Genomic DNA, 56732 nt, shown 5'->3' on the forward strand with positions numbered 1-56732 from the left:
CAGCAGGCTGTTTTTCAACAGCCTGCTGGGTTCCGGGTCCCGTTCCGGCAGCGCCGCGGCGGAGTGCCGAAGGACGGCCGACGCCGGCAGGGAGCCTACCGGCGGCGCCGCTGCGCCGGTCGTCAGGACGCAGCCGCCGCGGCAACCCCTGGTTCAGCGCGCGCTTTCCAGCGCGGCGATGCGCTCGGTCAGCGGCGGATGGCTCATGAACAGGCGCTTCAGGCCGGCCGCCATGTGGCCGCTGATGCCGAACGCCTGGACTTCCTGGGGCAGGGTCGACTCGCCCTGATTGCCGCCCAGCCGGCGCAACGCCGCGACCATCTTCTCGCGGCCGGCTAGGCGGGCGCCGCCGGCGTCGGCGCGGAACTCGCGATGCCGCGAGAACCACATGGCGATGATCGAGGCCAGGATGCCGAGCAGGACCTGGGCGATCACCACGGTGATCCAGTAGCCCATGCCGGGACCACGGTCGTTCTTGAACACGACCTGGTCGACGATCCGGCCGATCACCCGCGACAGCACGATCACGAAGGTGTTCAGGACGCCCTGCAGCAGGGCCATGGTCACCATGTCGCCATTGGCGACGTGGGCGACCTCGTGGCCCAGCACCGCCTCGACCTCGTCGCGCTCCATCTGCCGCAGCAGACCGGTGCTGACCGCGACCAGGGCGTTGTTGCGGTTCATGCCGGTGGCGAAGGCGTTCATTTCCGGGGCGTCGTAGATCGCGACCTCGGGCACGCCGATGCCGGCGTCCTTCGCCTGCCGGTGCACGGTGGCGACCAGCCAGCGCTCCGCCTCGTTGGCCGGACGCTGCGGATCGATGACCTGCGCCCCGGTGGCGCGCTTGGCGACGAACTTCGACATCGCCAGCGAGATGAAGGAGCCGGTGAAGCCGAGCAGCGCGGCGAACACCAGCAGCGAGGTGAAGTCCTGGCCGGTCGAGGCCAGGTACATGTCCAGGCCCAGCAGCTTCATCACTACCGACAGCACCAGCAGGACGGCGATGTTGGTGGCGGCGAACAGGGCGATCCGCTTGAGCATGGGACACTCCGGGTGGCAGGGTTTCAGGGGATTATAGGTGGGGCGCGTGTGCCCGCCGTTCAAGTCCGATGACCGTTCAGCATCCCGAAATCGTGCAGCCGTCCTACCGGGGCCGTTTCGCGCCCTCCCCCACAGGCGCCCTGCACCTGGGCTCATTGCTGGCGGCGGTGGCGAGCTGGCTGCGTGCGCGCAGCCAGGGCGGCGCCTGGCTGGTCCGGATCGAGGACATCGATCCCCCCCGCGAACGGCCCGGCGCCAGCGCCGGCATCCTGGCGACCCTGGCGGACTTCGGGCTGGCCAGCGACGAACCGGTGCTGTTCCAGTCGACCCGCGCGGCGGCCTACCAGGCCGCCCTCGATGCCCTGGTCGCGTCCGGCCAGGCCTTCCCGTGCCACTGCTCGCGCCAGGACGTGCGGGCGCGGGGCGGGCACCACGGCCCCTGTGCGCCCGATGCCGGCAGCAAGTCGGCGCCGGCCTGGCGCCTGCGGGTCCCTGCCGGGACGATCGGCTTCGAGGATCGCCTGCAGGGTCCGCAGTCGCTGGATCCCGCCGCTGGCGAGGGCGACTTCGTGCTCCGCCGCAGCGACGGATTGTGGGCCTACCAGCTCGCCGTGGTGGTCGACGACCACGCCCAGGGCATCACCGAGGTGGTGCGCGGCAGCGACCTGCTGGACTCGACGCCGCGGCAGATCGTCCTGCAGCAGGCCTTGCGCCTGCCGACGCCCGGCTTCCTGCACCTGCCGGTCCTGCTCGACGACGATGGCCGGAAACTGTCCAAACAGCACCTGTCCATGCCGGTGGATGGCGGCGATCCGCTGCCGGCACTGCGCCAGGTGCTGGCCCTGCTCGGCGTGCCGCCAGCGCTGCGGCAGCCGACCGTCCCGCCGGCGCGGCTGCTGGCGGACGCGGTCGGCGGTTTCGAAATCGGCCGGCTACCAGGCGGCGTCTCTCTTCGCAGTGCAGCATGGCGCGCGGTGGCGAACCGCTAGACTTCCCGCTGTTCGTCCCCGACAACTTCCAAGGAGCGCTCCATGACCTCTCGCGTGGCACTGGTGACCGGCGGCACCGGCGGAATCGGCTCGGCAATCTGCGAGCGTTTGGCCAGCCGCGGCCACAAGGTGGTGACCAACTACCGGAACGAGGACAAGGCGCGCGCCTGGCAGCGCGAGATGAAGGAGCGCGGCGTCGACATCGCCATCGTTCCCGGCGACGTGTCGACGGCGCAGCAGGCGGCGGAAATGGTCAAGGCCATCGCCGACCGCGTCGGCGCCATCGACATCCTGGTCAACAACGCCGGCATCACCCGTGACACCACCTTCCACCGGATGACCGCCGAGCAGTGGCAGGAAGTGATCAATACCAACCTCAACTCCTGCTACAACGTGACCCGGCCGGTCATCGACGGCATGCGCGAGCGCAAGTGGGGCCGGATCATCCAGATCGCCTCGATCAACGGCCAGAAGGGACAGTACGGCCAGGCCAACTATGCCGCCGCCAAGGCCGGCATGCACGGTTTCACGATCTCGCTGGCGCAGGAGAACGCCAAGCTGGGCATCACCGTCAACACCGTCTCGCCGGGCTACGTCGCCACCGACATGGTGATGGCGGTACCCGAGGAGGTGCGCGCAAAGATCGTCGCGCAGATCCCGGTCGGGCGCCTGGGCAAGCCCGAGGAGATCGCCTATGCGGTCGACTTCCTGGCCGCCGACGAGGCCGCCTGGATCACCGGCGCCAACCTGTCGATCAACGGCGGCCACTACATGGGCTGGTGATCCCCGTTCCTCCGGGGACCGCGATCGGCGGCGCGCCCGCCGCGCGCGGTCCCCGCGTCTCCACGGGCCTCGCGACGCCGTCGCGCCGTGCACCCCCCGACCCTGCTGCGCCGCCGCAACTGGTGCGCCGCACAAGCCCCTGCTAGGCTGGGGCCATGGCCGACAAGCGCGTCATCAAGAAGTATCCCAACCGGCGTCTCTACGACACCGCGATCTCCAGCTACATCACCCTCGAGGACGTCCGCCAGCTGGTCATGGACGAGGAGGACTTCGAGGTGGTCGACGCCAAGAGCGGCGAGGACCTGACCCGCTCCGTCCTGCTCCAGATCATCTCCGAGCACGAGGACCACGGGCAGCCGATGTTCACCACCAAGCTGCTCACCCAGATGATCCGCTTCTATGGCGATTCCATGCAGGGCTTCATGGGCAGCTACCTGGAGCGCAGCCTGCAGATCTTCATGGATCAGCAACAGCAGTTCCGCGACCAGCTCGGCAACCTGCTGGGCCGCACCCCCTGGTCGATGCTCAACGACCTCGCCGAGCGCAACATGGACCTGTGGAACAACATGCAGCAGGGCATGCTGTCCGCCGCCACCCGTATCCAGAAGGAAGGCACCGGCCAACGGCCCGCCGGCGGCAAGCCGGACAAGCCGGCCAAGCCCTGAGCACCGGCCCCGTCCGGCCGCCCCCGTTCGGGACCGTTTGACGCACCGCCGCAGCCTGCCTACCATCGGCCGCCGTTGCGGGCCCCGCCCGCGCCACGGATGGCATACAGGCCATGGATGACAGACGGATCGCGGTGGTCACCGGCGGCATCGGCGGCCTGGGCACGGAAATCTGCCGGCACCTGGCGCGCGCCGGGCGGCGCGTGATCGCCGCCGACCTGGCGGCCCGGGAGGAGCGCCTGGCGGCCTTCGCTGCGGAAACCGCCGACCTCGGCGAGGCGATCTCGTTCGCGCCCCTGGACGTCACCGATTTCGAGGCCTGCCAGGCGTTCGCGCGCGACATCGAGGCCCGCCACGGCGCCATCGACATCCTGGTCTGCGCCGCGGGCATCACCCGCGACACCACGCTGCGCAAGATGGAGGAGCGGCATTGGCGCGAGCTGATGCGGGTCAACCTCGACGGCGTGTTCAACGCCTGCAGGGCGGTGGTCGAGGGCATGACCGCGCGCGGCTTCGGGCGCATCGTCAACATCTCTTCGGTGAACGGTCAGACCGGCCAGTTCGGGCAAACCAATTACGCCGCCGCCAAGGCCGGTATCCACGGCTTCACCATGGCGATGGCGCGCGAGGTCGCCCGCAAGGGCGTGACCGTCAATTCGGTGGCGCCGGGGTACTGCCGCACCGCCCTGGTCATGGCTGTGCCCGAGGCGGTGCGCGAACAGATCGTCGCGCAGATTCCGGCGGGGCGACTCGGCGAGCCGCGCGAGATCGCCCGCACCGTGGCCTTCCTGAGCGACGACGACGCCGGCTACATCACCGGCGCCCTGGTGCCGGTCAACGGCGGCTATTTCATGAGCTTCTGAGGCTGTCGACCGCCGCCGCACCGACGGGGGCGCAGGTCCGCTGCCCCCGCCAGCCGGCCGCAGCTGCCGGGTTCAGCCGCCGCGCGCCGCCAGCCAGTCGTGGATCGCCTGCGGCACCTCGCGCTGGGCGCGGCCCGACACGTAGATGCCGATGTGGCCGCCGCGGAAGGCCAGCTCGCTGTAGTCCTCGGTGCCGACGATGCCGCCAAGCGGCCGCGAGGCGTCCGGCGGCACCAGGTGGTCCTGCTCGGCGAAGATGTTCAGCACCGGCATGGTGATGTTGATCGGATCGACCGCCCGGCCGCCGATCTCAAGGCCGCCGTTGATCAGCTTGTTGCCCTGGTAGAAGTCCTTGATGAACTGGCGGTAGGCCTCGCCGGCCAGGTCCGGCGAATCGAAGATCCACTTCTCCATGCGCAGGAAGTTCTCCAGCTCGGCCTTGTCGTCGAGGATGTCGACCAGGCCCACGTACTTCTGGAAGTTCAGGCGGTACGGCTTGAGCATGAGATAACAGAAGTTCATCAGGTCGGCCGGGACGTTGCCGACCGCGTCGACGAACAGGTCGACGTCCATGCCGCGCGCCCAGTGGCCCAGCATGTTGTCGGGCGTGTGGAAGTCGACCGGCGTGACCATGGTGATCAGGTTGCGCACCTTCTCCGGGTGCAGGGCGCTGTAGCACACCGAGAACGCGCCGCCCTGGCAGATGCCCAGCAGGTTGATCGCGTCCAGGCCGTGGCGGTCGGCGACCGCCTGCACGCAGCGGTCGATGTAGCCGTTGATGTAGTCGTCCAGGGTCAGCCAGCGGTCGGAACGGTCCGGATAGCCCCAGTCGATCAGGTAGACGTCCTCGCCGCGCGCCAGCAGGTTGCGCACCAGGGAACGGTCCTCCTGCAGGTCGACCATGTAGGGCCGGTTGACCAGCGCATAGACGATCAGGATCGGCACCTTGGCGGTCGGCGGCTGGTCGCCCTTGAACCGGTACAGGACCAGCTTGTCCTCGCGGTAGACCTCCTCCTTGGGCGTGCAGCCGAAGTCGACGTCGTCGACCTCGCGCAGGGTCGACAGGCCCGCGGCCAGGTGCTGGTTGAAGCGCATCGCTTCCTCGACCAGGGCCTGCGGTCCGAACTTGAGTGCTCCGATCATGGCTCAGCGGCTCCTGCGCGGGCTGCGGGCAGTGGAACGCACCACCGGGGTCTCGGCGCCGCGGGCACGGGTGGCGCGCGCCGCCTTGCTCTTGCTGCGGGCCTTGCCGGCCTTGGCCGGCGTGCCGGCGGCTGGCTTGGCGGCGGCGGCCGGCTTGGTGGCCGGCTTGGCGGCGGCATCATCCGTGCCGCCCTTCCCTGCCGGACCGGCCGAGGATCCGCCACGGCGCAACGCATCGATTTCGGCACGCAGCCGGCGCAGCTCGCGCCGGTGCTCATGCAGCTGGCGCGCCATGGAGTCGACCTCGGTGCGACCGGGCAGGCCTAACTGCGCGCCCAGCCGCTCGATCTCGGCGTTGATGCCGGACCGCACCCGCATCTGCGCATCGACAAGGGCGCCGCTGGCTTCGCGGTAGTCCGGACCCAGGGCCACCTCGGCGAAGGCCTCCTCGGCGGCATCGATCCACAGGTCGTAGAGCGCGCGTACGGTCTCGATCTGCCGACCCGGCTGCTCGCGTTCGGCCAGCTTGGCCTCGAACCGGTCGAGGGCGCCGCCGGTCGCCTTCAGCATCACCTCGCGGAAACGCACGGCGGCGGCCTGGTAGTCCAGCCAGGCCCGCGCCAGCGCCTGGCCGCGCTCGACGTGCTCGCGCTGCGGGCCGAACGCCGGCAGCGACAGCAGGCCGCCGAGATCGCCACTGACCGCCTGCATCGGGCCGCTGGCCAGGGAGCGCACCAGCTGCTCGACCTGGCCGGCATCGAAGCCACCGAACCAGTGCGGCTGGCCGAGGCCGGCCAGGGCGCCGGCGCCGAAGCGCTCGTGCACGCGGCGCATCTCGGCGACGAAGGCCTGCGGATCGATGCCGCCGCCAGGCGCCTGCATGGCACCGGCATTCATCAATCCCTGCAGCAGGCCCAGGTAGTGCTTGCCGTGCGCCATCATCTGCTCGAACAGGGCATTCTGGTCGCGACCGGCGAAACCGCCGGGGAAGCCGCCCGGCATGGCGCCGGCCATGCCCCCGGACTGCGCGATCAGGGCGCGGCGCCAGGCCTCCAGCCCGTCCGCCCAGGGCGACCCGGGGCTGGCCGGGGGCCGCGCCGGCTCCATCACCTGGCCGGCCAGTCCGCGCCAGCCTTCCCAGTACTGCTGCTGCAGCTTGGCCATCTGGCCGAGCCAGTCGCCCTGATCGCTCATCGGTCGATATCCTCGCATCTGCGGATGACGGTCATGCTAACGCGGATGGCCTGTGCCCGGTCGCGCCGCGGCGCTGCGGAAGGCAGCCGCCCGCCCGGGCATTGCGCCGTGGCGCCCGCAGGCGGGAGCGGCGCGCGACACGCTCAGCCGATCCGGTCCAGGCCGCCCATCCAGGGCCGCAGCGCTTCGGGAATGTGGATCGAGCCGTCGGCCTGCTGGTGGTTCTCCATTACCGCGATCAGCGCGCGGCCGACTGCCACGCCGGAGCCGTTGAGGGTGTGCACCGGCTCCGGCTTGCCGGTCGCCGGGTTGCGCCAGCGCGCCTGCATGCGGCGCGCCTGGAAACCCTCGCAGTTCGAGCACGAGCTGATCTCGCGGTAGCTGTCCTGGGAGGGCAGCCAGACCTCCAGGTCGTAGGTGCGCGCCGCCGAGAAGCCCATGTCGCCGGCGCACAGCAGCATGCGGCGGTAGGGCAGCTCCAGACGCTCGAGCACGGCCTCGGCGCAGGCGGTCATGCGCTCGAGTTCGGCATCGCTGTCCTGCGCCGCCACCACACTTACCAGCTCGACCTTCTCGAACTGGTGCTGGCGGATCATGCCGCGGGTGTCGCGTCCGTAGGAGCCCGCCTCGGAGCGGAAGCACAGCGAGTGCGCGGCCATGCGCAGCGGCAGCGCCTCGGCGTCCAGCAGCTCGCCGCGCATCAGGTTGGTGAGCGGCACCTCGGCGGTCGGGATCAGGTAGCGGGTCGGCTCACCGCGGGTGGCAAACAGGTCCTCCTCGAACTTCGGCAACTGGCCGGTGCCATGCATGCTGTCGGCGTTGACCAGCAGCGGCACGTTGCACTCCAGGTAGCCGTGCTCGGTAGTGTGCAGGTCCAGCATGAACTGCGCCAGGGCCCGGTGCAGGCGGGCGAGCTGGCCGCGCAGTACGGTGAAGCGGGCGCCGGACAGGCGCGCGGCGGCATCGCCGTCGAGCCAGCCGTCGCGGGCGCCCAGCTCGACATGGTCGCGAACCGGAAAATCGAAGCGCCGGGGCTCACCGACGCGCCGGACCTCGACGTTGCCGGCCTCGTCGCGGCCGTCCGGCACGCCCGCCTGCGGCAGGTTGGGCAAGCCGGCCAGCAGTGCCGACAGCTGCTCCTGGATGCCCGCCAGGGCGGCCTCCGAGGCCTTCAGCTGCTCGCCCAGGCCGGCCACCTCGGCCAGGATCGGCGCGGCATCCTCGCCGCGCGCCTTGGCCTGGCCGACCGCCTTCGACAGGCTGTTGCGCCGTGCCTGCAGCCCCTCGGCCTCGACCTGCAGGCGCTTGCGCTCGGACTCCAGGCGCTCGAACTCGGCGCGGGGAAAGGCGAATCCGCGTCGCGCCAGGGCCGCGGTGACGGCATCGGGCTGGCCGCGCAGGAGGACGGGATCGAGCATGTTGCTGGGCCTTGACACTTGGGGTCGGCGATTATCCCGGGCGCTCGGGGGGTGGCGCAAACCGCTGGCGCACGTGGGCCGCCAGCGCCAGCGTGGAGGCGTCGAGGCCGTCGCCGGGATCGCCGCCGGCCAGCACCGGCAGCAGACGCGCGGCCAGCGTCTTGCCCAGCTCCACACCCCACTGGTCGAACGGGTTGACGCCGCACAGCAGCGCATACACGAAGGTCTTGTGCTCGTACAGCGCGAGCAGCGCACCCAGGGCCTCGGGGGTCAGGCGATCCAGCAGCAGCGTGTTGGAGGGCCGGTCGCCGGGGAAGCTGGTCTGCGCAGCCAGCATCTCGCGGCGCGCCGGATCGGTCTCGCCCGCCAGCAGCGCATGGGCGGCCGCCCGGTCCCGCCCGGCCATCAGCGCGGCGCCCTGCGCCAGCAGGTTTGCGAGCAGCGCCTGGTGGTTGCCATGCAGGTCGTGGTCCGGCCGCACCACGCCGACGAAATCGACGGGCACCACGTCGGTACCCTGGTGCAGCGCCTGGAAATAGGCGTGCTGGGCATTGGCGCCGACGCTGCCCCAGATCACCGGCACGGTGGGCAGCGCGACCGGCTCGCCCTGTGCGGTCACCCGCTTGCCGTTGGACTCCATCTCCAGCTGCTGAAGCCAGCCCGGCAGGGCGGCCAGGCGATCGTCGTAGGGGACGACGCACAGGCTGCCACGGCCCAGCCAGACCCGGTTCCACCAGGCCAGCAGGGCCAGCCGCACCGGCAGATTGTCGGCAAGCGGCGCATCGCGGAAGTGGCGGTCGACCTGCGCCGCGCCGGCGAGCAGACCGCGGAAGCCGTCCATGCCCAGCGCCAGCGCCACAGGCAGGCCGGCCGCCGACCACAGCGAGAAGCGACCGCCCACGTAGTCCCACATCGGCAGCACTTGCCCGGCGGGCACGCCGAACGCCTGCGCGGCCTCGACATTGGCGCTCACCGCGAACAGGCGCGTGGCGGCGTCTTCCCGGCCCAGGGCGGCAACCAGCCAGTCGCGCAGCACACGACCGTTGAGCAGAGTCTCCTGGGTACCAAAGCTCTTGGACACCAGGATGACCACGGTGCTCGCCGGATCGAGCGTCGCGCAGGTCCGGGCGACGCGCTCGCCATCGACATTGGCCAGGAAGTGCACGCGCGGGCCCTGATGACACCCGCCCAGCGCCTCGCAGGCCAGCCGGGGACCCAGCTCCGAACCGCCGATGCCGACGCTGACCACATCGGTGACCGCAGGCAGCGCCTGTTCCGGCAACGCCTGGCGCAGCCTGGCCACCAGCTCGGCCATCCGTGCCAGGGTCGCGGCGATCGCCTCGCTCTCTGCGCGCAGGACGGCGGGCACCTCGCCGGTCGGCGTACGCAGCAGCGCGTGCAAGGCCGCCCTGCCCTCGCTGACGTTGACCCGGCCGCCGGCCAGCATCGCGTCGCGGGCCGCCTCGACGCCGAGACGCCGGGCGTGGTCGAGCAGCGCCTGCCAGGCACCGGCATCGATCGGCTGCTTGGCGCAGTCGACGAGCACAGGGCCGATGCTGCCGGTCAGCCAGCCGGTCCGCCCAGGCTCGCGACGAAACAGCTCGAGCAGGGACACGCCGGCCAGGCGCGCGGCATGGCTTGCCAGCTGATCGATCTCGGTATCGATGCTCGTGCTCATCCGCGCAGCCGCACTGCCTTCCGGAACGCCGGCGGCAAGGTTAGCAGGCCCGTGCTAAGCAGCTTGAACGCGGTCGTTCCATGGGGACGCGAGGCAAGGCTGTCGAAATCGCATGGTGGTGCGGACCGTCGGACGGTGCAGGCGTTGGCGCCACCTTGTCGATCCGGCCAATGGGAGCAGACCGCACCGCGCCGCGGCGGGGAGATGGGCGGCCGCAGCAGCGGCCTCATGCGTGTCCGGGCTAGCGATCGACCGCGATCCGGGCCAGATGCACACGCGGCTGGCCATCGGCGATGCCGGTCCAGGCCAGCAGTGCGCCGCCCTCGACCGCCGCCATGCGCGGGAAGCCGTGGGCAGCGGCCACCGGCATCCCGGTGACGTCGACCTGCGCCAGCGACCGCCCCCGTTCGTCGAGCAGCTCGACCCGCAGCACGGCACCTGCGCCCTCGAGCCGATAGTGGCTGAGCAGGAAACGCCGGCCTGGCAAGGCTACGAGGTCGACGCGGCCTAGGCTGTCGCCCTGTGCGATGACCACCGCCGCGTGCCAGCGCCGACCCGCATCGCCGCTGGTGCGGACCTGGACCCGGCCCGGGCCGTCGGCCTCGTCGTAGGCGGCGGCCGCCACCGACCGGCCGTGCGCCGCGATCGCTGGGCCGTTCACGGGGCAACCGGCGATCCGCCAGCCGGTGGCGAACAACGGCTCGGCCGCCTGCCACCGCCCGGCGTGGAAGCGCTTCAGCACGACGTCCCGGATCTCCTCCGGACCGCGGTCGCGGTAGACCACCAGCAGATCCTCGCCGATGGCCACCGCGTCGGTCTGGCAGCAGTCGCACACGCGCTCGTCGAGCAAGGTGCTGGCGGGGGCACCCTGGGCGTCGACCCGGGCGGTGCGCAGGGTCATCGCGCCGCCGCTGGCGTCGCTGCGGCCGTGCACGTCGTCGCCATGACCGGCATGGCCGCCCTGGGTCTCCCGACCATCCAGCCAGACCGCCTGCGCGCCGCCGTCCGGGCGTGCCGCCCAGGCCACGAAGCCATGCTCGGTCGCGCTGTCGTCGTCATGCAGCCGGCCCAGCGACCGCCAGCTCCGACCCTGGTCGGTGGAGGCGGCGAAACGGATCTCGTAGGCGTAACGGGCCGGGCCGTTGCGCTCCAGCCAGTGCGCCAGCCAGGTGCCGTCCGCCAGCGCCACCGCCGAAGGGAAGTCCGCCCAGTTCACGAACCAGCCTCGGCCCCGGGCCACCTCGCCCTCGTCGAGCATTCCGCCGCGCGCATCCAGGCGCGCATGACGCAGCGCGGTGACGCCGCCCGGCAGGCGCGCCTGCCAGGTGAGCAGGGCCCCGTCGGGCAGGGCTGCGAGCGCGGGTTCGCCGGCCGCTCCATCGATGGCCATGTCGACCGCCAGCACGCGCAGCGCCGGCCCCGCTGCTGGACCCGAGGCCGGCGGCACCGCCAGAATCATGCCGATGAGCAGCCGCTTCCAATCCAACATCTGCGTACTCCTGATGCTCGTCGCGCCGGCGCTGACGCGCGCGGACAGTCTGCCGCAATCGCCGGCGGCGTATCTGGCACGCATGGATCTGGACGGCAACGGCGTCGTCGATCTCGCCGAATACCGGGACTACATGAGCCGGGGCTTCCGGCGCATGGACCGCAATGGCGACGGCATCCTGGAGGACGATGAACTGCCCGTGCCTGATGCCCGGGTGGTCCGCCTGCAAGTCCTCCTGGACGCCCTGGAGCACAGTTTCAGGCGCCTGGACCGCAACGGCGACGGGGTCCTCGACGCCAGGGAGCTGGCGTCGCCGCCCTGACCCGGCGGGTGGCGCACCGGTGACACCGGCAGGCCGCGCGTCGGATCGATCAGGCCGCTGCGCTCAGGATGCCGGCGCGGTAGCTGGCCATGGCGGCGTGGCCACGCGCGGACTCGACCACCGCGAAGCTGCGCTCGAGGTGGTCCATGAATTCGCTCTCGGTACGGGAGCGCTCCAGGCGCATCGCCAGCAGATCGGCGTCCTCGCCCATCATCTGGTGCAGCAGGGCACCGGCGCGATCCCGCAGAACCCGCCAGTCCGGACTTTGGTCGAGTCCGGACTGCAGTGCCGGCGCCGACGCAGGCAGGGCCGCGCCGGGGGCGACCACCGCCGGCGCGACAGAAGTCGCGGGTTGGGCGTCCACCATCGCGACCGGCGCCGGGGCAGCGGCTGCCGGTTCGGCGCGGGTGCGCTCGACCAGCCCATGCTCCAGCAGATGGTCGAGCATGACCTCCAGCTCGGCCTCCTTGCCGGCCCCGAAACGCGCGCGCAGATCACCGACGCTGAGCTCGCCATTGATGGAGATCAGCACGGCGCGCTGGCGGGGATTCAGACCGTGGCTGCGCTTGCTGATCGCATCGCGGCCGAGGTCGGTCTTGGCAAGCACCTGGGTGGTATCGAGCATCTGGAACTCCTCCAGACTGTGTGTTTAGCGGATGCGGACCGGCGCTGGCAAGAGCGAGACCGGCAACGTGCATGAAGTTTGCAAATCGCCGCCGGCTGGAGACCGGATTGTGATGGCGATCACATCATCGTGCCGACCGCCCTGCATCCGCAACAGGCACAAAAAAAGCCCTCGTCAATCGACGAGGGCTGGTTTTTGGGAGTGACGATGTCTGCAATGCGCCCTGCTGGCTGGAGGTCGGCGTTGCGCCTGACCTACAGTGGTTGCAAATCTACCACAGCGTGTGGCGAAAAGTCCAGCGCTGTTAGGAATATCCGACACCTTGCTCCAACTTATTGTTTTTATTGCCCCTCATGATCGCCGAGCGGCAGATTGTCGAGCAACCGGGTGGCGCCCAGCCGGGCTGCGGCGAACACCCGGAATGGCCCGGCACGACCCGGGCCGGGTCGCTCCAGGGCGTCCTCGTCGCGCACCTCCAGGTAGTCGACCTCGAAGCCGGCGTCGGCCAGGGACCGCCGTCCTGCCGCCTCCAGAGGGGCCAGCCCGATGCCCGCCCGCCAGCCTTCGCGCAGGGTCAGCAGCGCCTCCCGCAAGGCCGGCGCGCGGGCACGCTCGCCGGGCGCCAGGTAGCGGTTGCGCGAGCTCATCGCCAGGCCGTCCGGCTCGCGCACCGTGGCGCCGCGTGCGATCGCGATGCCGTAGCCGAGATCGACGGTGAGACGCTCTAGGATGCGCAGCTGCTGGAAGTCCTTCTCGCCGAACACCGCAAGGTCGGGACGCACCTGGTTGTAGAGGCGCGTCACCACGGTCGCGACGCCGTCGAAATGGCCTGGCCGATGCGCGCCGCAGAGCACGCCGGCCAGCGCCGGCACCACCACCTTGTAGGACTGCGCGGGACCTGCGGGATAGATCGCCGCGATGTCGGGCGCATACAGCAGGTCGCAGCCCGCCCCGGCCAGCGCTTCGGCATCGTCTTCCAGGGTGCGCGGATAACGGTCGAAATCCTCTCCGGGCCCGAACTGCGTCGGGTTGACGAACACGCTGGCGACCACGCGCTCGCACAGCTCGCGCGCCCGGGCGACCAGGGCGAGATGGCCGGCGTGCAGGTTGCCCATGGTCGGCACCAGGCCGACGCGCAGCCCCTGCAGACGCCAGGCATCGACGCGCCCGCGCAGCGCCGAGGGCAAGCCCAGGCGTTCCATCAGGCGTCGTCGCGGGCCGGCGGGAAGGTTCCTGCGCGAACGGCCTCGGCGTAAGCCGCAAGCGCCGCCGGAATCGAACCGCCATCGGCCAGGAAATCGCGCGAAAAGGAGGGTCGCGGTCCCGGCGTGATGCCCAGCATGTCGTAGCACACCAGCACCTGGCCGTCGCAGCGCGGACCGGCGCCGATGCCGATGGTCGGAATCGCAAGCTCCGCGGTGATGGTCGCGGCAAGCTCGTCGGGCACGCACTCCAGGACCAGCGCGCTGGCGCCGGCGCTCGCCACCGCATGGGCTTGCTCGAGGATGCGCCGCGCAGCCGCCTGGTCGCGGCCCTGGGTGCGGTAGCCGCCCAGCGCATGCACCGCCTGCGGCGTCAGGCCGAGGTGGGCGCAGACCGGGATGCCGTTGTCGACCATGGCCTCGATCGCCGCAAGGCGCGGACCGGCGCCTTCGATCTTGACCATGCGCGCGCCGCCCTCGGCGAGCAGCCGGCCGCCGCTGCGCACCGCGCTGGCGGCGTCGACATCGCTCAGGAACGGCAGGTCGGCGACCAGCAGGGCGCGCTGCAGACCGCGCGAGACCGCGGCGCAGTGGTAGACCATCGCGTCGAGGGTGACCGGCAGGGTGGTCGAGCGGCCCTGCACGACCATGCCGAGCGAGTCGCCGACCAGCACGAAGTCGACGCCGGCAGCCTCCACGAGGCAGGCGAAACTGTAGTCATAGGCGGTCAGGGCGACGATGCGCTCGCCGCGCGCCTTCATCGCCCGCAAGCCCGGGGCGGTGACCTGGGCGCGCACACGGGGCGGCTTGTCCACGTACATCGGCGCTCCAGGGACGATCAGGCGCGGGCGCGCCAATCTATCGCAGCGGTACCGGCAGCGTCGACCTCCGCCGCACGCGCCGCCACCGTGCCGTGCCCGGTCAGTGCGAGATCCGGCAGCAGCTCGGCCATCGGCAGGAGGACGAACGGCCGGTCGGCGAGGCGCGGGTGCGGCACCTGCAGGCCCGGACGGTCGATCTGCTGGTCGCCGTAGACCAGCAGGTCGAGGTCGAGGCTGCGCGGCCCCCAGCGCGCCCCGCCCCGACGTCGGCCGGCCTCGCGCTCGATCGCCAGCAGGCCGGCAAGCAGGGCGTGGGCGCCGCCCTCGTGGTCGAGGCAAGCCACGGCATTGACGTAGTCGGGCTGGTCCGGGTCGCCCCAGGGCGGGCTGCGGTACAGACGCGAAGCGCGCAGGGCGGCAACACCCGGCCAGTGCGCCAGCCGGTGCAACGCCGCGGCGATCGTCCGGGCGGGCGCGGCGAGGTTGCCGCCGAGGCCGACGACGGCCTGCTGCGCCGGCATTCAGTCGCCGCCGCCGGCGCCGCCCGGGCCGCCACCGCGACGGCGTCCGCCGCGACGGCGGCGGCGCTTGCCCGGGCCGACGTCGCCAGCGCTGACCACCGCCCGTTCGAGGTGGCCATCGAGCGCCGACTCGTCGAGCGCCTGGGTCTGCCGCCACCACTCGACCAGTTCCACCAGGTCGGGCTCGATCGCCGCGCGCAGCACCAGGAAATCCCAGGCAGCGCGGAAGCGCGGATGGGCAAGCAGCCGGACCACGCGCCGGCGCGTGCGCTGGGTCAGCCAGCCCTGCAGGGTCCAGATCTCCTGGCTGACCAGGGAAATCCGCCGGGGCACCGCGACGCGCTGGCAGAACGGCATCACCACGGCATCGGCGGCCTGCTGCCAGGCCAGGTTGGCTTCGGTGCCCTTGGCCACCAGCGCGGCGTGGGTGCGCTGCGCCGACGGCCACAGCAGCACGGCCAGCAGGAAGCCGGAGGTCAGCGGCCGGCCCTCGGCGACCCGCTGGTCGGAGCCGCGCAGGGCATCGCGGACGAAGCTCCCGTAGCGGCCGTCGGGGTCGGCGGCCAGCTCGTCGGCGACCTGCGGCATCAAGGCCGGCAGCAGGCCGTGCTCGCGTAGCAGGTCGAAGCTACGCTCGGCATGGCCCATCAGGAACAGCTTGGTGGTCTCGTCGAACAGCCGCGCCGGCGGCACCTCGCCGAGCAGATAGGCGAGCATGGGCAGCGCGCGCGCCATCGACGGCTCCAGCTCGAAACCCAGCTTGGCGGCGAAACGCACCGCGCGCAGCATGCGCACCGGGTCCTCCCGGAAGCGCGCCTCCGGCTCGCCGATCAGGCGCAGCCGGCGCTCGGCGATGTCGGCGACGCCGCCGGCGTCGTCGCGCAGGCTGAAGTCGGCGATGTTGTAGTACAGGGCGTTGATCGTGAAGTCGCGGCGGAAGATGTCCTCCTCCAGCGAGCCGTAGATGTTGTCGCGCAGCAGGCGGCCGTTGTCGAGCTTGCGGTCGCCTTCGTCGCCGGTCCCGCGGAAGGTGGCGACTTCGATGATCTCCTGCCCGAAGTGGATGTGCGCAAGGCGGAAACGGCGCCCGATCAGCCGGCAGTTGCGGAACAGTTGCCGGACCTGGTCGGGACTTGCGTCGGTGGCGACGTCGAAGTCCTTGGGGCGGCCGCCGAGCAGCAGGTCGCGCACCGCGCCGCCGACCAGGTAGGCCTGGAAGCCCGCCTCGTCCAGCCGGTACAGCACGCGCAGCGCGTTGTTGCTGATGTCCTTGCGGGAGATGCCGTGGCGGTCGCGCGGGATCACCACGGCACCCGGCGCCAGCGGCGGCGGTTGCCGGCGCGCGCGGGGAGCCGTCGGGCGATCGCCGCCCTCGCGACCACGCGGTGGCCGCGCATCGCGCCCTTCGCCTCGGCCGCCGCGGCCGCGTGGCGCACCACGTCCCTCGCGCTGCGGCTGCCGCTCGCGGTGGCGCGGCGACGAGGACTGCGGCTGCGCTGCGACCTGCGGCGCGGGCGCTCCGGGCACCCCGGAGAACGCCTTGAACGGGGCAGCCACCAGACGGGCGGCGCGGCGCAGCAGATCGCTCAAGGCCAAGTGACGTGCTCCCTGCAGTCGTTGCGGTCGGTCCATGCCGTCAGCCGGCTGACAGGCGACGGGCGCCGCGGCTGCGGAAGGTCCGCGAGGGCTTGTCCGTCGCGGAGGATCGACTATACTAGCGCCCGGCCGAGCGCCGCCTCAAGCACGCTCCCTTCGTCTAGCGGTCCAGGACACCGCCCTCTCAAGGCGGGAACAGGGGTTCGAGTCCCCTAGGGAGCGCCACTCGGGCGCCGCACCACGGCCATTCCGCGCAGCACCTCCCCGCGCGGTCCGGCGCACCCCCGCGGCGCGCCCGCACCGGCGGACCACGCCCCAGCCGGACGCCAGGACATGCCCTTCGTCGTCACCGAGAACTGCATCAAGTGCAAGCACACCGACTGCGTCGAGGTCTGTCCGGTCGACTGCTTCCATGAGGGCCCGAACTTCCTGGTGATCGATCCGGACGAGTGCATCGACTGCACGCTGTGCGAGCCGGAGTGTCCTGTCAACGCGATCTACCCCGAGGATTCGGTTCCGGCGGGCCAGGAGGCCTTCATCGCCCTCAACGCCGAGCTGTCGCGCGACTGGCCGGTGCTCACCCAGCGCAAGGATCCACCGCCCGACGCCAAGGAGTGGGACGGCAAGCCGGGCAAGCTTTCCCTGCTCGAGCGCTGATCGGCAACCCGCCTCGCAGACCCGGCCCCCACCCCGCGCCTCGTTGCCCCGCAGGCACGGAACATCCCGCCGGCGCGTTGCCGGACCTCGAACAGCCATGACGACCGCCGATCTGGCCGGGCCTGGGCGCTCGCGCGCAAAGCGCGTCGACAGCCCGGAGCCGATGCCCCGGACAGGTCCGCAGGGAGGTGGGGGCGGTCGTCGCGATCCAGGACTCGACCGGGAAGCGGGCTCAGCCCAGGCGCCTGCGCAGCGCGTTGAGCAGGGCGCGGACGGTGTCGGCGTCGCCGGTTCCGCGCACCCGGGTCCCTTCGGCGCCGGCCTCCAGGGTGAGCACGATGTCGCGGGTCACCCGCTCCTCGCGGCGCACCAGGCGCGCCATGCCGGTCGCCCGCCGGCTGCTCTCGACCTGCAACCGGAAGCTGCCCTGGCCGGGATCCCGGTCGAGGATCTCGACCTCCCCGGCCATCCGCTCCAGTGCCAGACCGATGCGCCGGAACGCGCTCTCGGGATGGTCGGCGACCAGCAAGGTGCCGTCGGAAACGGCCGATCGCCCCGGTGCCACGCGACGCGCCGGCCGTTCGGGAATGCGCATGGTCTGGTCGACCAGCGGGCGGTCCAGGCCTTCCGGCACCACCAGCGGTGGCTGGTTGCGCGCGTCCAGGTGCGGGAAATCCCGCTTGGCCGAGGTGCCGCAGGCGGCCACCACGAAGGTCGACATCAGGAGCAGGGCGATACGCAGCATCATCAGATTCATCCTTGGTCGGCCGCGCCGGCAGCCATCGCGCCGAGCGCTTCGAGCACGGCGCGGGCGGCGGCCTGCAGGGGCGGCGACAACGGTGTCAGGGGCAGGCGCGGATCGGGGCCGCACAGGCCCAGGTGGTGCAGCATCCACTTGGCCGGAATGGGGTTCGGTTCGCGCCCGAGCATGTCGTACAGCGACTGCAGGCGATCGTCGATCGCCAGCGCCTCCGGGCGCCGGCCGCCGGCGGCATGATCGCACATCTGCGCGAACGGGCCGGGCACGATGTTCGCGGCCACCGAGACCACGCCCCGGGCGCCGGCGAGCAGCGCCGCGCAGGCGGTGCCGTCGTCGCCGCTCAGGACATCGAATGCCGGACCCTGCAGGTCGAGCAGCGCGCGCATCCGCGCCGGTTCGGCGACCGCCTCCTTGATGCCGACGATCGCCGGATGGTCGCACAGCCGGGCCACGGTCTCCGGCTGCAGGTCGCAAGCGGTGCGCGAGGGCACGTTGTAGAGCACCACCGGCAGCGTGCCGCTGTCGGCCACCGCACTGAAGTGCCGGTAGAGGCCTTCCTGGGTGGGCCTTACGTAGGCGGGCGTCACCACCAGGGCGGCGTCGACGCCGGCATCGCGAGCAATCCGGCACAGCGCCAGGGTGCGCGCGGTCGCCGGCGCGCCGCAACCGGCCAGCACCGGCAGGCGCCCGGCGCAGCGCTGCACAGCCAGTGCCAGCACCCGCGCGTACTCGGCGTCGTCGAGCAGGTTGGCCTCGCCGGTCGAGCCGGCCACCACCAGGCCGTGGCTGCCGGCCGCGAGGTGCAGGTCGAGCAGGCGCAGCAGGGCCGGCTCGTCGATCGAGCCATCCGTCGAAAACGGGGTGACCAGGGCGCAGATGCTGCCGCGGAGCGTCAAGTCGGGAATCCTGCCGGAAGCGCGAGGCATGTTACTTGCGGGCCGGAAGGGGTGACAAGTATGCTCGCTGCCGGGAGTTTTGCGGCGCACGAAAGCGCCGCCACGGCAGGAAACCGGCCTTGAAAGAGCAGCCCAAGCGCAGCCGACCGAACGAGAACTACCTGCTGATCAACGCCTTTGCCCCGCGCGAGGAGTCGCCGCTGGTGCAGCTGGCCCGCCGGATCGCCGAGTCCGGCTGCAACCTGGTCGAGTCGCGCCTGGCCACGCTGGGCCAGGAGGTCAGCATCCAGGCGTTGTGCCAGGGCGCCTGGGACGCCGTCGCCAAGCTGGAATCGGCGATGGCGCGCATGGAACGCGACGGCGGTGTGCGCCTGGTCTACTTCCGAACCTCGGTGCGCGAGGCCCAGGGCAATGCCCTGCCCTACGTGGTCGAGGTCACCGCCGCCGACAAGCCCGGCGTGCTCTACCAGCTCGCCGAGTTCTTCGAGCACCACGGCATCAGCATCGAGGCGATGACCTGCAGCCGCTACAGGGCGGTGCAGACCGGCGCCGAGGTGTTCTCCGCGCAGTTCACCGTCGGCATTCCGGTCGACACCCACATCGCCGCGCTGCGCGACGATTTCCTGGAGTTCTGCGATGGCCTGAATCTGGACGCCATCCTCGACCCCATGAAGTTCTGACCATGCAACCCGGCGACCCGCTGCCCGACCTGCGCCTGGCGACCACCGCCGACCCGGCCCTGCGCCTGCCATCTCTGGCCGGCGCCGTGGCGGTGATCTACTTCTATCCCAAGGACGCCACGCCCGGCTGTACCACCGAAGCGCGCGACTTCGCCGCGCTGCACCCGGAGTTCCTGGCAGCGGGTGCCCGGGTGATCGGCGTATCCCGGGACAGCCTGGCCAGCCATGCGCGCTTCCGGGAACGCCAGCAGCTTCCCTTCGAACTGGCCAGCGACGCCGACGAGGCGGCCTGCCGGGCGTTCGACGTGATCCACGAGAAGACGCTGTACGGCCGCACCTCGCTGGGCGTGGTGCGCAGCACTTTCCTGTTCGGCCGCGACGGTCGCCTGGTCCGCGCCTGGCGCGGCGTCAAGGTGGCCGGACACGCGCAGGCCGTGCTCGATGCCTGCCGGGAGGCGGCTTGAGCCCGGCGCGCGGTCGCCGAGCCCCGTCGACCCGGCGCACCCGCCGCCGGACACCGGTCCTTCCCCCGCCGTATCGGAACCCTCCCCCGACATGACCGCGAGCAAGCGCACCTACGTGCTGGACACCAATGTCCTGATGCACGACCCCACCTCGCTGTTCCGGTTCGAGGAACACGACATCCTGCTGCCGATGATCGTCCTCGAGGAGCTGGACGCCGCCAAGAAGGGCGTCTCGGAAGTCGCACGCAACGTCCGCCAGGTCAGCCGCTTCCTGAACGAGCTGATCCAGGCGCATGGCACCGGTCCGCTGGAGGACGGCCTGCCCCTGCTGCGGCCGCAGGACCTGCGCCTGAACGTCGGCAGCCAGCACGGCCGGCTGTACTTCCAGACCGCGCCGGGCAACGGCAACGGCCCGAAGGGCGGCGCCGACAACCAGATCATCGCCGCGGTTCTGGCGCTGCGCGAGCGCGCGCCCGACCGGCGCGTGGTGCTGGTGTCCAAGGACATCAACCTGCGCATCAAGGCGAGCATCTACGGGATCGCCGCCGAGGACTACGAGAACGACCGTGCGCTCGACGACTTCAACCTGCTGTTCACCGGCATGGTGCGCCTCGGCGAGGACTTCTGGGACCGCCACCCCGAAGTGCGTTCCTGGACGGAGCGCGGGCGCACCTACTACGAGATCGAGCTGGCCGGCGACGAGGACTGGCAACCCCAGCAGTTCCTGCACTTCGACGGCGAGGACGAGGTCGAGCTTCGCGTGCTCGACCGCCAGGGCGACCGCGCCCTGCTGCAGATCCTCGACGACTTCCGGCAGGGCAACCACGCCGTGTGGGGGATCAGCGCGCGCAACCGCGAGCAGAACTTCGCGCTCAACGCCCTGATGGACCCCGATGTCGATTTCGTGACCCTGCTGGGCACCGCTGGCACCGGCAAGACCCTGCTGGCGCTGGCCGCGGGCCTGGCGCAGACCATGGACCAGCAGCGCTTCCGCGAGATCATCATGACCCGCGCGACGGTCAGCGTCGGCGAGGACATCGGCTTCCTGCCCGGTACCGAGGAGGAGAAGATGACCCCCTGGATGGGCGCCCTGACGGACAACCTCGAGGTGCTCACCAACCCCCAGGAAGGCGGTTCATGGGCGCGCCAGGCGACCAACGACCTGCTCGCCTCGCGGATCAAGATCCGCTCGATGAACTTCATGCGCGGGCGTACCTTCCTGAACCGCTACGTGATCATCGACGAAGCGCAGAATCTTTCGCCCAAGCAGATGAAGACCCTGCTCACCCGCGCCGGCCCGGGCACCAAGATGGTCTGCCTGGGCAACGTCGAGCAGATCGACACGCCCTACCTGACCGAGACCACCTCGGGCCTGACCTACGCGGTCGACCGCTTCAAGTCCTGGGCGCACAGCGCCCACGTCACCCTGCGCCGCGGCGAACGCTCGCGGCTCGCCGACTTCGCGTCCGAGGCGCTGTAGCGCCGTCGACGAGGCGCTGGCCGGGCGGCGGGCCGGGGCGGGTGCCGCCCTCCTTCCGCACCGCGGGCGCGCCGTCGCAGGGCGGGCTGAGAGACCACGGCTTCGCCGGGCGGCCCGCCCGGCCGGCAGTCTCCTGACCGCCAACGCAGGACGGCCGCCTTTCGGCGGCCGTCGCTGTGTGCTATTCGGCAGGGCGCCGGGGAGACCGGCTCAGAACTGCGCGGAGAACAGCAGCTCGGCCTCGATCTGCCGCGAGTCGCGGTAGGGGCGCTGGAACGGATCGACCAGGCCCAGGAACGCGGCGGTCGGCGCATAGCTGGCATTGAAGCCCAGGTGGAAGCCGTCCGCCAGTCGGCGCAGGTAGCCGATGCCGTACTGGTGCGGGCTGGCGCCCTCATCCAGCGCGCGGCGCAGCGCCGGCGCCGTGGGCACCGGCTGCTGGCTGGTCGAGTAGCGCAGCGTGAAACTGTCCTGCGCGGTCGGCAGCCAGCGCCACTCGGCGCTGTAGACGTTCAGGTCCCGCCAGCGGAAGCTGGGGCTGGTGGCGTCGCCCAGCAGGGCCAGGAAGCGGTTCGGCAGCGACGGGCTGAGGAACGGCTTCACCCCCGAGTACTGGATCTGGTCGACGCCCAGCGCGACGGCCGTGGTGGTGCCCAGCTTCCAGCTCAGGCGCGTACCGACCTCGGCCGGGATATCGAACCGGCCGGGCTCGGCGTAGACGCCACGGAAGGAATTGAAGGCATCCATGTCGATGCGCGAGCGGTAGCTGAACGCATACCCCAGACGCTCGCCAAGATCGCCGCTGAGGCCCAGTCGCACGCCCTGGCCGAAGGCCGCCTCCGGGCGACCGCCCAGGGGATCGACCAGGCCCGGACCCGCGGCCTGCCGGGCACCGAACGCGCCCATGTCCCAGGATGCGAAGCGCTGGTAGGCGAACACCGCGCCCACCTCGACCTGACCCAGGCGGGTCTGCGCCATCACGCCGGGGCTGACCACATCCTGCTGCAGGGCACCGGGCGTGGTCTCGCTCAGCCGCATCGGGGCGAACGCACCGCTGCTGCGGCCGGTATCGCGCAAGGCGCCGCTGCTGCGTTCCATGCTGACGCCCAGCCGGCCGCCCGGAAGGCGGCTGCTGGCAAGGCGCCCGAAGGCGACGCTGGCAAGGTCGGGAGCGGCCGCCTGCGGGCGGTCGGCCCAGTCGAAGTCGGGTACGATGCGAGCGTGCGCGTACTCGCGCCACGCCTGCAGAACCTGCTCACCGGCCAGTGCCTGGGCCACGGCGGACGACAGCGACCCCTCGGCCGCCGCGGGGGCAGCCAGGAAAAGAGAGCAAGGGAGCGCGAGCGCAAGCCCGACGACTCCCTTGAAGCGCGTTGCTGTTTTTACCGACATACCCCTGGGAATGTCCGCAAGCCGTGTGGTGTGGAGCAGCACTGTGGTGTTCGGGCCACAGCATGGCGAGAACGCAACACCCTGTCAAGCTGGCAGGCGGCAGGAACCGCAGGAAAGGACCCGACGCCGATGTTGCATGAAAACAACAGCCCGGGCCGGACCGTCCCGCCCCTCGTGCTCAGCATCGCCGGCTCGGACAGCGGCGGCGGCGCGGGCATCCAGGCCGATCTGAAGGCATTCATGGCCCTGGGCTGCCATGGACTGAGCGCGATCGCCGCCCTGACCGCCCAGAACACCCGCGGCGTGACCGCCGTGCACCACCCGCCCCTGCCGTTCCTGGCCGCCCAGCTCGAGGCGGTGTTCGACGACTTCCAGATCGCCGCCGTGAAGATCGGCATGCTGGGCACCGCCCCGGTGGTCGAACTGGTCGCCCGGGTGCTTGCCGATCGCGGTGCCGGCAACATCGTGCTGGACCCGGTCCTGGTGGCCTCCTCCGGCGCCCGCCTGAGCGACGATGCGGCCCTGTCGGCCGTGCGCGCGCGCCTGCTGCCGATGGCCGACGTGCTGACCCCGAACCTGCCGGAGGCGCAGGCCCTGCTCGGCACCGCCATCGATTCCGAGGCCGAGGCCGACGCGGCCGCGCAGACGCTGGCTGGCCTGGTCCGCGGCGGCGTCCTGCTCAAGGGCGGGCATGGCGCCGGCGAAGTGCTGGTCGACCGCTACCTGGAGCACGGTCGGCCGATGCGAACCTGGCGCCACGCGCGCCTGCCCCTTGAAGGCCATGGCACCGGCTGCACCCTGGCCGCCGCCGTGGCGGCGCGGCTGGCCCAGGGCGATGCGCCAGGGCAGGCGGTCGACCACGCCATCGTCTTCCTGCAGCGCGCCCTGGACGCCGCCTACCGGCCCGGTCGCGGCCCGGTGCACGTGCTCGACCCGATGGCGGCGGCGCTCGCCGCGCCGGCGGCGGTTCCGCCGGCGGGGCCCGATCCGTCCTGAGCGCGGTGCGACCCTGCCGGCCGCTGCGTCCGACGCCTTTCGAACGGCAAACGCAGGCGGTGCGGGATCAGATCGCCAGGGGATGGCCGATCGCGGCCTCGGCAACGCGCACCGGCACCGCCTCGGCGACCAGGCGGCCGACCGTGGCGAGGTCGTCGATCAGCAGGCGGTCGAAATCCAGGAAGGCGATGCCGGCGTCGCGCACGGCGTCGAGCACGGCGCGCGCTGCCGGGCCGGCGGTGGCCGGCTCGCCGGCCAGGTCCTCGGCCAGCGTCGCCAGTTCCCGGGCGAAGGCCTGCGCGGCGACGCCGGCCAGCGCCTGCGGGCGGTCGATCTTCGCGGCCAGGCGTTCGGGATCGGCAGCCAGTCGGGCGGCCGCGGCCAGCATGCGCTGACGCAGCTCCAGGGCCTGGCTGGCGGTGAGCAGCTCGATCGCCAGCACCTGCTCGACATCGCGCAGCATGGCCAGCAGGTCGAGCGCGTCTGTGGCGCCCATCGACACGTGGTCCTCGGCGTTGGCGCTGGTCGGCACCGAATAGACCGCCGCCGGATGCGCGCGCGTGGCCAGGGCGTTGACCAGGGCCGCGGCGGTGTACTGCACGATCATCAGGCCGGAATCGGTGCCTTCCGGATTGGCGATCAGGAACGGCGGCAGGCCGTCGCTGGTCGCCGGATCGGTGAGCTTGGCGATGCGCCGTTCGGCGATCGAGGCCAGCACCGGCAGCGCGGCCTTGAGCTGGGCCAGGGCCAGCGCCAGCGGCATGCCGTGGAAGTTTCCGGCGGACACCACGCTGCCGTCCTCGGGGAACACCAGCGGATTGTCGGTGACCGCGTTCAGTTCGATCTCGAACACGCCGGCGGCATGGCGGGCGGCGTCGCGCACCGCCCCGTGCACCTGCGGCGCGCAGCGCAGCGAATAGCTGTCCTGCGGCTGCGCCTTCTTGCCGCCGCGAAACGGCGGGTTGCGTTCGAAGAAGGCCTCGCGGCCGTCGCGCTCGGGCAGCGGCACCCAGCGCCAGCGCAGGTCGAAGTTCTCCGCCGAGGCGGCGCCGTCGGGCCAGCTCTCCGGCGTCCACGGATGGAAGCGCGGTGGCCGGTGGTAGGGCTGGTCGATCAGGCCGCTGCCGCCCAGCAGGGCGCGCAGGTTGGCGGCGGTGGCGACCTGGCCGGGGTGCGGCCGCGCCGCGTGCACGCGCGGGTCCAGCGCCGCGCTGCGCCCGCAGAAGGCCTCCAGGGTCAATGCCGCGGTGACGTCGGCGGTGCGCAGCAGGCGCTCGACATCGGCCAGCGCCAGCACGCCGATCGCCAGCATCAAGGTGGTGCCGTTGTTGAGCGCCAGGCCCTCCTTGAAGGACAGCACCAGCGGCGCCAAGCCGATCGCCGCCAGCGCCTCGGCGGCCGGCATGCGCTCGCCGCGCAGGGTCGCCTCGCCGCGGCCGAGCAGCATCAGCGCCTGGTGCGAGAGTGGCGCCAGGTCGCCGCTGGCGCCCACCGAGCCCTGCGCCGGGATCACCGGCAGCAGGTCGGCGTTGAGGCAGGCGACCAGGTGCTCGAGGGTCGCCTCGCGCACGCCGGAGTGGCCCTGCAGCAGGGTGTTGATGCGGATCGCCATCATCGCCCGCACCACATCGGCGGGCAGCGGCGCACCGACGCACACGGCATGGCTCTCGATCAGCTTGCGCTGCAGCTCGGCGACCAGGGTCTCGTCCTCGAGCGCGCCGGACAGCGCCGCCGGGCGCTGCCGGCGCTGGCTGAGCAGGCGCTCGGCATTGCTGCCGAAGCCGGTGGTGACGCCGTACAGCGGCTCGCCCTCGGCCAGCTTGGCGGCCAGGAAGGCCGCGGCCGCCCGGACCCGGGCCAGCGCCGCCGGCGCCAGCGCCACCGGCGCGCCCTGCCGGGCGACGTCCAGCACCTGGGCGCGGCTCAGCCCACGGCCGTCGAGCAGGACCGTCGCCATCAACCGGCGTCCCCGCCAGCCGGCGGCATCACCCGGGCCTGGGCGATCTCGACCTCCAGGGCGCGCGCCAGCTCGGCCGGCGCCACCTCGAACTGGCTCTGCCGCGCCAGGTCCTTGACCGCCACCACGCCGCGCGCCAGTTCGTCGGGGCCGGGAATGGCCACGAACCGGATGCCGGCGCGGTCGGCGTACTTGAGCTGGTTCTTCAGCTTGCCCGGCTCGAGCTGGGTCTCGACGTTGATGCCGGCCTCGCGCAGCGTCATGGCCAGGCGCAGCGCCTCGGGCAGTTGCGCCTCGTCGAGCAGGGCGACCAGCACCTGCACCGTCGATCCGCTGTCCCGGAACAGGCCGAGCTCGCGCAGCTGCCAGAACAGGCGGGTGGCGCCGATCGACAGGCCGACGCCGGGCAGGCGCGACTTCGTGTAATGCGAGGCCAGGTCCTCGTAGCGGCCGCCCGAGCAGACGCTGCCGATCTCCGGGTGGTCGGTCAGCACCGTCTCGTAGACGGTGCCGGTGTAGTAGTCCAGTCCGCGGGCGATCGCGAAGTTCAGGCGCACGTGGCTGTCCGGCACCCCGAAGTCGGCCAGCCGTGCCAGCACCTCGCGCAGCTCGGCGACGCCCTGCTCCAGCAGCGGGTGGTCGTGCGCCGCGGCGAGGCCGTCGAGCAGCTCGCCGGCATGGCCGTAGGATTCCGAGCGCGAGCCGACGAAGGCCAGCAGGCGGTCTACGGTTGGCGCGTCCAGGCCGAACTGCCCGGCCAGGGTCTCGCGCAGCCAGTCGGCGCCGCGCTTGTCCAGCTTGTCGACCTCGCGCAGCACCAGCTTCTGGCGCTCGCCGTCGTCGATGCCCAGCGCCGCCAGGAAGCCGCGCAGCAGCTTGCGGTTGTTGATCTCGATGCGGAAGCCGGAAAAGCCCAGGCCGGTGAACAGGTGGTGGATCACCGCCGGCAGCTCGGCGTCGTAGCGCACCGGCAGCGCGTCCTTGCCGACGATGTCGATGTCGCACTGGTAGAACTCGCGGAAGCGGCCGCGCTGGGCGCGCTCGCCGCGGTACACGCGCTGGATCTGGTAGCGCCGGAACGGGAACGCCAGCTGGTGCTCGTACTGGGCGACGTAGCGCGCCAGCGGCACGGTCAGGTCGAAGCGCAGCGCCAGTTCAGGCGCGCGCCCGGCCTCGCGGTCGCCGGTCGATTGCGCGAAGTACACCTGGCGCTCGGTCTCGCCGCCCTCCTTGGTCAGCAGGACCTCGGCCAGTTCCATCACAGGCGTCTCCACCGGCAGGAAGCCGAACCGCTCGTAGGTGGCGCGGATGGTGTCGAGCAGTCGCTGGAAGGCGATCTGCTCGCGCGGCAGCAATTCGAGCGCGCCCGGCAGGGTGCGCGGCTGGACCAGGCTCATGGGGGACCTTTCGAAAGACCGCGCAAGGGTAGCAAATCCGCCGCCGCCGCCCGGCCCCGCCGGGCCGGCCCCGGCGACCCCCGTTGCGCGCTGCGGGCGGTGGGACTAGACTGCGCGGCTCGCACCGTCGGGGTGTAGCTCAGCCTGGTAGAGCGCTACGTTCGGGACGTAGAAGTCGCAGGTTCAAATCCTGTCTCCCCGACCAAGTCTTGCGCAGCGCCGGTCCCCAGGGCCGGCGTTGTCGTTTCTGGCCTGGACCGCACCGGATGACCCTGCCCGAGCTTCCCCTGCCGAAGGCCGGCCAGCGCGTCGCCCGCGTCGGCGCCCTGCCCGGCGCCGGCCTGGCCCTGGCCCTGGCCGGCACCGCCCGCGCCAGTGCCGCACCGGTGCTGGCGATCACCGCCGACACCGCCGCCGCCGCTGCGCTCGAGGCCGACCTGGCGGCGCTGGCGCCCGAGCTGCCGGTGGCGCACCTGCCGGACTGGGAGATCCTGCCCTACGACCAGTTCTCGCCGCACCCGGACATCGTCTCGCAGCGGATCGCCGCGCTGAACGCGCTGCCGGCGATGCGCCAGGGCGTGCTGGTGCTGCCGGTGGCGACCCTGCTGCAGCGGCTGCCGCCGCGCAGCTACATCCAGGGCCGAACGCTCAGGGTCAAGGTCGGCGACCGCCTGGACCTGGCCGCCGAGCAGCAGCGGCTCGCCAACGCCGGCTACCGGCACGTGCCGCAGGTCGCCGAGCCGGGCGAATTCGCGGTGCGCGGCGCCCTGCTCGACATCTTCGCGATGGGCCAGCCCGAGCCGGTGCGCATCGAGCTGTTCGACGACGCGGTCGACTCGATCCGCGGTTTCGACCCCGAGAGCCAGCGCTCGACCGGCAAGATCTCCGCCATCGACCTGCTGCCTGGCCGCGAGTACCCGCTCGACGAGGCCGGCCGGCGCTTCTTCCGCGACGCCTTCCTGGACCGCTTCCCGGACGCCGATCCGCGTCGCGTCGACCTGCTGGTCGACCTGCGCGAGGGCCTGGTGCCGGCCGGGCTGGAATCCTGGCTGCCACTGTTCTTCGAGGCCACCGAGCACCTGTTCGACTACCTGGCCGGCGATGCCCTGGTGGTGCTCTGCGGCGAGGTCCTGGCTGCGGCCGCGCGCACCCTGCGCCAGGCTGGCCACCGCCACGAGAACCGCGCCCACGACGCGACCCGGCCGATCCTGCGCCCGGACGAACTGTTCCTCGACGAGGAGACCCTGCGCCGGTTGCTCAACGCCCACCCGCGCATCGAGGTCGGCGACGGCGACGCGACGCCCCCGGCCGCCGTCGCGCCGCCGCCGCCCGCGCCGGCCGCCGTGCGCGGCGAGGCGCCGGCCGCGACCCTGGCGGCCTGGCTGCGCGCCCTGCCCGGCCGCATCGTGCTGGCGGTCGACTCGCCCGGCCGCAAGGAAGCGATGCTCGGCCAGTTGCGCGAGCACGGCCTGGAGCCGCTGCAGGCGGCCGGCTGGGACGAGGCGCTGGCGGCGCCCCCCGATGCCGCCGTGCTGGCCGTGCTGCCCCTGTCGGGCGGCTTCGCCCTGCCTGCCGCCAACACCGTCGTGCTCAGCGACGCCGAGCTGTCCGGCGGCCAGGCGCGCGCCGCGCAGCGGCGCCGCGGCGCCGCCGCGCGCGACCCGGAAACCATCCTGCGCGACCTCACCGACCTGGCCCTCGGGGCGCCGGTGGTCCACGAGGACCATGGCGTCGGCCGCTACCAGGGCCTGGTCAAGCTCGACGCCGGCGGCCTGGCCAATGAATACCTGGCCATCGAGTACGCCGGCGGCGACAAGCTGTACGTGCCGGTCGCCGCCCTGCACCTGGTCAGCCGCTACACCGGCGGCAGCGCCGACAGCGCGCCCCTGCACACCCTGGGCAGCGAGCAGTGGGCGAAGGCCCGGCGCAAGGCCGCCGAGAAGATCCGCGACGTCGCCGCCGAGCTGCTCGAGATCCAGGCGCGCCGCCAGGCCCGGCCCGGCCAGGCGATCGCCCTGGACCGCGACCTGTACGCGCAGTTCGCCGCCGGATTTCCCTTCGAACCGACCCCCGACCAGCAGGTCGCCATCGACGCGGTGCTCGCCGACCTCGGCCGCGACGTGCCGATGGACCGCGTGGTCTGCGGCGACGTCGGCTTCGGCAAGACCGAGGTCGCCCTGCGTGCCGCCTTCGCCGCCGCCATCGGCGGCCGCCAGGTCGCCCTGCTGGTGCCGACCACGCTCCTTGCCGAGCAGCACTTCCGCAACTTCCAGGACCGCTTCGCCGACTGGCCGGTGCGCATCGAGCTGCTGTCCCGCTTTCGCAGCGCCAAGGAGATCGGCGCGGCCCTGAAGTCGCTGGCCGAAGGGCGCACCGACATCGTCATCGGTACCCACCGCCTGCTCTCGCCGGACGTGAAGTTCGAGCGCCTGGGCCTGGTGATCGTCGACGAGGAACAGCGTTTCGGCGTGCGCCAGAAGGAAAAGCTGAAGGCGCTGCGCGCCGAGGTGCACCTGCTGACCCTCACTGCCACGCCGATCCCACGCACCCTGAACATGGCGATGTCCGGCCTGCGCGACCTGTCGATCATCGCCACGCCGCCGAAGAGCCGGATGGCGGTGAAGACCCTGGTCACGCCCTGGGACACGGCCCTGGTCCGCGAGGCCTTCGCGCGCGAGCTGGGCCGCGGCGGCCAGGTCTACTTCCTGCACAACGAGGTCGACAGCATCGAGCGCCAGGCGCGCGAGCTGGCCGAGCTGGTGCCCGAGGCGCGCGTCCGCGTCGCCCACGGGCAGATGCCGGAGAAGGAGCTGGAGCGCGTAATGGCCGACTTCTACCGGCAGCGCTTCAACACCCTGGTGTGCTCGACAATCATCGAGTCCGGCATCGACGTGCCGACTGCCAACACCATCCTGATCAACCGCGCCGACCGCTTCGGCCTGGCCCAGCTGCACCAGCTGCGCGGACGGGTCGGGCGCAGCCACCACCGCGCCTTCGCCTACCTGATGGTGCCCGACCGCCGTGGCCTGACCGGCGACGCCGCCAAGCGCCTGGAGGCGATCGCCTCGCTGGAGGAACTGGGCGCCGGCTTCATGCTGGCCACCCACGACCTGGAGATCCGCGGCGCCGGCGAGCTGCTCGGCGAGGAGCAGAGCGGCCAGATCGAGGCGATCGGCTTCAGCCTGTACACCGAACTGCTGGAGCGCGCGGTGCGCGCCATCAAGGCCGGACGCATCCCCGACCTGGACGACGCCAGTCACCATGGCGCCGAGGTCGAGCTGCACCTGCCGGCGCTGATCCCCGACGACTACCTGCCCGACGTGCACACCCGGCTGATGCTCTACAAGCGCATCGCCACCTGCAGCGACGACGCCGCCCTCGATGCCATGCAGGTCGAGATGATCGACCGTTTCGGCCTGCTGCCGCCGCAGGTGAAGCACCTGTTCGCGGTGACCGCGATCAAGTTGCGCGCCACCAGCCTGGGCATCCGTCGCCTGGAGTTCGGCGAGCACGGCGGCCGCGTGGTGTTCAACCCGCAGCCCGGCTTCGAGCCGCTCAACCTGATCCGGCTGATCCAGGCCGAGCCGAAGACCTATGCCTTCGACGGCCAGGACAAGCTGCGCATCAAGGCCAACCTGCCCGAGCCCGCGCAGCGCATCGCCGCGGCACGCGTGCTGATGGGGCGGCTGGCGGGCGGCTGAGCGGGTGCGGCACGCGCGCCGGGCCGCGGCCCGGCGGTCGCAGCGCCCGGCCCTGACGCGGGGCGGTCTCCCCCGCAACGCCGGGCCCAGCTTGGGCGGCGGGAAGATGCGCGGCACCCGGCGGACCGCCTCAGTGGCCTCCGGCATGCGCCGCGGCGACGACTCGCCCGGCCGCCACGTCCGAGCGTGGTCGACTTCACACAGGTTTCGGGCAATCCGCGTTAATCTGCCGCGCGGGGGAGCAGGCACAGGAGCTGTCGCCATGACCCGAGCCACCATCGCCCTTTTTCTTGGCCTTGTCGCCGTCTCTGCGTCGGCCCAGGAAGAGCGTTACGAGGAACGCTGGGTCCGCCTGGCCGATGCCTGGACCGCAGTCGCCGCGACCGAAGCCGGCGGCACATGGCAGGCGGCCTTCGAGCGCGTGCACCCCACCGTCCAGGCGGATGCCGAACGCCGCTGCGGCCGCGCCGGCGCCGCCGCTGGCTTCAACAGCTTCCAGGCCATCCTTGTGATCGGCCGCGACGGCCGCGTCGAGGAAGTCCTGCCGATGCCCCCAAGCAGCCACTTCCGCTGCTTCGAGCGCTTCCTGCGCGGCCAGCGCTACCCCGCCCCACCCAGCCAACCCTGGCAGGTGCAGGTGGAGTTCGCGCTGGAGCGCCGGTAGCGCGCCGTTTGAGAGCCGGGACCCGGGACCCGGGACCCGGGTCTTGGGACCCCCGGAACCTGAAGCTGGCGATTCGGGGCGCAGGACGCGTAGTTCCGGGCCGGTAAGGGGTTCGGGTTGGGCGTCGGGCGTCAGGAACTGGCCGGCACCGCACTTCTCCCCTCTCTCGCGGGCGCTAAAGCACCAGGGAGAGGGCCGACACCTGCGGCGCGCTACCTGGCTACTGGTGCCGTGGCCCGATGCTAGGTGGAGAGGCCAGACAGCGCGCTCCAATCCCGAATCCCGAATCCCGAATCCCGAATCCCGAATCCCGAATCCCGAATCCCGAATCCCGAGTCCCGAGTCCCGAGTCCCGAGTCCCGAGTCCCGGTTACATCAGACCAACCCGTCCACCACCAGATGCTGCCCATGCACGTCGCGTGCGGCGTCCGAGGCGAGGAACAGCAGGCAGCCAGCCAGGGAGTCGGTGGACACCCAGCGAGCGTGGTCGGCATCGGGCATGGCAGCGCGGTTGGCCGGCGTGTCGATCAGGCTGGGCGCGATGCTGTTGACGGCGACGCCCTCGCCGCGCAACTCGGCGGACAGCGACTCCACCAGCCGCTGCAGCGCGCTCTTGGCAGCCACATAGGCGCCCTTGTGCGCCTCGCCGCGGGCCGCGGCACGCGCCGAGACCGCGACGATCCGGCCGCCGCCCGCCGCGCGCAGCGCCGGCACCGCGGCACCCGCGCAGGCCACGAACGACCAGGCATTGAGATCCATCATGCGCTGCCAGCTCTCGCGGCTGATCGCATGGCTGGCCTCGCCCATCTCGAACCCCCCGGCGACGTGCACCAGGGCATCGAGCCGCCCGAAGCGCTGCACCGCGGCCTCGACCGCGCGCGCCATGGCGTCGCCGTCGCAGACGTCGGCGACGCAGGCCAGGCAGTCCGGACCCAGCGCGTCGGCCACGGTGGCCAGCGCATCGCCCTCGCGGTCGACCAGGCACAGCCGGTCGCCACGCGCGTGGAAGGCCTGCGCGGCGGCGCGGCCGAGCGCGCCGGCGGCGCCGGTGATCAGGACGGTGGCGGGCTGGCTCATGGCATCGGTCTCCGGACGAACGAGCCGCCTACGATAACCCAGCCACCGGGTCAGGCCCTGCACATGCTGGCATCCCCGGTTTCGCGCGAGGCCACCCGCACGCACTTCGCCCGGAGGCGGCCGCGACCTGACCGGCGCGTCGCCCGGGAGCCAGCCGTCCGGAGCCGGGCGGGCAAGGGTCCGGCGCCGGCCGGTGCCGGTGGTGGTTCCGGGTCACTGCACGGCTCAATGCCCCTCCACCGGATCGACCCCGATCAGGGCACCGTCGATGAGCGCGGCCACCAGCATGCCGCCCGCGGTCACCACGTTGCCGGCAATGCCCCACTGGTGCCCGCCACCGTCGGGCAGCGGCAGGTGCGCGGCCAGGGCTCCGGTGCGGCGGTCCAGTACGGACAGGCCGGCGCCATGGGTCAGGAAATAGGGGGCACCGGCGGCCGTCCCGACCACCAGGTGGCGATCCATGACCAGCGGCGTTCCCCAGCTCCACCCATGCACGGCGCTGCGCCAGTGCACGCGTCCGGACGCCGGATCGATGGCGCTGATGCGGCGCAGGTCGGACGAGCCGACGTAGAGCACGCCATCGGCGACCACCGGCGCCGACTCGACCCAGGAACTCCAGAAACCGAGCCGCCACAGCGGCTCGCCGGTGCCGGCGGCAAGGGCGTGCAGACGGGCATCGCGTCCGCTGACGAAGACGCGCCCGTCGTGCACCACCAGGCCGGCACCCGGCTTCGCGCCCAGCCGATGGCGCCAGTGTTCGCGGCCATCCTGAAGGTCGAGCGCATGCACGTATCCATTCTCGCTCGCGACATAGACCCGGCCCTGGTCCACGGCTGCCCCGTGACGGATCGGGCCCGCGGCCGCGAACCGCCAGCGCAGCTCGCCGCTGGCGGCATCGACCGCATGCAGCAGTCCATCGGCACCGCCGACGATCACCAGTTCGCCGGCGAGCACCGGCTGCGGCGAATGCCAGTCCCAGTCGAACACCGCCGGGTGCGGCAGCACGCGCTGGCGCCGCCCGCCATCCAGTGCCTGCCGCCAGCGCTCCCGGCCATCGTCCCGGGCCAAGGCGTGCAGGAATCCGCCGTCGCTGACCACGTATGCCGTGTCGCCGTCCACCCGGGCGGCTCCGAACATCGGGTAGCCGACACCGACCGCCCAGACCATGCGTCCGTCGCGCCCGTCCACCGCGTGGAAGACGCCCCCCGTGCTGCCGATGTAGACGATGCCGTCGGCCACCACCGGGCTGGCGAAGACCTGGCCGTTCAGCCGCGTGGTCCAGCGCGGTGGCGACATGGGGGAGACCTCGGGAAGCATCTCGAGGGGAGGCGGGACGTCGGACCGCTCCAGCACGTCCTGCGAGTCGGCGGACATCAGTGTGCCGACCAGCTGCCCGTCCCGGAGCGCCAGGGCCATGGCGAGGCGCGGGTTCACCAGGACGTCACCCTCCACGCGCGCGGAGCCGGCCGGCACCCCATCGAAGTTGGCCATCGGCAAGGTGAGGTGGACCGTCAGGCCACCCTCGCCATCCGGGGTCAGGGCGACTCCCACGGCCACGCGTTCGAGTTCGCTGCCAACCTCTCCCCGCCAGTGGCCCGCGAGGCCAGGCGCATCGCTGGCATGCACCGCGTCCGTGGCGAACGAGAGAAGGGCACCGAAGAAAGCGGCGGAGCGGCAGCAGACGCGTGCCAGGATCATGAGACGTCTCGCGCAGGGGGCGTTGCCCGCATTGAAGACGATCCGGGCACCACCCTCGCGTGCCGGAAGTCCCGTGCGCCGACCGGTTGCCAGCAAGTCGCCCGGCCAGTCCGGTTCGCTCAGCCCCGCAACACCTTCGCCATCGCCTTGCCCTTCGCCAGCTCGTCGACCAGCTTGTCGAGCATGCGGATCCTGCGCATCAGCGGGTCCTCGACATTCTCGACCCGTACCCCGCAGACCACGCCGGTGATCAGCTCGCTGGCCGGGTTGAACGCCGGCGCCTCCGCGAAGAAGGTGCGGAAATCGGTCTGCCGGTCGAGCTGGTCCTGAAGGCCCTGCGCGTCGTATCCGGTCAGCCAGCAGACGACCTGGTCGACCTCGGCGCGGGTGCGGCCCTTGCGCTCGGCCTTCTGCACGTACATCGGGTAGACCTTGGAAAAGGCCATCGCATAGATGCGGTGTTCGGTCATGGCTTGGGTCCCACCGTGGCATGCGCCGGCCATGGTTGCAGACCCACCCCGGCGCGCCAACCCGTCCGGCGACTCGGCGCAGGATCGACTCCGAAAGGTGCGATACCTTGGCCGCAGGCGGCCGCCCCCGGCCTCAGCCCGCAGGCAGGCCCGTGTACGGAGCCCGCTCGCACCGCTGGTGCCATTCCGAACGACCGGTCACGGTGCCGCCGGAGGCATCGCCGAAGAACTCGTTCCTGCGGATCGACACGCCCGAGTCAAGGTCCAGGTGCCACTGGCTGCGCATGTGCACCACACCGGAAAACGACCGGATCTCATCGGGATCCGCCTTGATCACGGTGCGGCCGTCGATGGCGTGGATGGGCGTCACCCGGGCGCCGCTCGAAAAGCGACGGGCATCGAGATCGAAGCTGTAACGACGCACCTCGCCCACTTCGCTGGCCACCACCGGGCTGCCATCGGCCAGGGTGCCTTCGACGCGGTCCAGCGTGGTGGTGCACAGCAGGTCGAACAGCGTTGTCGACGGCTCGATCGGGCTGCCCTTGGCGCCCGGCCCCGATGATGCCAGTCCGGCAGAAACCGGCAGCAAACAGACGAACGCGATCGAAGCGAAGCGTCGACGTGCGTTGCGCTGCAGAAGCGGAAACATCGACGCCACCCTCTTCGAGAACCAACACGGGAAAACAGAAGGGAAGTCGCCGACCTTCGGTGCCTGCAGGCAGGGTTCGGCCTCGGCCGGGCGGGTCTGGGAAACTCTGGGGGACATGGCAGGCACTCACGTGGGGGCGTGGCGGCGAATCCGCCCCGCACCTGGGCATACGCAGCGGACAACGGCGGCAGATCAGGCGGCGTCCGATCCGATCGGCTGCCCTCCCAACCTGTCAGGTTGGCAGGCACCCCTTGACCACAGCGCCCGATCACCAACCGACCGCGCGCCCTCCCGCTCCGGCCCAGCACGGTCCTAGGCCATCCCGGCTCCGGACGCTCACCGGCGGAGCGCAGCCACCTTGTTCCTGTGCCGCGTCACCCACACGGGCGCCAGCACCAGGGCCACCAGCACCAGCGGCCACAGGTTGCCGTCGGCAAACGTGTAGGCCGACACCAGCTCGGGCCAGGTCAGTCCCCGGACCAGGCCGAAGCCGGTCTCGAACACCAGGGTCGCGGCCAGCCAGCCCAGGCCCAGGCACCCTGCCTGGGCGGGCGAGCGCGCTGGACGCCAGCGCAGCAGCAACCAGGCCACCGCGAACACCGCGGCGATCAGCAACAGGCCGCTGGCCACGATGCCGGCGACCCGGCCCAGGCGCGGCACCAGCACCGCCTCGCGCAGCAGGCCGTTGCCGATCGCCAGCACCAGGATCGCCAGCCAGGCCAGGGCGGCGTGCGGGAACGCCAGGTGCGCGGTCGGCATGGTGCGGCTCCTTTGCCCGTTGCCGGCAGTGTGGCGGCAAACGGGCCACCCGGCATAGGACCGCATGGCGTTGGCCTGGGTGGAGCCCGTCGCCTTGCGCGCCGCGGCAGGCACCTGCGCTAGGCTTGGCCGGCCAGACTTCCACTGCCCAGGGACGGGGAGCACCGCCTTGCCGACGGGTCCGATCACGCAGCTGCTGAGGGCGCGCGCCGCCGGCGAAGACGGTGCCGAAGCACGCCTTGCCGAGCTGGTCTATGCGGAGCTGCACCGTCTCGCCGACCGCCAGATGCGCGGCGAACGCGGCGGCCACTCGCTCACCCCCACAGCCCTCCTCCACGAGGCCTGGCTGCGCCTGCGCCCGGAGGACGGCGCCGGTGCGGCCGACCGCGCAGCGTTCCTGGGACTGGCGGCGCGACGCATGCGCCAGGTGCTGGTCGACCACGCCCGCCGCCGCGATGCCGACAAGCGCGGCGGTGGCGCCTGGAAGGTGACCCTTTCGAATCTCCCCGACGAAGCCGCGCCGGATCCGCAGATCGACGTCCTCGACCTCGAGCAGGCCCTCCAGCAACTCGAGGCGCACGATGCCCGCAAGGCCCGGGTGGTCGAGCTGCGCTACTTCGGCGGCCTGGAAATGGTCGAGGTCGCCCAGCTGCTGGGCGTTTCCCGGGCCACCGCGCAGCGCGACTGGGAAGTGGCCCGCGCCTTCCTGCATCTGCACCTGGGCTGAGGGGGCGATGGACACGCGCGCCCTGGCGCTGCTCGAGGAGGCCCTGAACCGGCCGCCCCCGGAGCGCGAGGACTTCCTGCGCGAGCGTGCCGGATCCGGAACCGCGCTGCTCGCCGACGCCCTCGCCCTGCTGCGCGCCCACCAGGCCAGCGAGGGGCTGCTGGAACCACGCCGCCTTCCCGAGCGTCTGGGGCCCTGGCGCCTGGTCGAGCAGGTCGGTGCCGGCGGCATGGGCGAGGTCTACCGGGTCGAACGCGTCGACGGCGACTTCACCCAGCGCGCCGCCCTCAAGCTGGTCGCCCTGGGCATCGGCGGCCGCGACGCCGTGGCCCGATTCCATGCCGAGCGCCGCTTCCTGGCGCAACTGGAACACCCCAACGTGGCGCGCACGATCGACGGCGGCACCGCGCCCGACGGCCGGCCCTACGTGGTCCTGGAATACGTCGACGGCGACCCCATCGACGACTGGTGCCAGCGCCGGCAGCTGCCTCCGAGGGCGCGCGTGCAGCTGTTCCGGCAGGTGCTGGCTGCGGTAGACGCCGCGCACCGGGCGCTGATCCTGCATCGCGACCTGAAGCCGGCCAACATCCTGGTCACCCGCGACGGCCAGGCCAAGCTGCTGGACTTCGGCATCGCCAAGCGCCTGGATGCCGACGTCGGCCTGACCGGCGCCGGCAACGCGCCCCTGACGCCGCAATTCGCCAGCCCCGAACAGCTCGAAGGCCGGCCGCTGACCACCGCATCGGATGTCTACTCCCTGGGCCTCGTGCTGCACCTGCTGCTGACCGGGCGCCTGCCGGCCCAGCACGAAGAGGAGCGGCCGCCGGGCCAGGCCCTGGCTTCCCTGCAGCGCCGGCCGGCGACCCGCCCGAGCACGGCGCTGGCTCCGGACCGCCTGCACCTGGGCCGCCGCGAGGCGCAGGCCTGGCGCAGGCAACTGGCCGGCGACCTCGACCGCATCCTGCTCAAGGCCCTGGCACCCGACATCGACCGACGCTACGCCAGCGTCCCGGAATTCGCCGACGACCTGGCGCGCTGGCTGGACCTGCGCCCGGTCTCGGCACGCCACGGCGAACGCAGCTATCGCCTGCGCCTGTTCCTGCGCCGCAACCGCCTGGCCGCGGCGGCCGGAACGGCAGCGGTCCTGGCCCTGGCCCTGGGCCTGGCCGCCGCGGCCCACCAGGCGCGCATCGCCCGGGCCGAGGCAGCCCGGGCGTCCAGCGCCAACGCCTTCCTGATGCGCCTGATCGCCGATGCCGACCCGGTCGCCAGCGGCCGCACGCCGACCCTGCGCGAAGCCCTGGACCGCGCGGTGGACTGGATCCCGCAGCACTTCAGGGGGCAGCCCGACAGCGAGGCCGACGTTCGCTTGGGCATCGGCCGCGCCTACACCAGCCTTAACCTGCTCGATGCCGCTGCGGCGCAGTTCCAGCGCGCCCTGGACCTGCGCCGTCCGGGCACCCCCGAGCACGCCGAGGTGCGGCAGGCACAGGCCCTGCTCGACTGGAGCCTGGGCCGAACCGATCGCGCCGAGTCCGGCTACCGGGACGCCCTTGCCGTGCTGGCCGCGGCGCCGGACCAGGCCCGCGCTGCCGGCCAGGTGCGCAACGACCTGGCCGCCCTGCTCAATGATCTGGGCCGCTTCGACGAGGCCGTGCCGCTGGCCGCCGCGGCGGTCGAGGAGGCGCGCGGCATGGCCCTGGGTCCGGCCGTGCTGGGCGCCCGGCTGGAGAACCTCGGCGGCGCCCTGCACGGTGCCGGGCGCCTGGCGGAGGCCGAGGCGGTCTACCGCGAGGCGATCGCTTCGCTGGAACAGGCCCTGCCCGAACGGACCGTGGCCCTGGCCGTGGCGCTCAACAACTTCGCCCTGGTGGCCCGCGACACCGGCCGCAGCGAGGAGGCGCTGGCCCTGTTCGAGCGCGCAGTCCAGGTGCGCGAGCAGGCCTTCGGGCCGGACCATGCCGAGCTCGCCGGCCCGCTCACCAATGCCGCACGCCTGCACGTCGACCTGGGCCGGACCGCGGCGGCGCGGGAGGCCATCGGGCGCGCCCTGGCCCTGGCCGACCAGGCCTTCGCGCCCGACTACATCGGCCGCGGCCACGTCCACCTGGTGGCCGCCCAGGTCGCCCTGGCCGAGCGCCGGCATGCCGCGGCAGCCGATCATGCGGGCCAGGCCCTGGCGGTGTTCGAGCGTGCCGATTTCGCGAGCCCGGAACTCAAGGCGCGGGCGCGCGCGCTGGCCGACCGGGCACGCGATGAGGCACGGGGACGCCCGGCTGCGCCTTAGGCGACGAACCGGCCACTCCGGCCCGTCACCTGGAGCCGCACCATGTCCCAGCCTTCGCCCCTCCCCCGGCCGGCCCCTCGCCTGTGCCGGGCCGCCATCGCCCTCGCCCTGTGCACCGGCCTGCCCGCCATCGCGCAGCCCCCGGGGCCCAGCGGCATCGCCTTCTGGAGCCAGCCGGTCGCCGACGACTGGTTCCAACCCCTGCGCTGGGGCGGCGTCCTGCCCTGGCAGGCGGGCGTGCCCAATGCCGGCGCTACCGCCCACCTGTCCTGGCCAGTGACGGTGACCTTGCCGGGCAACGGTTTCGGCGGCGAGTGCCACCACCTGAGCATCGGCGAGGCCACCCTGCGCATCGTCGGCGTCTCCGCGCACGCCAGCCTTACCGTGCACGGCACCCAGATCGACAACGCCGGCAGCATCGTGGTCGGCGGCGCCGAGGCGACCAGCGGCTCCAGCCTGCGCATCGCCAACCACAGCAATGCCAACGGCACCGGCAGCCTGCGCCTGGCCGGGCCGGCCAACGAGACCTGGAACGCCACCCTGGCCCCGACCTTCGACCTCGGCTGGCTGCTGGTGAACTGGCCCGGCCACCGCATCCTGGGCAACGGCGACATCCAGGTCCGCCTGCAGAACGATGGTCTCGTGGAGGCCGACGTCCCCGGCCGCGAACTTCGCTTCAGCGGCATCCACCGGATCGACAACAACGGTCTGGTCGCGGCCAGCGGCGGCGGCCGGCTGCGTCTGGCGATGGCCAACGGCGATTCCGGCTTCCACCAGTCCGGCAGCGGTCTGCTCCTGGTCGGCCACGGCTCCGAGCTGGTCCTGCAGAACGCCGGCACGCCAGGCCTGGTCGGCGGCCGCCTGCAGACCATGGGCAGCGGACGCGCGCTGGTGATCAGCCAGGGCTTCCCGATCCAGGGCGTGCAACTGGTCGCCGGCTCGACCCTTACCTTTTCCGGCAACGCCGGCGTCTTCCTCGGACCGGCCACGGTCACCAACGACGGCCTGATCCACACCGGTCCGCAGGGTTTCATCGCCTCGCGGTTCGGCCAGGCCGCCACGGTGGCCGGCAGCGGCCGCATCCGCCTGGAAGGCGGCGCGCTGTCCAGCCTGAGCGGCGGCGGCGGCTACGCGCTGGTCAATGGCCCCGACCACACCATCTCCGGGGTCGGCCACATCGCCCTGCAACTGACCAACCTCGGCACCGTGGACGCCGACCGCAACGGCCAGGGCAGCGGGCCCGGCGAGTTGCTGCTGCAGGACAACAGCTTCGTCAACGACGGCCTGATGCGGGCCCGCGACGGCGGCACCCTGCGGCTGTTCCAGGGCGAGATCGCACAGGGGCCGGACGGCCGGATCGAGATCCTGGACGGCTCGGCGATGGCCCTGCAGGGCAGCGCGACCGGCAGCTGGATCCGAGGCGGCGCCCTGCGCACCGCCGGCAGCGGCCTGCTCTACTCGGAAAGCAGCAACGTCGGCATCGAGGACCTGCACATCGAGGCCGGAAGCGCCGTGCTGGCGCCGTGTTTCCGCACCCTGCTGTTGGCCGGCAGCATCACCAACGACGGCCTGCTGGCCGCCGACAGTGGGGGCTGCGGCCCGGCCTTCGGTCTCCTGCAGGCCCAAGGCACGGCGCAGATCCTGGGCGAGGGCGAGGTGCGCCTGCTCGCCCATGCCCCCGGCGCCAATGCCCGGCTCGACGCCAGCGCCGGTTCCCTGGCCCTCGGTCCCGACCAGTGGCTGACCGGCGAGGGGCGCCTGTCCGGCGCGCTGCGCGTCGACGGCCGGATCCAGCCCGACCAGCCGTACGCGCCGGCCCATCCGGTCGGCCGCCTCAGCCTCGACGGCGGTGCCAGCCTGACGCTCACAGGCAGCAGTCGCCTGCTTGTCGATCTCGACGGCCTGGGCAGCTTCGACCGCATCGAGGGCAGCGGCAACATTGCCCTGGATGGTGCCCTGGTGATCGGCGCCGCGGGCGGCTTCGTGCCGGTGCCCGGCGACCAGTTCGACCTGGTCACCGGCAGCGCGGTCGGCGGCGGTTTCCGCGACGTGGTCTTTCCGCCGGCCTATCCGCCGCTGGATGCCCGCATCGAGGTGCTGGCCGACCGCGCACGCCTGGTGGTGACTCCGCCGGTGTTCGTTGGCGGCTTCGAATGAGTCCGGTGCGCGCCCCCCGGCGACCATCGTCGGGGGGCGCGCCAGCGGCGGGTCGCGGCGGCGGCGGTCAGGCGGGCAGCGCCGCGGCCCTGCGCGCGATCCGCGCCGCCGCGACCGGGAACACCACCGCGTAGCCGAGGATGCCGATGTTGCGCACCGTCATGTCGGCCATCGGCACGCCGACCAGCCCGGCCAGGGCCAGCAGCGCCGCCAGAGCCAGCAGCCCGCGCTCTACCCGCAAGGCCTCGATCCCCCGCAGCGCCAGCGCGCAGCAGCCGGCGCCGATCGCGAACAGCAGGTCCCAGGCCAGGATGTCCAGGGCATAGGCCAGCGACGGCCAGCGGAAGGAGAACATCGCCGGCGCCCAGGGTTGCGCCTGCACCGCCGGCCACCGGGCGACGACCAGGATCGACAGGTGCACCAGCACGGTGACCGCCGCGCACAGCGCCATCGCCACCACCGCGCCTTGCGCGGCGGCCCGGTTGCCCGGTGGCACCCGGTCGCGCAGGCCCAGGGCGAACAGCACCAGGGCCGGGGCGATCGCCAGGATCAGCAGCTCCATCACCGTGAACCAGGGGTCCTGGATGGGCTGGTCGGGCGCCGGCAGGGTGGCCAGGCCGACCCCCAGGACCAGGGCGTACAGCGCCGCGAGCACGGCGATGGTGTAGCCGGCCAGGACCAAGCGACGATCCGCCGCGCGACCCCGAGTCTGCCTCACGGCTTCACCATTGCAGTCCCGATCCGGCCTGGCAGTGCAGCACCGGACCCTCGACCGAGAGCCAGGCTGCGCAGCGCGGTGCGTCGTGATCGCCTGCCGCATTGGCCCTTGCCTGCCATCCCGGACACGCTCAGCTCGCGGGCTGCCGACGGGCCGCGATCTCCACCCCGAACAGCGGATGCAGCCAGCGCACGCGGCGGATCAGCAACTCGTGCAGCAAGGCGCAACCGAACACGGTGCCGCTCAGCACCAGGGCGAACTCCAGCCAGCCCGGCAGCGCCAGCGCACCCAGCGCGAAGGCGAGCGGCACGATCAGGCTCTGGTGCAGGATGTACCAGGGATACACGGCCTGGTTCGCGTACGGCAGCCATCGGTACGGCCGGTTGAGCCACAGGTAGCCGTAGCCCAGGACGCACAGCAGCGCCGTCCAGCGGTACAGCGCGTGCGCACCGGCGCTGATCGCGCGCCAGTTCCAGTCGGGGAACGCCGCCGCCTGGTCGGGCGTCAGGTTGCGGCCCAGCCAGCGCAGCGCGATGTAGACACCGATCGACAGCAGGGCCAGCGCCAGCAGGCGTCGGCGCAGGCGCAGCACCTCGTCCCAGAAACCTTGCGACTGCGCCACCGCGGCGCCGAACAGGAACACCGGCAGGTACTGGGCATGGTTGGCCCAGTCATCGAGCAGGGCATGGGTGCTGGGGTAGCGCGGCGCCAGCCAGTACAGGCAGGCCAGCACCCACAGCGAGGGCAGCAGCACCAGGACCGTGCCGCGCCAGCGTCCCGGCGCCAGCGGGGATGCCGCCAGACGTCGCCCCGGCCTGGTGCGCAGCAGCGGCAACAACAGCGCCAGCACCAGCGAGTACACCCACAGGTAGACCAGGTACCAGAGGTGGTTCCAGGTCACACCGAACTCGGCACCGGCAAAACCGCCCTCGGGCCAGGGCCGGAACTGCAGGTAGCGCGCCATGAATGCCACGAAGCCCGGCTCGATCACGCCGTTGGCCAGCGCCTCGCAATACGCCTGCACCGGCACCGTGGTGACCATCGCGAACAGCAGGGGCAGCAGCAACCGCCAACTGCGCCGAACCGCGAATCGGCCGGGTGCCTGTGCGACGCGTGCCAGGGCCAGCCCCACCGCCAGCCCCGAGAGCAGGAACAGCAGGGACATCCGCCAGCGATTGACGAAGATCATCGGCCACTGCAGCGACTCAGAGGTGTGGCTGGACTTGATATGGAAGTCCCACTCGGCCACGTAGACCATCGCCACGTGGTAGAGGATCAGCAGCCCGAAGGCGAGCACGCGTAGCACGTCGAGATCGTGGCGGCGGGTCATGGGGGCGCTCCCGGCGACCGGCGACCGACCGGTGGCCCAGGCGCGAAGGGCGCCGATCCGCGGATGACGGGCGCCAGGATGAGCGCCGCGATCCATCCGCGCCCGCAGCGGCGGCGGCTAGCCCCGCGCAGCCGCACGCATCCCGGGCACCGCCGCTTCCTGCCGATGGCGAGGAGGCGCCTGCCCAATGCCGGCGACAGCCCGCCGTGTACAGCGAGCACTGCCACGCGCACGAACGGACAAGGGATCATCGGCGCACGCGTCGCCGGGCGCTCCGCTGCGTCGCCCCTGCCCCGTCCATTTACCCGAGCAGCGAGGCGATCGCATCGACAGCCGCGCCAATCAGTGTGGCGACGCCCTCGACCACGAGCTCGAGCAGGGCGCCGAGCATGTCGAGCAGCGATCCGCCGGCCAGCACGCAGGGCACGACCAGACCAACCGCCGATGCCGTCGCCAGACCAGCCGACACCAGGCCGACGCCGAACATCGACCAGACCACGAGGGTGCCGATCAACACGGCCACGGACAGGCCGGCCAACACCCGAACCGCCAACGAAAACCGCCGCGACTTGCTCATCGATCCTCCCCGGCATGCGCACAGCGGCGCTGCGCCGCCGAGCGTGGCGGCCGTGCCTGCGGCCGTCAAGCCTGCGAGGCCGGACGGGTGCCGTCAGCGACCGGGGAGGTGCCACGGGGAATTCGTCCGGACAGCCCGCTGCGGGGAGCGTCCGGCCCGAGTCCATCGGACCGGGCGAGGGACGGACGGCAGCTGCCTGTCTCGTCGACAACGCCGGTGGTGGCGCCATCGAGCCCGAGGGGGCTCCAGGGCACTGCACGCTGGTCCGCTGGCGACCAGTTCGCGGGTGAAAGCCCCGTGAGCCCGGAGGGATTCCAGTCGGCCGCCAGACACCCAGGCCGGACTAAGCTGCCGTCATCGTCCCCGGTCACGCCACGCGGCGATGTTCCGGGACCTCGCCCACCGCAGACAAGCACAAGGAGAACGCGATGGTGAAGATCCCCACCGGCACCTGGATCCTGGTCGCCGACGGCACCAAGGCCCGCCTGTTCAGCAATGTCGGTACCGCGACCGCGCTCAGCCTGCATCAGGAGCGCCTGCTCGAGCCGGTGAACCTGGACGATGACGGCCCGGCCGGCCGGCAACCTGCCGACGCCGACGGTTACCATCTGGACGAGGCCACCTTCGTCAAGCAGCTGGCGCTGGCGGTCAACGACGCCGCCCTCAACCACCGCTTCGAACACCTGGTGCTGATCGCCGACCCGCAGTCGCTGGGCCAGATCCGCCCGCTGCTGCACCAGGAGGCCACCCGCCGCACCCTGCTCGAGCTGCCCAAGACGCTCACCAACTCGCCGCTGGAGGACATCGAGCGGGCGCTGGCCGCCGAGGCCGCGGGCTGAACAGCGGACTGCCGCCCCTGCGTGGGGCGGCAGTCCCCATGGCGCGTGAGCCGCACCCGAACCGCCCGCCGCAGACAGAGAATCCAAGCCAGGAGCTTCAGGACCAAAAGGTGTCAGGGACATTTTGCGGACAAGAAGGGGGCCCAAAGGTGTCAGGACCCAAAGGTGTCAGGGACAATTCGGCGACCTAAAGGTGTCAGGGACATTTCTGTCCCGACGGGGGCCGACCACGCGGACGCAGCCCGACGAACCTTCCGGTGCGCTGCGCTACCCAGGCCTGAAAACGCTCCGTTCCCAGCACCTTCTGCTGCTGCAGATGGGAGCGAATCCCGGCAACCAGCTCGTCCGCCAGCGGTTGAGCGACAAGCGCCCGCCAGGCGGCGGCGCGGGCGCTGGCATCGGCACCCAGCGCCAGATAGGCAGAATGCGGAGATAGCAAAGGATCACGTCGTTCGCCGGCATTCGCGGCGTGGCTCGACCATGGGTAGTCGCCTGGCTTTGCCGAGATCCAGGCCCGCACGGGGTTGAGCTCGATGTACCGGCTGCAGGCCAGGACATAGCGCTCCGAATCCACCAGGCAGGCCCTGAAGCGCCCCTCCCAAAGCGTCCCGGTGCGGCCGTGTCGGCCGTTGAAAAGCCCGGTGTAGTTCCGGGCAAAGGTGTGCATAAGCCGTGACACCGCGCCGGTACTGCCGGGCGTCATCAGCAGGTGTGCATGATTGCTCATCAGCACGTAGGCATGCAGCCGGCAGTCGAAACGTGTCAGCGCCTCCCGGAGGCACTGCAGGTAGCGCTGGCGGTCGTCATCGTCCAGGAAGCAGGGCAGACGGTTGTTGCCTCGCTGCACCACGTGCTGTGCGATCCCGGCGAAATCGAATCGTGGTTGTCGGGCCATGAGCCGCATCCTTGGCCAATCCGGCCCCTCTTGCCATCAGCGGTTGCCGCGATGGCGGCTCAGACCTATCCTCGGGCGGCCGTGGGAAATTGTCCCTGGCACCGTTATTGACTTTGTTGCGCCCCGCCATCGAGAAATGTCCCTGGCACCGTTTGATTGGCGTGTTTGTATCTGGAGCGAATGGTGTATGGCTGGGAGGCCGCCATGCTGCGCGTGCTGAAGTCGCTGTTCGCGGCACGAGCTCCAGCCACGCCGCCCCCCACCGCGATACTCGATCACGCGGCTCCCTCGTCTGTCGAGAGCGGCGGGCGTCGCTTGGCGTTCCAGACGCTCATCAAGCACAAGGATGGCCTGCCGCACATTGCCTGGAATCGCGTCCGCGAGTGGTGCGACGAATTCGCCGATCCGAAAGAAGGTGGCGACGCCTGGCTGGCCTGCGAACGTGCCTGGCTTCTGCATCTTCGCGATGCGCTTGGTGCTGGCTACCGGCTGTTCGAATCCCAGGCGGCGCTGTTGCTTTCCCGCCAGGACGATCGTGCCGTCCAGCTGACGCTCGCCTTCATGGCCCGGACCAGCCAGCGTGTGCGCAGACTGCTCGGACGCACGGCCGACGCGAGCGAATGGGGACGTGACATCCTGATCGCCTTTGATGACCCGGACACGTACTACCGCTACGTGATGACCTTCCACCAGCCTGGCGACGATGTTCCCACCAGCGCCGGCATTTTCATCGACAGCGGCTGCAGCCACTTCGCCTCGATCCAGAGCGAGTTGAGCGCACTGGAACCCACCATCGCGCACGAGATGACACATGCGTTTCTGGCTCACCTGCCTCTGCCGACGTGGCTCAACGAGGGCATTGCGGTGAACGTGGAGCACCTTCTCGCCGGCGGCACGCCGGCCACCTCGGAATTGCGTGAAATCGAACAACAACATCGGATGTTCTGGACGCCGGCAAACATCCAGAGCTTCTGGTCGGGTCAGGCCTATGTCGGTCAGGACCAGGCCGTCCAATTGGCCTATGACCTGGGCCGCCTGATCGTCAGTACGCTGGGGCAGGACTGGACGCGCTTCGAGGACTTCGTGCTGGCGGCGCACTGGGAAGATGCCGGAGACAGTGCGGCGAACGAAGTGCTGGCCGTCGACCTGGGGGACTTCGTCGGCGCGCTTCTCGGTTCCGATGAGTCCGACGCGTGGCGTCCGCGTCCCGAGCACTGGACCCATGCACCCCAGAAGGACCCTCACTGAGCGCGATCCAAGAACGCGTCACCCACCCAAGAAAGGTGTCAGGGACAATTTCCCAAGCCCGTCCGCCCAGAAGGGTGTCAGAGCCAATTGCTCCAACCCGCCGGTCATTCACCCGGTGCGGGTCGGACTACCGACCCGGTGCGCTTCACCATTGCCCCGTTGACGTGGCGGCGGGCTCGGTAGCCTCTTGCGCTGCAGGTAGCGCGGATCCCAGCGCCCTCGCCAGATGACGGCGCGAAGGGCCCGGAAATCATCCCTGGCACCTTTTTCCTTGTCGATCCGCGACTCTTGAGGCCATCAGGACCCGCCACGGATGCGGCTCGACGCAGAGTGTCCAAGGCGCAGCCGGGGGATATTGTCCCTGGCACGGTTTTGTGGGTTGGCCGTGGGAAAATGTCCCTGACACCATTTCTAAGGTTCAGAAGACGAGGTCCGTGGCGTTCTCGATGCGGACCACGCGGGGGCGGCGGGTGCCTTCCAGGGTCTCAGAGGGTCGCAGCGGATCGACTGCGCCCAGCGGGCCGAAGCTGAGCCCGGTGGCTGCCTCGATCAGCGCTATCGGCACCTGGTAGGTGCGGAACTCGCCGAACACGAAGGCCGCCTCGGTGATCCCCTGGATCATGTCGCCCTGGCTGAGGATGTAGCCCGCGGAGGCCAGCCGTCCCGTCTGCGCGTTCACCAGCGCGGCGACCTTCCAGAACTCGCGCGGCAGCCTGACCAGGTCACGATAGCTGCGGTCCTCTTCGCGCATCACCGGCCCGGTGATCACGGACACCCGCAGGTCGTGGATCTCGGTGCTGTCGAGGATGTAGTCCTCGAGGTCGTTCCACTCGCGCTGGTTCAGGTGCTTGTGCTGGGGCGCCGAATTGACGTAGTGGAACGTGTCGGCATTGGCCTGTGCCGCCTCAGCTGCGCTGCCCCACACGGGATCCAGGCGCCGCACCAGGTGACCCCGGTCGAGGTCGTTGTTCCTGTAGATCTCGTTGCCCAGCTGGTGGGCATCCGCGAAACGCTCATCGATCAGCCAGCGGTCGCTGCGCGGAACCCGACGCAGCTGGGTGCCGTCGATGTTCACCGCCGCGTACAGTGCCTGCCGCCGCGATCGGCTGACGGCAACCGAGAAGTGGCGGTAGCGTGCAACCTGGGGCGACCCAGCCGCACCACCGGCCACCGGTGCGACGTCGTCGGCCCAGCGGCCGAGTTGGGGCAGCGGGACTCGCCGGTCTCCGTCACCCAGGAAGTCCTCGCGATAGCCATCGCGGTCGTCGAAGCTGTCGGCCTTGCTGCGGCCGTCGGCTTCGACGCGCACGACGGGTGGCGGTGGCGGTGGCGGCTGGATCGGCGCTGCACCGGCGCCGATCAGGGGTCGCGCATGCGACAGCGCCTGGCGGATCCACCCGGCCTTCACCGCGAAGTTCCCTTGCAGGTAGATCCCGGCGAAGTGGAGCCCCACCGCCTTGCCACTGTCGAGATCGATCACCGCCGATCCCGAGTTGCCGCCCAGCGTCGTGCAGTCGTGGACGAAGTAGTGCTCACCATCGGCCCGGAAGCTGACCTTTCCCGGCGCGAAGCGCTTGACGTCGAAGATCTCGCCGAAGTAGCGCTCCATGTCCGACTGCCCGTTGCGACTGTCGTGCGCCGGGTAGCCGATCACGCCAATCGGCTGGCGATCCTGGACTTCCGCCGAGGCCAGCTCGATCGGGTCGGGTAGCGCCACGTCAGAACGCAATTCCAGCAATGCGATATCCGGCTCATCCGGCCCCGCCAGGTAGAGCACCCGCTCGACCCGAACCTCAAGGACCAGCGGTAGGTCGTACTCCTCGCGGAAGTCGACCTGCGCGCCGATCGGACGACCGAGCACGTTCCTGAGGAACTGCGCAGCACCTGCGCCCTGAGCGTTCGCGAAGAACTCCGCGACGTGGCGATTGGTGGCGACGATCGTCCGCCCGTCGACCTGGTCGACGATCCAGCCCGTTCCGGCCCACTCCATGGTCAGGTGGTCGAGCAACTCCACGCGCCCGACGCGCGCGACGGCCTGCTCGATCCGCGTCCGCGCCGCCTCCAGCGCGACGCGCCACGAGGGGCTGTCCACCTGCTCGAAGGTGCCGTTCCTGATCAGCAGCGAGGGCCGCCCCCAGCGCAGGACGATGGCCTCCTCGCGGGCGGTGACCGGTTCGGGCATCGGCGGCAGGGGGCGCGGATCCAGTGCGATCGCTCCGCGGCGACGCGGGGCCAGCAGACGTATCGAACGCTCGATGGTCGCCTCGTCCGGCCGTTCGGCCGCGGGCAATGCAATGGCGCCGTACGCGGCGCGCTCGCGGATCTCGTCGAGCAGTTCGCCGTCGGCGAGCAAGGAGCGGTACTGCGCGCCGAAGGAAAGGGGATCGTTTGGCATGGGCGGGGCACCTGTGGGCTTCATCCTCTGGAGGGCGCCGGGCGCGGGAAGTCTCAGGGACAACGTCGTTCCCCTCTCGCGATGACGGTGTCCTGGGCAGCCCGACCTGAGGCTCCTGGATGCAGCGCGACCCATCGCGCAGGTGCTGTATCGCCCCGGCGCGCGACGGCGACGCCACCCCGCCTGACCGGAGCCGGCAAGCAGGCCCGAAAGTGTCCCTGACACCTTTTCGCTTCGAAATTGTCCCTGACACCTTTTCGCTTTTCGGTCTGGCGTGGCGGGGGGGCGGCTGGGCGGATCGGTTGGCGGAGGGTGTGAACGTTCGTTCCGGGGCGCGCTCAACATCGGCCAGCCCACGGAGCGCCCTCATGAACATCCCGCTGATGCCCCTGCTCGCAACGACCTTCCTGGCGCTGGGCGCTCTGCTCCCCGGGCTTGCCGCGGCGCAACCTGAGGCCCTCGATTGCGGGCCGGTACCGGCGACCATGCGCGCGGCGCGCATCGCCGCGGCCGGGCCGCCGCAGGCGCTCACCGTCGAGACGGTGCCGGTGGCCCGACCCGCCGCCGGCGAGGTGCTGGTGCAGGTGCACTACGCCGCCGTCAATCCGGTCGACTGGAAGCTGCAGCAGGCCGGGCGCCTGCCGTTCCCGGCCACCCCAGGGGGCGACTTCGCCGGCGTGGTGGTCGCGCTCGGCGCCGGCGTCACCGGCTTCGCCTGCGGCGACCGCGTGGCGGGCATCGTCGACCAGGTCGCGCGGCCGGGCAGCTATGCCGAGTACGTCGCCGTGCCGGCCACCGAGATCGTCCCAGCGCCCGCGGCGCTGAGCCTGGCGGAGGCCGCCGCCTGGCCGACCGTCGCGGTCGCCGCGTGGCGCTACCTGGTGGAAGCGGCCGGCGTGCAGGCCGGCGAACGCGTGCTGGTGCACGGCGGGGCCGGCGGCGTCGGTTCCTTGGTGGTGCAGATCGCCAAGGCGCGCGGCGCCCACGTCATCGCCACCGCCTCGGCCCGCAACCACGACTTCCTGCACGAACTCGGCGCCGACCAGACCATCGACTACCAGACCACCCGCTTCGAGGAGGCGGTGCGCGGTGTCGACATCGTGATCGACACCGTCGGCGGTGACACCCTGGCGCGCTCGCCCGCGGTGCTGCGCGATGGCGGCCGCCTGGTCACCCTGGTCGGCACCGTGCCCGCGAACCTGTGCGCCGACGGCCGCATCGCCTGCCCCGCGACGCCGCCGTGGCGGGTGCGTCCGGCCCTGGAAGCGGTCGCGCCCCTGATCGCCAGCGGCCAGGTGCGCATCCACATCGAGCGCACCTGGCCCCTGGCCGAGGTGGTCGAAGCACAGGAGCACAACCGCAGCGGTCGCACGCGCGGCAAGGTCGTGATCGCCATGCCGGTGGCGCTGGACCCGTCCGTGCAGGACGGCCTCGCGCGCGAAGGCGACCCGACCGCTGGGCGCCCGCGGCCCTGATCCCCGCGCCGCCACGCCCCGCCCTCGCCCCCGCCCAGACAGGAGATTCCCGATGCGCAGACCCCTTGCCGCCCTCGCCTTGCTCGCCACCCTGCCCGCCCTGGCCACGCCGCCCGCCCAGGGCAATGACATCGATGCGGTCAGGGTGCCGCTGCAGGCCTACCTGGACGGCCACGCCACCGGCCAGGAACGCCACTTCCGGCGCGCCTTCGCGCCCGACGCCCTGCTGGTTGGCGTCAAGGACGGCGTCTACGGCCAGCGTCCGGCCAGCGACTACATCGCCCAGTCCTCGAGCGGCCGCGCCCCGCGCGACGAGGCCCAGCGCAAGCGCCGCATCCGCTCGGTGGTCGTCGACGGCGACGTCGCCACCGCCGTCATCGAGCTGGACTACCCCGACATGCGCGCCTACGACCACATGAGCCTGGTCCGCTTCGAGGATGGCTGGCGGATCGTGGTCAAGGCCTACCACGCGGTCACGCCGGGGGCCTGAACGGCCGACCGGCGCCGTGGACCGGCCCGGACGCCTGGCCAGGTCCTCGTCCCCCATCGCGGGGCGGCCCCTCCGCCGCGCAGGCGGCGCCGTCCGCGCGTGCGCCGCCCACGGGGTCTCGTCGCGGCGCCGTGCCCGCCGCGATGATCGCGACGCCTCTGCAGCCTGTACCCCGGGGCGAGGGCACCACCGGCGGCGCGCCGGGGTCGGGCCGCCCTCGCCCTGTCCGCGCATCGCTCCGCTTCGCCGCGACCGTGACTTCTGGCGGTGGACAGCGGTCCGGGCCGTCCAGAGGATCGAGGCAGCTGGCCGGTCGAACCAGGCCGCCACGATGGTCGCCGTGCCGGCCCGCGGACGCGCGGCCTTCGCGTCCAGTCCCCGGATCTCGGAGTCGATGGATACCCCCCGGTGCAACGAGGTGGCCAGCAAGGCCGGCGCGCTGCGGTGCGTGAGCCGGTCCCGCGCGCTGCTGGCCCTGCTCGCCGTCCTGCTGGCGCCAGCGGCGGCCCGGCCGGCCTCGGAGCCGGTGCGCACCGACCACCTTGACTCGCGCCTGGTCGCGCAGGCCACCGCGGCCGTGCCCGGCCAGACGCTGGCCCTGGGCCTGTTGCTGGAGCACGATCCGCACTGGCACACCTACTGGCGCAACCCTGGCGATTCCGGCCTGCCGACGCAGCTCGAGCTGGAACTGCCGGAGGGCGTCGTCGCCGGCCCGATCGAGTGGCCGCATCCGGAACGCTTCGAGTTGGCCGACATCGTCAACTTCGGCTATGGCGGGCGGCGCCTGCTGCCGGTCACGGTCACGGTGCCGGCCGACTACGCGGCGTCCTCGTTGCCGATCCGCGCCTCGGCGAGCTGGCTGATCTGCGAGGTCGAATGCATTCCCGGCGAGGCCGGATACGCGTTCGAGCTGCCGGTCGCGGCGTCCGCACAAGTCGAACCCCGCTGGGCCGACGACTTCGCCGCCGCCCGCGCCGCCCTGCCGCAGCCGGCGACGGACAGCCTGGCGATCGCCGAGGGATCCGACGCCATCGCCCTGGCGCTGTCCGGCCTCGACGGAGGCGCCACCCCGGTGCATTGGCGATGGTTCCCGGAAACCCCGGAGGTCTTCGCCAATGGCGCGCTGCCGCAGTGGCAACGCACGCCGGACGGCTGGCAGGCGCGCTGGCGCAAGAGCGAATATTTCACCCGGCTCCCGGCCGAGGTCGCCCTGGTGGCGGTCGACGGCGCGCGTACGGCCTGGCGCTTCCCCGCCCGTCTCGACGCCAGCCTCGTGCCGGTCGCCGGCACCGAGCAACCCGACATCGCGACCGGCGATACCTCGGCCCTCGGCCTGCTGCCTGCCCTGCTGCTGGCCCTGCTCGGCGGCCTGGTGCTGAACCTGATGCCCTGCGTGTTCCCGGTATTGTCGATGAAGGCGATGTCGGCGCTGGAGGCGGCCGACGATCGCGGCGAGCTGCGCCGCCATGGCCTGTGGTACACCGCCGGCGTTGTCGCCACCTTCCTGCTGCTGGCCGGCGCCCTGCTCGCGCTGCGCGCCGGCGGCGAGCAGCTCGGCTGGGGCTTCCAGCTGCAGGAGCCGCGCTTCGTGGCCGTGGTCGCCCTGCTGCTGTTCGCGATGGCGCTGTCGTTCTCCGGCGTGTGGGCCCTGGGCGGCCGCTTCGTGGGCGCCGGCCAGCGCCTGACCGAAGGTCGTGGCGCACGCGCCGCGTTCTTCACCGGCGCGTTGGCCGTAGTCGTCGCCAGTCCCTGCACCGCGCCGTTCATGGGCACCGCCCTGGGCTGGGCGCTGGTGCAGCCGACCGCCGCCGCCCTGACGGTGTTCGCCGCGCTCGGTCTCGGCCTGGCCGCGCCGATGCTGCTGCTGGGCTTCGCCCCGGCGCTGGCCCGCGCCCTGCCGCGACCGGGGCCGTGGATGGAGGGCTTCCGGCAACTGCTGGCCTTCCCCCTGTACCTGACCGTGGTCTGGCTGCTGTGGGTGTACGGCGAGCAGACCTCGGCCCTGGGCATGGCCTGGCTGCTGGTCGCGCTGACCGCACTGGCGTTCGCGCTGTGGCTGCTCGGGCGGCGACCGGCGATGCGCTCGCCGGGTTTCCGGCGCGTGGCCACGGCCGCCGCTGCCGCGGCACTGGCGATCGCCATCGCCCTGCCCATGTCGGCTTCCGCGCCGCCGCCAGCCACCGCCGGCGCAGCAGCGGCCGGCGAGGACGGCACCGAACCCTGGAGCGAGCAGCGACTTGCCGAACTGCGCGCCACCGGCCGCCCTGTGCTGGTCAACATGACCGCGGCCTGGTGCATCACCTGCCTGGCCAACGAGCGCATCGCGCTGGCCACCGACACGGTGCGCCAGGCGCTCGCCGCCCGCAATGTCGCGTACCTCAAGGGCGACTGGACGCGCAGCGACCCGGCGATCACCGGCTACCTGGCGCGCTACGGCCGCACTGGCGTGCCCCTGTACGTGCTCTACCCGCCCGATGGCGGCGCGCCCCGCGTGCTGCCGCAACTGCTCACCGCGTCCGGCGTCGCCGACGCCGTGCTCGCCCTGCCACCCGCCCCACCCCAGGAGACCGCGCCATGAAAGTCCGACTGTCAACCGCCACCCTGACCCTCGCCGCGGTCCTTGCCGGCTGCGGCGGCGTCGACCTGGAGGCGATCGCGTCCACCGCCCCCGCCCGGGTCGGTGAGGCTGCGCCAGCCTTCACCCTGGTCGATTCGACCGGACGCACGCACTCCCTGGCCGACTTCGCCGGCAAGACCGTGGTGCTGGAGTGGACCAACCACGACTGCCCATTCGTCAAGAAGCACTACGGCGCCGACAACATGCAGGGCCAGCAGCGCGCCGCCACCGGCGACGAGGTGGTCTGGCTGACCGTCAACTCCTCCGCCCCCGGCCAGCAGGGCCACGTCGACGGCGCTCGCGCCGAGCAGATCCGCACCGAGGCCCGCGCCGCGCAGACCGCCTACCTGCTCGACCCCGCCGGCGCCACCGGCCGAGCCTACGGCGCCGTCACCACGCCGCACATGTACGTGATCGACCCGACCGGCGTGCTGCGCTACGCCGGCGCCATCGACAGCATCCCCAGCGCCAACCCCGGCGACATCGCCACCGCCACCCAGTACGTCCCGCAGGCCCTGGCCGAGCTGGCGGCCGGCCAGGCGGTGAGCGTGCCGGTCACCCGCCCCTATGGCTGTGCGGTGAAGTACGCGAACTGAGCGGCCACTTCGTCGCGGCGGTGGACGCCTTGTGCCACGCACCGGGCGTCCTCGCCGCGATGCCGGCATCCCGGCCCGGGCGGCGCCACTCCCCTTCGCAGCGCACGCCTTCCGGCCGCATTCGCATCGATCGTCGCGATGCCGCCGCGCGAACCGGACTTGCCGGCACCATGACGCCTACAGGCAAGACCAGAGATCACTCCAGACCGACCAGCAAGCTCACCACCCCGGCCCGATTGACGAGCACAACGAGTTGCGCGGGCTGGCGGGAGCCATCGACATCGCGGCACGAACTGCAACTGACGACGACCACCCGCTCCGGACTCCTGCCTTGCGGGGCATAGGTAGCCTGCGACGCCCAGGCGTACCTGGACGCGACCCATTGCTTCGCGGCCTCGATTGCGCCTTCGTCGTCCACACTCGATGGTGCCGTCGCACAGGCCGTCAACGCGAGGGCCACACCAATTGCCGCGAGTCTGGAGGATGGCGTCTTCACTTCGGACCCGACCTCTGGTTCAGTGTGCGCCGCGAAGCGGCGTCCGGATGAAGGGCTGAAAAGGCGTCAGCGACGCTCCTTGAGCCACAACCTTCGCGTGCATTGACTTAGCCATGTCCTGTCGAAAGGCCTCGGCGAGAAACCAAGGATAACGGCGTGAAGCCGAACCCTTCGCCCAGCCGCGATGGAGCTATCCAGGACAGCGGACGATGGCCCGGGTACACGAGGCGGGCCCCCAGTCGCTGCGTCGCCAACAGAAGCTGTCCTGGTCCAGTCGCACCAGATCCCAGGCAACAGGGTTGCCCAACGCGTCCATCCGGGTTTCGTCCACGAGGTCCAATCGCACGGCGTTTCCGGTCTGGCGCCCGATCCTGTAGGTGAAGCGATCGCGAAGGTCTCCCTCCCCAGCCTCACCGCCCTGGGGCCAGGTTATGTGCATCAATGACCCGTCCGGTGAGAACGAGATGACCTGTGGATTGCTTGCGCATGCTTCCGAGCCGGAGAACTCCCACGACCCCAACAGATCGGCCAGATCCGTCGAGGGCTGGAGTCTTGGCTGGGCGACGCAGCCGGCAAGAACGAGTGTGGATGCAGCCAGGAAATGTCTCATGATTCCAAGGTCCTCGGCGTGGACGCGCGCTGCCAGGGCATACTGCATGGGGTGTGCACGGCAGTTGCCCCTGCCGCCGTCATCACATTGCAGGAAGTCCCCCTGACACCCTTTTCACTGCCCTTTTCACTGAAATCGTTCTCGGTCTTCACTGCGCGACAGGCAACGCTTGCAGCCATTCGTTGAAGCGCGCCTCGACTTCGGACTGGCCCGCAGGATCCAGCAAGGCGTCGATCCGGGACGACAAAGTATCGACCGCGGGGTGTCCGAAGTGCAGATGCTTCAGGTAGTAGAGCTTGGCCAGCACGGGATCGGGTGGGGTACCCTCGCCCAAGGCGTACATCACCGCCAGGTTCCTCAGCGCATGACTGTCGCCCAGCGCGACCGCCTCCGAATAAAGCGTCAGGGCCTGGTTGAAGTTCTGCCGCACGCCGGATCCGGTGGCATACATCACCGCCAGCGACGTATGCGCCTCGGGCAGCCCGGCCTCGGCAGCCGCTTCGAACAGAGAGACGGCTCGCGCATCGTCCCTGGCGCGCAGTTCGCCTGTGGCATGCGCCTTGCCGAGTTCCCACTGCCCATAAGCGTTCCCCAGCGCGGCCGCGCGCTCCAGCCAGTCGAGGCCAGCCGCTGCATCCGGTGTGCCCAGCCAGCCATGCTGGAGCGCCCTCCCCAGCAGCACCTGGGCCTCGGCCACCTCGGCCTTCGCGGCCCTGCGGATCAGTGCGAAGCCGGCCTTGACGTCCGCCTCCATGCCGCATTCGCCGCGGGCAAGCATCATCCCCCGATAGTGGAAGACCACCGGGAATGTGGCGTCGCTGTCGTCGAACAGCGCCTGCAACCGGCAGGCTTCCCGCAGGTCCGGCGGCGCTTCAGCATGGCCCTGATATGCAATGGCAAGAAGGTTGAGCCGGGCGGCGGGATCGCCCGCATCAGCCCCTTGCCGCAGATAGCCCAGGGCCAGCGGCACGTCGTGCGGCACGCCGACTCCGTGGAAGTGGATCAGGTAGAGCAGGCTGGCGGCCTCACCCTTGCCCAGTTCCAGCGCCCGGCGACCGATGTCCAGCGCTCGGCGACTCGCCGTCGGGTCCGCCTCGCCCTCCCGTCCGCCAGTGGTTGCGAGCTGGAAGTAGGCAAAGGCAAGCTGGTAGAGTAGCTCGGCATGATCGGAGCCGCGATGGTCATCCAACAGCTCGACCACCCCGGCAGGGTCGCCCTGTTCCTCCAG

49 protein-coding genes and 2 tRNA genes (1 of these 51 running past the window's edge) are annotated in these 56732 nt (G+C 71.6%); 23 read left to right on the forward strand and 28 right to left on the reverse strand.

The annotated features are described in order from the left end of the window. Nucleotides 1-153: 153 nt before the first annotated feature. A complete protein-coding gene (gene htpX / locus KF823_15395) occupies nucleotides 154-1041 on the reverse strand; it encodes a protease HtpX (GenBank protein ID MBX3727292.1) in 888 nt (295 codons plus the stop codon). A 68-nt stretch (nucleotides 1042-1109) separates the two neighbouring features. Here htpX and gluQRS point away from each other — a divergent pair, with 68 nt between their 5' ends. The 4 genes from gluQRS (at nucleotide 1110) to phbB (ending at nucleotide 4341) form a co-directional block, all read left to right on the forward strand. Then, the gene (gene gluQRS / locus KF823_15400; GenBank protein MBX3727293.1) at nucleotides 1110-2030 is read left to right on the forward strand and encodes a tRNA glutamyl-Q(34) synthetase GluQRS; all 921 of its coding nucleotides are present in this window, start codon (nucleotides 1110-1112) and stop codon (nucleotides 2028-2030) included. A 42-nt stretch (nucleotides 2031-2072) separates the two neighbouring features. Continuing rightward, a complete protein-coding gene (locus KF823_15405; protein ID MBX3727294.1) occupies nucleotides 2073-2813 on the forward strand; it encodes a beta-ketoacyl-ACP reductase in 741 nt (246 codons plus the stop codon). A 155-nt stretch (nucleotides 2814-2968) separates the two neighbouring features. Next, nucleotides 2969-3478: a polyhydroxyalkanoate synthesis repressor PhaR gene (phaR, locus tag KF823_15410; protein MBX3727295.1), complete on the forward strand. Its 510-nt coding sequence runs from the start codon at nucleotides 2969-2971 to the stop codon at nucleotides 3476-3478. Nucleotides 3479-3591: 113 nt separating this feature from the next. Then, nucleotides 3592-4341 carry an acetoacetyl-CoA reductase gene (phbB, locus tag KF823_15415; protein ID MBX3727296.1) on the forward strand — a complete coding sequence of 250 codons (750 nt, stop codon included), beginning with the start codon at nucleotides 3592-3594 and terminating at the stop codon, nucleotides 4339-4341. Nucleotides 4342-4413: 72 nt separating this feature from the next. On the opposite strand, the gene KF823_15420 is transcribed toward phbB, so the two are convergent. From KF823_15420 to KF823_15440, 5 genes are all read right to left on the reverse strand, one after another. Then, the gene (locus KF823_15420; protein ID MBX3727297.1) at nucleotides 4414-5484 is read right to left on the reverse strand and encodes a class III poly(R)-hydroxyalkanoic acid synthase subunit PhaC; all 1071 of its coding nucleotides are present in this window, start codon (nucleotides 5482-5484) and stop codon (nucleotides 4414-4416) included. Between the two features lie 3 nt (nucleotides 5485-5487). Beyond that, nucleotides 5488-6678, reverse strand: a complete 1191-nt coding sequence (locus KF823_15425; GenBank protein MBX3727298.1) for a hypothetical protein — start codon at nucleotides 6676-6678, stop codon at nucleotides 5488-5490. Nucleotides 6679-6821: 143 nt separating this feature from the next. Next, complete coding sequence (serS, locus tag KF823_15430) at nucleotides 6822-8096, reverse strand: serine--tRNA ligase (protein MBX3727299.1); 1275 nt, start codon at nucleotides 8094-8096, stop codon at nucleotides 6822-6824. Nucleotides 8097-8127: 31 nt separating this feature from the next. Then, the gene (gene pgi, locus KF823_15435) at nucleotides 8128-9774 is read right to left on the reverse strand and encodes a glucose-6-phosphate isomerase (GenBank protein MBX3727300.1); all 1647 of its coding nucleotides are present in this window, start codon (nucleotides 9772-9774) and stop codon (nucleotides 8128-8130) included. Between the two features lie 241 nt (nucleotides 9775-10015). Beyond that, complete coding sequence (locus KF823_15440) at nucleotides 10016-11263, reverse strand: hypothetical protein (GenBank protein ID MBX3727301.1); 1248 nt, start codon at nucleotides 11261-11263, stop codon at nucleotides 10016-10018. 13 nt (nucleotides 11264-11276) lie between these two features. Here KF823_15440 and KF823_15445 point away from each other — a divergent pair, with 13 nt between their 5' ends. Next, nucleotides 11277-11585 (forward strand): EF-hand domain-containing protein, encoded by a 309-nt coding sequence (locus tag KF823_15445; protein MBX3727302.1) that lies wholly within the window; start codon nucleotides 11277-11279, stop codon nucleotides 11583-11585. A 49-nt stretch (nucleotides 11586-11634) separates the two neighbouring features. Here KF823_15445 and KF823_15450 read toward each other — a convergent pair whose 3' ends face one another. The 5 genes from KF823_15450 to pcnB form a co-directional block, all read right to left on the reverse strand. After that, the gene (locus KF823_15450; protein ID MBX3727303.1) at nucleotides 11635-12210 is read right to left on the reverse strand and encodes a MarR family transcriptional regulator; all 576 of its coding nucleotides are present in this window, start codon (nucleotides 12208-12210) and stop codon (nucleotides 11635-11637) included. A gap of 341 nt (nucleotides 12211-12551) precedes the next feature. Further along, entirely contained in the window at nucleotides 12552-13412 is an 861-nt protein-coding gene (gene panC / locus KF823_15455; GenBank protein ID MBX3727304.1) for a pantoate--beta-alanine ligase, read from the reverse strand. Beyond that, nucleotides 13412-14233 carry a 3-methyl-2-oxobutanoate hydroxymethyltransferase gene (gene panB, locus KF823_15460; protein ID MBX3727305.1) on the reverse strand — a complete coding sequence of 274 codons (822 nt, stop codon included), beginning with the start codon at nucleotides 14231-14233 and terminating at the stop codon, nucleotides 13412-13414. Before panB ends, panC begins: the two co-directional genes overlap by 1 nt. A 17-nt stretch (nucleotides 14234-14250) precedes the next feature. After that, the gene (folK, locus tag KF823_15465; GenBank protein ID MBX3727306.1) at nucleotides 14251-14754 is read right to left on the reverse strand and encodes a 2-amino-4-hydroxy-6-hydroxymethyldihydropteridine diphosphokinase; all 504 of its coding nucleotides are present in this window, start codon (nucleotides 14752-14754) and stop codon (nucleotides 14251-14253) included. After that, entirely contained in the window at nucleotides 14755-16386 is a 1632-nt protein-coding gene (gene pcnB / locus KF823_15470; protein ID MBX3727307.1) for a polynucleotide adenylyltransferase PcnB, read from the reverse strand. A gap of 113 nt (nucleotides 16387-16499) precedes the next feature. Here pcnB and KF823_15475 point away from each other — a divergent pair. Together KF823_15475 and KF823_15480 are read left to right on the forward strand one after the other, a co-directional pair. Further along, nucleotides 16500-16575, forward strand: a tRNA-Glu gene (locus tag KF823_15475). 108 nt (nucleotides 16576-16683) lie between these two features. Further along, entirely contained in the window at nucleotides 16684-17007 is a 324-nt protein-coding gene (locus tag KF823_15480) for a ferredoxin family protein (GenBank protein ID MBX3727308.1), read from the forward strand. A gap of 232 nt (nucleotides 17008-17239) precedes the next feature. On the opposite strand, the gene KF823_15485 is transcribed toward KF823_15480, so the two are convergent. After that, nucleotides 17240-17755, reverse strand: coding sequence for a hypothetical protein (locus KF823_15485; protein MBX3727309.1), 516 nt, complete (start codon nucleotides 17753-17755; stop codon nucleotides 17240-17242). Between the two features lie 5 nt (nucleotides 17756-17760). Then, nucleotides 17761-18663, reverse strand: coding sequence for a 4-hydroxy-tetrahydrodipicolinate synthase (gene dapA / locus KF823_15490; protein MBX3727310.1), 903 nt, complete (start codon nucleotides 18661-18663; stop codon nucleotides 17761-17763). A 119-nt stretch (nucleotides 18664-18782) separates the two neighbouring features. Here dapA and KF823_15495 point away from each other — a divergent pair, with 119 nt between their 5' ends. The 3 genes from KF823_15495 (at nucleotide 18783) to KF823_15505 (ending at nucleotide 21287) form a co-directional block, all read left to right on the forward strand. Next, on the forward strand, nucleotides 18783-19343 hold the full coding sequence (locus tag KF823_15495) for a glycine cleavage system protein R (GenBank protein MBX3727311.1): 561 nt from the start codon (nucleotides 18783-18785) through the stop codon (nucleotides 19341-19343). A gap of 2 nt (nucleotides 19344-19345) precedes the next feature. Then, on the forward strand, nucleotides 19346-19807 hold the full coding sequence (locus KF823_15500) for a peroxiredoxin (protein ID MBX3727312.1): 462 nt from the start codon (nucleotides 19346-19348) through the stop codon (nucleotides 19805-19807). A 91-nt stretch (nucleotides 19808-19898) separates the two neighbouring features. Continuing rightward, on the forward strand, nucleotides 19899-21287 hold the full coding sequence (locus tag KF823_15505; protein ID MBX3727313.1) for a PhoH family protein: 1389 nt from the start codon (nucleotides 19899-19901) through the stop codon (nucleotides 21285-21287). A gap of 210 nt (nucleotides 21288-21497) precedes the next feature. Here KF823_15505 and KF823_15510 read toward each other — a convergent pair whose 3' ends face one another. Further along, nucleotides 21498-22565, reverse strand: coding sequence for a hypothetical protein (locus KF823_15510; GenBank protein MBX3727314.1), 1068 nt, complete (start codon nucleotides 22563-22565; stop codon nucleotides 21498-21500). A gap of 243 nt (nucleotides 22566-22808) precedes the next feature. On the opposite strand from KF823_15510, the gene thiD reads away from it, so the two are divergent. Then, the gene (gene thiD / locus KF823_15515) at nucleotides 22809-23675 is read left to right on the forward strand and encodes a bifunctional hydroxymethylpyrimidine kinase/phosphomethylpyrimidine kinase (protein ID MBX3727315.1); all 867 of its coding nucleotides are present in this window, start codon (nucleotides 22809-22811) and stop codon (nucleotides 23673-23675) included. A gap of 67 nt (nucleotides 23676-23742) precedes the next feature. Here the strand turns inward: thiD and KF823_15520 are convergent, their stop codons facing one another. Continuing rightward, nucleotides 23743-25632, reverse strand: coding sequence for an aromatic amino acid lyase (locus KF823_15520; protein MBX3727316.1), 1890 nt, complete (start codon nucleotides 25630-25632; stop codon nucleotides 23743-23745). Next, a complete protein-coding gene (gene hisS / locus KF823_15525; GenBank protein ID MBX3727317.1) occupies nucleotides 25632-27023 on the reverse strand; it encodes a histidine--tRNA ligase in 1392 nt (463 codons plus the stop codon). The genes KF823_15520 and hisS overlap by 1 nt, the downstream gene beginning before the upstream one ends. Nucleotides 27024-27157: 134 nt before the next feature. Between hisS and KF823_15530 the strand changes: the two genes are divergently transcribed. The 3 genes from KF823_15530 (at nucleotide 27158) to KF823_15540 (ending at nucleotide 31394) form a co-directional block, all read left to right on the forward strand. Then, nucleotides 27158-27234, forward strand: a tRNA-Pro gene (locus KF823_15530). A gap of 61 nt (nucleotides 27235-27295) precedes the next feature. Continuing rightward, nucleotides 27296-30730, forward strand: coding sequence for a transcription-repair coupling factor (mfd, locus tag KF823_15535; protein ID MBX3727318.1), 3435 nt, complete (start codon nucleotides 27296-27298; stop codon nucleotides 30728-30730). Between the two features lie 262 nt (nucleotides 30731-30992). Beyond that, on the forward strand, nucleotides 30993-31394 hold the full coding sequence (locus tag KF823_15540) for a hypothetical protein (GenBank protein MBX3727319.1): 402 nt from the start codon (nucleotides 30993-30995) through the stop codon (nucleotides 31392-31394). 375 nt (nucleotides 31395-31769) lie between these two features. On the opposite strand, the gene KF823_15545 is transcribed toward KF823_15540, so the two are convergent. The 5 genes from KF823_15545 to KF823_15565 form a co-directional block, all read right to left on the reverse strand. Next, nucleotides 31770-32471 (reverse strand): SDR family oxidoreductase, encoded by a 702-nt coding sequence (locus KF823_15545; GenBank protein MBX3727320.1) that lies wholly within the window; start codon nucleotides 32469-32471, stop codon nucleotides 31770-31772. Between the two features lie 225 nt (nucleotides 32472-32696). After that, nucleotides 32697-34169, reverse strand: coding sequence for a PQQ-binding-like beta-propeller repeat protein (locus KF823_15550; protein ID MBX3727321.1), 1473 nt, complete (start codon nucleotides 34167-34169; stop codon nucleotides 32697-32699). 119 nt (nucleotides 34170-34288) lie between these two features. Further along, nucleotides 34289-34639 carry a DUF2200 domain-containing protein gene (locus tag KF823_15555; protein ID MBX3727322.1) on the reverse strand — a complete coding sequence of 117 codons (351 nt, stop codon included), beginning with the start codon at nucleotides 34637-34639 and terminating at the stop codon, nucleotides 34289-34291. A gap of 133 nt (nucleotides 34640-34772) precedes the next feature. Continuing rightward, nucleotides 34773-35414, reverse strand: coding sequence for a hypothetical protein (locus KF823_15560; GenBank protein ID MBX3727323.1), 642 nt, complete (start codon nucleotides 35412-35414; stop codon nucleotides 34773-34775). 210 nt (nucleotides 35415-35624) lie between these two features. After that, nucleotides 35625-36047 (reverse strand): hypothetical protein, encoded by a 423-nt coding sequence (locus KF823_15565; protein MBX3727324.1) that lies wholly within the window; start codon nucleotides 36045-36047, stop codon nucleotides 35625-35627. A 169-nt stretch (nucleotides 36048-36216) separates the two neighbouring features. On the opposite strand from KF823_15565, the gene KF823_15570 reads away from it, so the two are divergent. From KF823_15570 to KF823_15580, 3 genes are read left to right on the forward strand one after another with little or no spacing between them, the layout of a single operon-like run. After that, nucleotides 36217-36774: a sigma-70 family RNA polymerase sigma factor gene (locus tag KF823_15570; GenBank protein MBX3727325.1), complete on the forward strand. Its 558-nt coding sequence runs from the start codon at nucleotides 36217-36219 to the stop codon at nucleotides 36772-36774. A 7-nt stretch (nucleotides 36775-36781) separates the two neighbouring features. Next, nucleotides 36782-39061, forward strand: a complete 2280-nt coding sequence (locus tag KF823_15575; protein ID MBX3727326.1) for a serine/threonine protein kinase — start codon at nucleotides 36782-36784, stop codon at nucleotides 39059-39061. 42 nt (nucleotides 39062-39103) lie between these two features. Continuing rightward, entirely contained in the window at nucleotides 39104-41218 is a 2115-nt protein-coding gene (locus KF823_15580; protein ID MBX3727327.1) for a hypothetical protein, read from the forward strand. Nucleotides 41219-41285: 67 nt separating this feature from the next. Here the strand turns inward: KF823_15580 and KF823_15585 are convergent, their stop codons facing one another. The 3 genes from KF823_15585 to KF823_15595 all read right to left on the reverse strand — a co-directional run bounded on the left by KF823_15585 (nucleotide 41286) and on the right by KF823_15595 (nucleotide 43843). Beyond that, the gene (locus tag KF823_15585) at nucleotides 41286-41900 is read right to left on the reverse strand and encodes a hypothetical protein (protein MBX3727328.1); all 615 of its coding nucleotides are present in this window, start codon (nucleotides 41898-41900) and stop codon (nucleotides 41286-41288) included. A 166-nt stretch (nucleotides 41901-42066) separates the two neighbouring features. Then, entirely contained in the window at nucleotides 42067-43266 is a 1200-nt protein-coding gene (locus tag KF823_15590; GenBank protein ID MBX3727329.1) for an acyltransferase family protein, read from the reverse strand. Nucleotides 43267-43567: 301 nt separating this feature from the next. Beyond that, complete coding sequence (locus KF823_15595; protein MBX3727330.1) at nucleotides 43568-43843, reverse strand: hypothetical protein; 276 nt, start codon at nucleotides 43841-43843, stop codon at nucleotides 43568-43570. Nucleotides 43844-44271: 428 nt separating this feature from the next. On the opposite strand from KF823_15595, the gene KF823_15600 reads away from it, so the two are divergent. Further along, entirely contained in the window at nucleotides 44272-44682 is a 411-nt protein-coding gene (locus KF823_15600) for a host attachment protein (GenBank protein MBX3727331.1), read from the forward strand. A gap of 196 nt (nucleotides 44683-44878) precedes the next feature. Here the strand turns inward: KF823_15600 and KF823_15605 are convergent, their stop codons facing one another. Beyond that, nucleotides 44879-45577, reverse strand: a complete 699-nt coding sequence (locus KF823_15605; GenBank protein MBX3727332.1) for a transposase — start codon at nucleotides 45575-45577, stop codon at nucleotides 44879-44881. Between the two features lie 204 nt (nucleotides 45578-45781). On the opposite strand from KF823_15605, the gene KF823_15610 reads away from it, so the two are divergent. Next, entirely contained in the window at nucleotides 45782-46825 is a 1044-nt protein-coding gene (locus KF823_15610) for a hypothetical protein (GenBank protein MBX3727333.1), read from the forward strand. A gap of 418 nt (nucleotides 46826-47243) precedes the next feature. Here the strand turns inward: KF823_15610 and KF823_15615 are convergent, their stop codons facing one another. Continuing rightward, the gene (locus KF823_15615) at nucleotides 47244-49220 is read right to left on the reverse strand and encodes a DNA/RNA non-specific endonuclease (protein ID MBX3727334.1); all 1977 of its coding nucleotides are present in this window, start codon (nucleotides 49218-49220) and stop codon (nucleotides 47244-47246) included. Between the two features lie 368 nt (nucleotides 49221-49588). Here KF823_15615 and KF823_15620 point away from each other — a divergent pair, with 368 nt between their 5' ends. The 4 genes from KF823_15620 (at nucleotide 49589) to KF823_15635 (ending at nucleotide 54398) form a co-directional block, all read left to right on the forward strand. After that, nucleotides 49589-50695 carry an NADP-dependent oxidoreductase gene (locus KF823_15620; protein ID MBX3727335.1) on the forward strand — a complete coding sequence of 369 codons (1107 nt, stop codon included), beginning with the start codon at nucleotides 49589-49591 and terminating at the stop codon, nucleotides 50693-50695. A gap of 52 nt (nucleotides 50696-50747) precedes the next feature. Continuing rightward, nucleotides 50748-51185 (forward strand): nuclear transport factor 2 family protein, encoded by a 438-nt coding sequence (locus KF823_15625; GenBank protein MBX3727336.1) that lies wholly within the window; start codon nucleotides 50748-50750, stop codon nucleotides 51183-51185. A 394-nt stretch (nucleotides 51186-51579) separates the two neighbouring features. After that, nucleotides 51580-53763: a thioredoxin family protein gene (locus KF823_15630; GenBank protein MBX3727337.1), complete on the forward strand. Its 2184-nt coding sequence runs from the start codon at nucleotides 51580-51582 to the stop codon at nucleotides 53761-53763. Then, nucleotides 53760-54398, forward strand: coding sequence for a thioredoxin family protein (locus tag KF823_15635; GenBank protein MBX3727338.1), 639 nt, complete (start codon nucleotides 53760-53762; stop codon nucleotides 54396-54398). The genes KF823_15630 and KF823_15635 overlap by 4 nt, the downstream gene beginning before the upstream one ends. Nucleotides 54399-54594: 196 nt before the next feature. Here KF823_15635 and KF823_15640 read toward each other — a convergent pair whose 3' ends face one another. Then, the gene (locus KF823_15640) at nucleotides 54595-54816 is read right to left on the reverse strand and encodes a hypothetical protein (GenBank protein ID MBX3727339.1); all 222 of its coding nucleotides are present in this window, start codon (nucleotides 54814-54816) and stop codon (nucleotides 54595-54597) included. 836 nt (nucleotides 54817-55652) lie between these two features. Next, a protein-coding gene (locus tag KF823_15645; protein MBX3727340.1) for a sel1 repeat family protein crosses the window boundary here: on the reverse strand, nucleotides 55653-56732 show its 3' portion. 27 nt of this gene lie beyond the right edge of the window; the window shows 1080 of its 1107 coding nt (coding positions 28-1107); its start codon lies beyond the right edge, outside the window; its stop codon occupies nucleotides 55653-55655.

The sequence above is a fragment of the Lysobacterales bacterium genome (assembly GCA_019634735.1).
Lineage (GTDB): Bacteria > Pseudomonadota > Gammaproteobacteria > Xanthomonadales > UBA2363 > Pseudofulvimonas.

Excerpts from the sequence above, each read along its gene's own strand:
- KF823_15500 (MBX3727312.1), top strand. The coding sequence starts at position 19,346 with ATGCAACCCGGCGACCCGCTGCCCGACCTGCGCCTGGCGACCACCGCC.
- KF823_15620 (MBX3727335.1), top strand. The coding sequence starts at position 49,589 with ATGAACATCCCGCTGATGCCCCTGCTCGCAACGACCTTCCTGGCGCTG.
- KF823_15445 (MBX3727302.1), top strand. The coding sequence starts at position 11,277 with ATGCTCGTCGCGCCGGCGCTGACGCGCGCGGACAGTCTGCCGCAATCG.
- KF823_15540 (MBX3727319.1), top strand. The coding sequence starts at position 30,993 with ATGACCCGAGCCACCATCGCCCTTTTTCTTGGCCTTGTCGCCGTCTCT.
- KF823_15480 (MBX3727308.1), top strand. The coding sequence starts at position 16,684 with ATGCCCTTCGTCGTCACCGAGAACTGCATCAAGTGCAAGCACACCGAC.
- KF823_15630 (MBX3727337.1), top strand. The coding sequence starts at position 51,580 with ATGGATACCCCCCGGTGCAACGAGGTGGCCAGCAAGGCCGGCGCGCTG.
- KF823_15625 (MBX3727336.1), top strand. The coding sequence starts at position 50,748 with ATGCGCAGACCCCTTGCCGCCCTCGCCTTGCTCGCCACCCTGCCCGCC.
- serS (MBX3727299.1), bottom strand. The coding sequence starts at position 8,096 with ATGCTCGATCCCGTCCTCCTGCGCGGCCAGCCCGATGCCGTCACCGCG.
- KF823_15615 (MBX3727334.1), bottom strand. The coding sequence starts at position 49,220 with ATGCCAAACGATCCCCTTTCCTTCGGCGCGCAGTACCGCTCCTTGCTC.
- phaR (MBX3727295.1), top strand. The coding sequence starts at position 2,969 with ATGGCCGACAAGCGCGTCATCAAGAAGTATCCCAACCGGCGTCTCTAC.
- panB (MBX3727305.1), bottom strand. The coding sequence starts at position 14,233 with ATGTACGTGGACAAGCCGCCCCGTGTGCGCGCCCAGGTCACCGCCCCG.
- KF823_15565 (MBX3727324.1), bottom strand. The coding sequence starts at position 36,047 with ATGCCGACCGCGCACCTGGCGTTCCCGCACGCCGCCCTGGCCTGGCTG.
- panC (MBX3727304.1), bottom strand. The coding sequence starts at position 13,412 with ATGGAACGCCTGGGCTTGCCCTCGGCGCTGCGCGGGCGCGTCGATGCC.
- KF823_15440 (MBX3727301.1), bottom strand. The coding sequence starts at position 11,263 with ATGTTGGATTGGAAGCGGCTGCTCATCGGCATGATTCTGGCGGTGCCG.
- KF823_15605 (MBX3727332.1), bottom strand. The coding sequence starts at position 45,577 with ATGGCCCGACAACCACGATTCGATTTCGCCGGGATCGCACAGCACGTG.
- KF823_15550 (MBX3727321.1), bottom strand. The coding sequence starts at position 34,169 with ATGATCCTGGCACGCGTCTGCTGCCGCTCCGCCGCTTTCTTCGGTGCC.
- folK (MBX3727306.1), bottom strand. The coding sequence starts at position 14,754 with ATGCCGGCGCAGCAGGCCGTCGTCGGCCTCGGCGGCAACCTCGCCGCG.
- KF823_15505 (MBX3727313.1), top strand. The coding sequence starts at position 19,899 with ATGACCGCGAGCAAGCGCACCTACGTGCTGGACACCAATGTCCTGATG.
- thiD (MBX3727315.1), top strand. The coding sequence starts at position 22,809 with ATGTTGCATGAAAACAACAGCCCGGGCCGGACCGTCCCGCCCCTCGTG.
- KF823_15450 (MBX3727303.1), bottom strand. The coding sequence starts at position 12,210 with ATGCTCGATACCACCCAGGTGCTTGCCAAGACCGACCTCGGCCGCGAT.
- pgi (MBX3727300.1), bottom strand. The coding sequence starts at position 9,774 with ATGAGCACGAGCATCGATACCGAGATCGATCAGCTGGCAAGCCATGCC.
- KF823_15555 (MBX3727322.1), bottom strand. The coding sequence starts at position 34,639 with ATGACCGAACACCGCATCTATGCGATGGCCTTTTCCAAGGTCTACCCG.
- KF823_15635 (MBX3727338.1), top strand. The coding sequence starts at position 53,760 with ATGAAAGTCCGACTGTCAACCGCCACCCTGACCCTCGCCGCGGTCCTT.
- KF823_15580 (MBX3727327.1), top strand. The coding sequence starts at position 39,104 with ATGTCCCAGCCTTCGCCCCTCCCCCGGCCGGCCCCTCGCCTGTGCCGG.
- mfd (MBX3727318.1), top strand. The coding sequence starts at position 27,296 with ATGACCCTGCCCGAGCTTCCCCTGCCGAAGGCCGGCCAGCGCGTCGCC.
- KF823_15520 (MBX3727316.1), bottom strand. The coding sequence starts at position 25,632 with ATGGCGACGGTCCTGCTCGACGGCCGTGGGCTGAGCCGCGCCCAGGTG.
- KF823_15420 (MBX3727297.1), bottom strand. The coding sequence starts at position 5,484 with ATGATCGGAGCACTCAAGTTCGGACCGCAGGCCCTGGTCGAGGAAGCG.
- KF823_15575 (MBX3727326.1), top strand. The coding sequence starts at position 36,782 with ATGGACACGCGCGCCCTGGCGCTGCTCGAGGAGGCCCTGAACCGGCCG.
- KF823_15405 (MBX3727294.1), top strand. The coding sequence starts at position 2,073 with ATGACCTCTCGCGTGGCACTGGTGACCGGCGGCACCGGCGGAATCGGC.
- gluQRS (MBX3727293.1), top strand. The coding sequence starts at position 1,110 with ATGACCGTTCAGCATCCCGAAATCGTGCAGCCGTCCTACCGGGGCCGT.
- KF823_15590 (MBX3727329.1), bottom strand. The coding sequence starts at position 43,266 with ATGACCCGCCGCCACGATCTCGACGTGCTACGCGTGCTCGCCTTCGGG.
- KF823_15600 (MBX3727331.1), top strand. The coding sequence starts at position 44,272 with ATGGTGAAGATCCCCACCGGCACCTGGATCCTGGTCGCCGACGGCACC.
- phbB (MBX3727296.1), top strand. The coding sequence starts at position 3,592 with ATGGATGACAGACGGATCGCGGTGGTCACCGGCGGCATCGGCGGCCTG.
- KF823_15595 (MBX3727330.1), bottom strand. The coding sequence starts at position 43,843 with ATGAGCAAGTCGCGGCGGTTTTCGTTGGCGGTTCGGGTGTTGGCCGGC.
- KF823_15425 (MBX3727298.1), bottom strand. The coding sequence starts at position 6,678 with ATGAGCGATCAGGGCGACTGGCTCGGCCAGATGGCCAAGCTGCAGCAG.
- KF823_15485 (MBX3727309.1), bottom strand. The coding sequence starts at position 17,755 with ATGATGCTGCGTATCGCCCTGCTCCTGATGTCGACCTTCGTGGTGGCC.
- KF823_15545 (MBX3727320.1), bottom strand. The coding sequence starts at position 32,471 with ATGAGCCAGCCCGCCACCGTCCTGATCACCGGCGCCGCCGGCGCGCTC.
- htpX (MBX3727292.1), bottom strand. The coding sequence starts at position 1,041 with ATGCTCAAGCGGATCGCCCTGTTCGCCGCCACCAACATCGCCGTCCTG.
- KF823_15610 (MBX3727333.1), top strand. The coding sequence starts at position 45,782 with ATGCTGCGCGTGCTGAAGTCGCTGTTCGCGGCACGAGCTCCAGCCACG.
- pcnB (MBX3727307.1), bottom strand. The coding sequence starts at position 16,386 with ATGGACCGACCGCAACGACTGCAGGGAGCACGTCACTTGGCCTTGAGC.